This window comes from Alpinimonas psychrophila, assembly GCF_014137865.1.
GTDB lineage: Bacteria > Actinomycetota > Actinomycetes > Actinomycetales > Microbacteriaceae > Alpinimonas > Alpinimonas psychrophila.
In genome coordinates this window covers 1-57,671 of sequence record NZ_JACGWU010000009.1, presented here as the reverse complement: position 1 = coordinate 57,671, position 57,671 = coordinate 1, and the positions used below count along the sequence as shown (strand labels likewise).

Annotated in this window: 52 protein-coding genes (1 of these 52 running past the window's edge); 18 read left to right on the top strand and 34 right to left on the bottom strand. The window is 58.3% G+C overall.

Annotated features, from left to right (window positions below):
• The 4 genes from purU to FB555_RS10285 all read left to right on the top strand — a co-directional run.
• A protein-coding gene (purU, locus tag FB555_RS10300; RefSeq protein ID WP_182485394.1) for a formyltetrahydrofolate deformylase crosses the window boundary here: on the top strand, positions 1–183 show its end. The gene continues 675 nt to the left of window position 1, outside the view; the window shows 183 of its 858 coding nt (coding positions 676–858); its start codon lies off the left edge, out of view; it ends in the stop codon at positions 181–183.
• A gap of 103 nt (positions 184–286) precedes the next feature.
• The gene (locus FB555_RS10295) at positions 287–1,669 is read left to right on the top strand and encodes a ferredoxin reductase family protein (RefSeq protein WP_246323720.1); all 1,383 of its coding nucleotides are present in this window, start codon (positions 287–289) and stop codon (positions 1,667–1,669) included.
• Positions 1,669–2,205 (top strand): FMN-binding protein, encoded by a 537-nt coding sequence (locus FB555_RS10290; RefSeq protein WP_182485393.1) that lies wholly within the window; start codon positions 1,669–1,671, stop codon positions 2,203–2,205. Before FB555_RS10295 ends, FB555_RS10290 begins: the two co-directional genes overlap by 1 nt.
• A 12-nt stretch (positions 2,206–2,217) precedes the next feature.
• Positions 2,218–3,012 (top strand): FAD:protein FMN transferase, encoded by a 795-nt coding sequence (locus FB555_RS10285; RefSeq protein WP_246323719.1) that lies wholly within the window; start codon positions 2,218–2,220, stop codon positions 3,010–3,012.
• Here the strand turns inward: FB555_RS10285 and FB555_RS10280 are convergent.
• Entirely contained in the window at positions 2,921–4,804 is a 1,884-nt protein-coding gene (locus FB555_RS10280; protein WP_182485392.1) for a heavy metal translocating P-type ATPase, read from the bottom strand. The genes FB555_RS10285 and FB555_RS10280 overlap by 92 nt on opposite strands.
• A 35-nt stretch (positions 4,805–4,839) precedes the next feature.
• Between FB555_RS10280 and FB555_RS10275 the strand changes: the two genes are divergently transcribed.
• The gene (locus tag FB555_RS10275; protein WP_182485391.1) at positions 4,840–5,193 is read left to right on the top strand and encodes a YrdB family protein; all 354 of its coding nucleotides are present in this window, start codon (positions 4,840–4,842) and stop codon (positions 5,191–5,193) included.
• Positions 5,194–5,396: 203 nt separating this feature from the next.
• Positions 5,397–6,050: a TetR/AcrR family transcriptional regulator gene (locus FB555_RS10270; RefSeq protein WP_182485390.1), complete on the top strand. Its 654-nt coding sequence runs from the start codon at positions 5,397–5,399 to the stop codon at positions 6,048–6,050.
• Positions 6,051–6,359: 309 nt separating this feature from the next.
• Here FB555_RS10270 and FB555_RS10265 read toward each other — a convergent pair whose 3' ends face one another.
• Positions 6,360–7,574 carry an NADP-dependent isocitrate dehydrogenase gene (locus tag FB555_RS10265; protein ID WP_182485389.1) on the bottom strand — a complete coding sequence of 405 codons (1,215 nt, stop codon included), beginning with the start codon at positions 7,572–7,574 and terminating at the stop codon, positions 6,360–6,362.
• Positions 7,575–7,718: 144 nt separating this feature from the next.
• On the opposite strand from FB555_RS10265, the gene FB555_RS10260 reads away from it, so the two are divergent.
• On the top strand, positions 7,719–8,171 hold the full coding sequence (locus FB555_RS10260; RefSeq protein ID WP_182485388.1) for a GNAT family N-acetyltransferase: 453 nt from the start codon (positions 7,719–7,721) through the stop codon (positions 8,169–8,171).
• Positions 8,172–8,251: 80 nt separating this feature from the next.
• Here FB555_RS10260 and ddaH read toward each other — a convergent pair whose 3' ends face one another.
• From ddaH to FB555_RS10235, 5 genes are all read right to left on the bottom strand, one after another.
• Positions 8,252–9,454 carry a dimethylargininase gene (ddaH, locus tag FB555_RS11060; RefSeq protein ID WP_182485387.1) on the bottom strand — a complete coding sequence of 401 codons (1,203 nt, stop codon included), beginning with the start codon at positions 9,452–9,454 and terminating at the stop codon, positions 8,252–8,254.
• A gap of 77 nt (positions 9,455–9,531) precedes the next feature.
• On the bottom strand, positions 9,532–11,130 hold the full coding sequence (gene purH / locus FB555_RS10250; protein ID WP_182485386.1) for a bifunctional phosphoribosylaminoimidazolecarboxamide formyltransferase/IMP cyclohydrolase: 1,599 nt from the start codon (positions 11,128–11,130) through the stop codon (positions 9,532–9,534).
• The gene (gene purN, locus FB555_RS10245) at positions 11,127–11,720 is read right to left on the bottom strand and encodes a phosphoribosylglycinamide formyltransferase (protein WP_182485385.1); all 594 of its coding nucleotides are present in this window, start codon (positions 11,718–11,720) and stop codon (positions 11,127–11,129) included. The genes purH and purN overlap by 4 nt, the downstream gene beginning before the upstream one ends.
• A 9-nt stretch (positions 11,721–11,729) precedes the next feature.
• Positions 11,730–12,965: a cell division protein PerM gene (locus FB555_RS10240; protein ID WP_182485384.1), complete on the bottom strand. Its 1,236-nt coding sequence runs from the start codon at positions 12,963–12,965 to the stop codon at positions 11,730–11,732.
• A 66-nt stretch (positions 12,966–13,031) separates the two neighbouring features.
• Positions 13,032–14,456, bottom strand: a complete 1,425-nt coding sequence (locus FB555_RS10235; RefSeq protein ID WP_182485383.1) for a hypothetical protein — start codon at positions 14,454–14,456, stop codon at positions 13,032–13,034.
• Positions 14,457–14,634: 178 nt separating this feature from the next.
• Here FB555_RS10235 and FB555_RS10230 point away from each other — a divergent pair, with 178 nt between their 5' ends.
• Positions 14,635–15,297: a response regulator transcription factor gene (locus tag FB555_RS10230; protein WP_182485382.1), complete on the top strand. Its 663-nt coding sequence runs from the start codon at positions 14,635–14,637 to the stop codon at positions 15,295–15,297.
• 19 nt (positions 15,298–15,316) lie between these two features.
• On the opposite strand, the gene FB555_RS10225 is transcribed toward FB555_RS10230, so the two are convergent.
• From FB555_RS10225 to sucC, 3 genes are read right to left on the bottom strand one after another with little or no spacing between them, the layout of a single operon-like run.
• Positions 15,317–15,835 carry a hypothetical protein gene (locus tag FB555_RS10225; RefSeq protein WP_182485381.1) on the bottom strand — a complete coding sequence of 173 codons (519 nt, stop codon included), beginning with the start codon at positions 15,833–15,835 and terminating at the stop codon, positions 15,317–15,319.
• A gap of 3 nt (positions 15,836–15,838) precedes the next feature.
• Complete coding sequence (sucD, locus tag FB555_RS10220) at positions 15,839–16,726, bottom strand: succinate--CoA ligase subunit alpha (RefSeq protein WP_182485380.1); 888 nt, start codon at positions 16,724–16,726, stop codon at positions 15,839–15,841.
• Positions 16,727–16,757: 31 nt separating this feature from the next.
• A complete protein-coding gene (gene sucC / locus FB555_RS10215; protein ID WP_182485379.1) occupies positions 16,758–17,921 on the bottom strand; it encodes an ADP-forming succinate--CoA ligase subunit beta in 1,164 nt (387 codons plus the stop codon).
• A gap of 228 nt (positions 17,922–18,149) precedes the next feature.
• Here sucC and FB555_RS10210 point away from each other — a divergent pair, with 228 nt between their 5' ends.
• Positions 18,150–18,857 (top strand): VIT1/CCC1 transporter family protein, encoded by a 708-nt coding sequence (locus tag FB555_RS10210; protein ID WP_182485378.1) that lies wholly within the window; start codon positions 18,150–18,152, stop codon positions 18,855–18,857.
• Here FB555_RS10210 and FB555_RS10205 read toward each other — a convergent pair.
• Positions 18,854–21,196 (bottom strand): ATP-dependent helicase, encoded by a 2,343-nt coding sequence (locus FB555_RS10205; protein WP_182485377.1) that lies wholly within the window; start codon positions 21,194–21,196, stop codon positions 18,854–18,856. The genes FB555_RS10210 and FB555_RS10205 overlap by 4 nt on opposite strands.
• 12 nt (positions 21,197–21,208) lie before the next feature.
• A complete protein-coding gene (locus tag FB555_RS10200) occupies positions 21,209–22,240 on the bottom strand; it encodes a glycerophosphodiester phosphodiesterase family protein (RefSeq protein ID WP_343046460.1) in 1,032 nt (343 codons plus the stop codon).
• A gap of 119 nt (positions 22,241–22,359) precedes the next feature.
• Between FB555_RS10200 and FB555_RS10195 the strand changes: the two genes are divergently transcribed.
• On the top strand, positions 22,360–23,190 hold the full coding sequence (locus tag FB555_RS10195) for a Bax inhibitor-1/YccA family protein (RefSeq protein ID WP_182485376.1): 831 nt from the start codon (positions 22,360–22,362) through the stop codon (positions 23,188–23,190).
• Between the two features lie 90 nt (positions 23,191–23,280).
• Here the strand turns inward: FB555_RS10195 and FB555_RS10190 are convergent, their stop codons facing one another.
• The 4 genes from FB555_RS10190 to FB555_RS10175 all read right to left on the bottom strand — a co-directional run bounded on the left by FB555_RS10190 (position 23,281) and on the right by FB555_RS10175 (position 26,611).
• Positions 23,281–23,571 (bottom strand): DUF4190 domain-containing protein, encoded by a 291-nt coding sequence (locus FB555_RS10190; protein ID WP_246323718.1) that lies wholly within the window; start codon positions 23,569–23,571, stop codon positions 23,281–23,283.
• 101 nt (positions 23,572–23,672) lie between these two features.
• Complete coding sequence (gene guaA, locus FB555_RS10185) at positions 23,673–25,232, bottom strand: glutamine-hydrolyzing GMP synthase (RefSeq protein WP_182485374.1); 1,560 nt, start codon at positions 25,230–25,232, stop codon at positions 23,673–23,675.
• Entirely contained in the window at positions 25,229–25,672 is a 444-nt protein-coding gene (locus FB555_RS10180) for a DUF3817 domain-containing protein (protein ID WP_182485373.1), read from the bottom strand. The genes guaA and FB555_RS10180 overlap by 4 nt, the downstream gene beginning before the upstream one ends.
• Before the next feature lie 9 nt (positions 25,673–25,681).
• Positions 25,682–26,611 carry a helix-turn-helix domain-containing protein gene (locus FB555_RS10175; protein WP_182485372.1) on the bottom strand — a complete coding sequence of 310 codons (930 nt, stop codon included), beginning with the start codon at positions 26,609–26,611 and terminating at the stop codon, positions 25,682–25,684.
• Positions 26,612–26,765: 154 nt separating this feature from the next.
• Between FB555_RS10175 and FB555_RS10170 the strand changes: the two genes are divergently transcribed.
• Both FB555_RS10170 and FB555_RS10165 read left to right on the top strand, forming a co-directional pair.
• Positions 26,766–27,776 carry a carbon-nitrogen hydrolase family protein gene (locus tag FB555_RS10170; RefSeq protein WP_182485371.1) on the top strand — a complete coding sequence of 337 codons (1,011 nt, stop codon included), beginning with the start codon at positions 26,766–26,768 and terminating at the stop codon, positions 27,774–27,776.
• A 64-nt stretch (positions 27,777–27,840) separates the two neighbouring features.
• Entirely contained in the window at positions 27,841–28,845 is a 1,005-nt protein-coding gene (locus FB555_RS10165; RefSeq protein WP_182485370.1) for a phenylacetaldoxime dehydratase family protein, read from the top strand.
• Here the strand turns inward: FB555_RS10165 and FB555_RS10160 are convergent.
• From FB555_RS10160 to FB555_RS10140, 5 genes are all read right to left on the bottom strand, one after another.
• On the bottom strand, positions 28,806–29,621 hold the full coding sequence (locus FB555_RS10160; RefSeq protein WP_182485369.1) for an SURF1 family cytochrome oxidase biogenesis protein: 816 nt from the start codon (positions 29,619–29,621) through the stop codon (positions 28,806–28,808). The genes FB555_RS10165 and FB555_RS10160 overlap by 40 nt on opposite strands.
• Positions 29,618–31,282 carry a glycerol-3-phosphate dehydrogenase/oxidase gene (locus tag FB555_RS10155; RefSeq protein ID WP_182485406.1) on the bottom strand — a complete coding sequence of 555 codons (1,665 nt, stop codon included), beginning with the start codon at positions 31,280–31,282 and terminating at the stop codon, positions 29,618–29,620. Before FB555_RS10155 ends, FB555_RS10160 begins: the two co-directional genes overlap by 4 nt.
• 89 nt (positions 31,283–31,371) lie before the next feature.
• Positions 31,372–32,538, bottom strand: a complete 1,167-nt coding sequence (locus FB555_RS10150; RefSeq protein WP_343046459.1) for a GuaB3 family IMP dehydrogenase-related protein — start codon at positions 32,536–32,538, stop codon at positions 31,372–31,374.
• 16 nt (positions 32,539–32,554) lie between these two features.
• Positions 32,555–34,057: an IMP dehydrogenase gene (guaB, locus tag FB555_RS10145; protein ID WP_182485367.1), complete on the bottom strand. Its 1,503-nt coding sequence runs from the start codon at positions 34,055–34,057 to the stop codon at positions 32,555–32,557.
• 103 nt (positions 34,058–34,160) lie between these two features.
• Positions 34,161–35,093 (bottom strand): cation diffusion facilitator family transporter, encoded by a 933-nt coding sequence (locus tag FB555_RS10140; protein ID WP_182485366.1) that lies wholly within the window; start codon positions 35,091–35,093, stop codon positions 34,161–34,163.
• A 261-nt stretch (positions 35,094–35,354) separates the two neighbouring features.
• On the opposite strand from FB555_RS10140, the gene FB555_RS10135 reads away from it, so the two are divergent.
• The 4 genes from FB555_RS10135 to FB555_RS10120 are packed head-to-tail and all read left to right on the top strand — an operon-like array spanning position 35,355 to position 39,442.
• Entirely contained in the window at positions 35,355–36,689 is a 1,335-nt protein-coding gene (locus tag FB555_RS10135; RefSeq protein WP_343046458.1) for a branched-chain amino acid ABC transporter permease, read from the top strand.
• Between the two features lie 11 nt (positions 36,690–36,700).
• Positions 36,701–37,687 carry a branched-chain amino acid ABC transporter permease gene (locus FB555_RS10130; RefSeq protein ID WP_182485365.1) on the top strand — a complete coding sequence of 329 codons (987 nt, stop codon included), beginning with the start codon at positions 36,701–36,703 and terminating at the stop codon, positions 37,685–37,687.
• On the top strand, positions 37,680–38,648 hold the full coding sequence (locus tag FB555_RS10125) for an ABC transporter ATP-binding protein (protein WP_182485364.1): 969 nt from the start codon (positions 37,680–37,682) through the stop codon (positions 38,646–38,648). The genes FB555_RS10130 and FB555_RS10125 overlap by 8 nt, the downstream gene beginning before the upstream one ends.
• Entirely contained in the window at positions 38,645–39,442 is a 798-nt protein-coding gene (locus FB555_RS10120) for an ABC transporter ATP-binding protein (RefSeq protein WP_182485363.1), read from the top strand. The genes FB555_RS10125 and FB555_RS10120 overlap by 4 nt, the downstream gene beginning before the upstream one ends.
• 94 nt (positions 39,443–39,536) lie before the next feature.
• Here FB555_RS10120 and FB555_RS10115 read toward each other — a convergent pair whose 3' ends face one another.
• From FB555_RS10115 to groES, 4 genes are all read right to left on the bottom strand, one after another.
• Positions 39,537–40,856 carry an ABC transporter substrate-binding protein gene (locus tag FB555_RS10115; RefSeq protein WP_182485362.1) on the bottom strand — a complete coding sequence of 440 codons (1,320 nt, stop codon included), beginning with the start codon at positions 40,854–40,856 and terminating at the stop codon, positions 39,537–39,539.
• A gap of 188 nt (positions 40,857–41,044) precedes the next feature.
• A complete protein-coding gene (locus tag FB555_RS10110; protein WP_182485361.1) occupies positions 41,045–41,851 on the bottom strand; it encodes an ABC transporter substrate-binding protein in 807 nt (268 codons plus the stop codon).
• A gap of 81 nt (positions 41,852–41,932) precedes the next feature.
• Positions 41,933–42,874, bottom strand: coding sequence for an EamA family transporter RarD (rarD, locus tag FB555_RS10105; protein ID WP_182485360.1), 942 nt, complete (start codon positions 42,872–42,874; stop codon positions 41,933–41,935).
• A 96-nt stretch (positions 42,875–42,970) separates the two neighbouring features.
• Positions 42,971–43,267 carry a co-chaperone GroES gene (groES, locus tag FB555_RS10100; RefSeq protein WP_182485359.1) on the bottom strand — a complete coding sequence of 99 codons (297 nt, stop codon included), beginning with the start codon at positions 43,265–43,267 and terminating at the stop codon, positions 42,971–42,973.
• Positions 43,268–43,441: 174 nt separating this feature from the next.
• Here groES and FB555_RS10095 point away from each other — a divergent pair, with 174 nt between their 5' ends.
• Positions 43,442–44,671 (top strand): THUMP-like domain-containing protein, encoded by a 1,230-nt coding sequence (locus FB555_RS10095; RefSeq protein ID WP_182485404.1) that lies wholly within the window; start codon positions 43,442–43,444, stop codon positions 44,669–44,671.
• An 18-nt stretch (positions 44,672–44,689) separates the two neighbouring features.
• On the opposite strand, the gene FB555_RS10090 is transcribed toward FB555_RS10095, so the two are convergent.
• From FB555_RS10090 to FB555_RS10080, 3 genes are read right to left on the bottom strand one after another with little or no spacing between them, the layout of a single operon-like run.
• On the bottom strand, positions 44,690–46,633 hold the full coding sequence (locus FB555_RS10090) for a glycosyltransferase (protein WP_182485358.1): 1,944 nt from the start codon (positions 46,631–46,633) through the stop codon (positions 44,690–44,692).
• A complete protein-coding gene (locus FB555_RS10085) occupies positions 46,633–48,315 on the bottom strand; it encodes a glycosyltransferase family 39 protein (RefSeq protein ID WP_182485357.1) in 1,683 nt (560 codons plus the stop codon). The genes FB555_RS10090 and FB555_RS10085 overlap by 1 nt, the downstream gene beginning before the upstream one ends.
• 4 nt (positions 48,316–48,319) lie before the next feature.
• Positions 48,320–50,374, bottom strand: coding sequence for a hypothetical protein (locus FB555_RS10080; RefSeq protein ID WP_182485356.1), 2,055 nt, complete (start codon positions 50,372–50,374; stop codon positions 48,320–48,322).
• 280 nt (positions 50,375–50,654) lie between these two features.
• On the opposite strand from FB555_RS10080, the gene FB555_RS10075 reads away from it, so the two are divergent.
• Positions 50,655–52,409: a sensor domain-containing diguanylate cyclase gene (locus tag FB555_RS10075; RefSeq protein ID WP_182485355.1), complete on the top strand. Its 1,755-nt coding sequence runs from the start codon at positions 50,655–50,657 to the stop codon at positions 52,407–52,409.
• Positions 52,410–52,444: 35 nt separating this feature from the next.
• Here the strand turns inward: FB555_RS10075 and FB555_RS10070 are convergent, their stop codons facing one another.
• The 6 genes from FB555_RS10070 to tsaE all read right to left on the bottom strand — a co-directional run.
• On the bottom strand, positions 52,445–54,475 hold the full coding sequence (locus tag FB555_RS10070; RefSeq protein ID WP_343046457.1) for a sensor domain-containing protein: 2,031 nt from the start codon (positions 54,473–54,475) through the stop codon (positions 52,445–52,447).
• A gap of 208 nt (positions 54,476–54,683) precedes the next feature.
• Positions 54,684–54,980: a DUF4190 domain-containing protein gene (locus tag FB555_RS10065; protein WP_182485353.1), complete on the bottom strand. Its 297-nt coding sequence runs from the start codon at positions 54,978–54,980 to the stop codon at positions 54,684–54,686.
• An 83-nt stretch (positions 54,981–55,063) separates the two neighbouring features.
• Positions 55,064–56,140 (bottom strand): tRNA (adenosine(37)-N6)-threonylcarbamoyltransferase complex transferase subunit TsaD, encoded by a 1,077-nt coding sequence (tsaD, locus tag FB555_RS10060; RefSeq protein WP_343046456.1) that lies wholly within the window; start codon positions 56,138–56,140, stop codon positions 55,064–55,066.
• Entirely contained in the window at positions 56,137–56,673 is a 537-nt protein-coding gene (rimI, locus tag FB555_RS10055) for a ribosomal protein S18-alanine N-acetyltransferase (protein WP_182485352.1), read from the bottom strand. Before rimI ends, tsaD begins: the two co-directional genes overlap by 4 nt.
• Positions 56,670–57,371, bottom strand: coding sequence for a tRNA (adenosine(37)-N6)-threonylcarbamoyltransferase complex dimerization subunit type 1 TsaB (gene tsaB / locus FB555_RS10050; RefSeq protein ID WP_220475962.1), 702 nt, complete (start codon positions 57,369–57,371; stop codon positions 56,670–56,672). Before tsaB ends, rimI begins: the two co-directional genes overlap by 4 nt.
• Positions 57,310–57,671 (bottom strand): tRNA (adenosine(37)-N6)-threonylcarbamoyltransferase complex ATPase subunit type 1 TsaE (gene tsaE, locus FB555_RS10045; RefSeq protein ID WP_182485351.1); only part of this gene is annotated, 362 nt, incomplete at its 5' end. The genes tsaE and tsaB, both read right to left, overlap by 62 nt.

The following is a 57,671-nucleotide window of genomic DNA, read 5'->3' as shown; positions in this document are numbered from 1 at the left end:
ACAGACCTCGACGAGGGGCCCATCATCGAGCAAAACGTTGTGCGCGTTGACCACTCCCGCACAGCCCGCGAATTGGTCGCCATCGGCCAAGACGAGGAGAGTCGCACCCTGACGCAGGCTGTGAAGTGGTTTGCTGAAGATCGCGTGCTCCTGGACGGCCAGCGCACCATTATTTTTCGCTAGGTTTCTCGATCAGCGAAAAGAATTTTGGTTCGTCTACGGGCTTCATAAGCAATTCATAGGATTCACCAATGATTCCCTCAGACCCGCCTGTCACAGTCATCTCATGACCACCGTCGACGCCACCCGCATCAAACGTCAGCACACCGCTCGACTGCGCCGCGGCGACCTTCTTTCTACCGTGGTTTACTTCTCTGTTGCGATCGTTCTCGCCATCTTCTTGGCGGACGGCGGTGCTGCGTATTTCACAAACATCCGTGATCTGGCCACCGGCGTCGGTATCGTTACGGGCCTCATCGGAAGCGACCTTCTGCTGGTCATGTTGTTGCTGGCAGCCCGCGTGCCCATCATCGATCGCACCTTCGGCCATGACACGGCTTTGGCTCAACATCGCAAACTCGGCAAGCCCGTTTTGTACCTGATTCTTGCCCACATGACCCTGTTGCTCATTGGCTACGGAATCACCTCCGGGTTCAACCCCGTTGCCGAGGCGTTTAACATGATTGCCACGATGGAAGACATGGGGCTCGCGTTTATCGGAATGGCCCTCATGATCGTGGTCGTGGTGACCTCGCTGATTGTCGTGCGCAAAAAGCTGCCCTACCAGTTTTGGTATCTTGTGCACCTCCTGTCGTACGGTGCCGTTCTGGCCGCCCTCCCCCATCAGTTCTCGACCGGCATGATGTTCGCCGACGGTACGTGGGCTCGCTACTACTGGATGGCCTTCTACGTGGGTACGCTGGCCGCTATCGCAATCTTTCGTGTCATCCTGCCGGTCACCCTTTCGTTCAAACACGCACTCGTTGTTTCTGAGGTTCGCGTGGAAGCCCCCGGGGTTGTGTCCATCACGATGACCGGACGTCGTCTGCGCGAGCTGAAAGGTAAGGGCGGGCAGTTCATCAACTGGCGCTTCTGGGCTCCGAAACTCTGGTGGGTCTCACACCCCTTCTCCCTCTCGGCAGCCCCAGATGGCAAGAGCCTTCGCATCACCGTGCGTGACCTCGGCGACACGAGCCATCGCCTCCTCACGATCAAACCCGGCACAAAGGTGAGCTTTGAAGGCCCCTACGGAATTTTTTCGGAAGCCGCGCGCACGACAACCAAAGCCGTGTTCATCGGTGCCGGCGTCGGAATCACCCCGATTCGCGCCATGCTCGAAGACCCGCTCTTGAAAGCCAACGATGCCACGGTCATATTGCGCGGCACCACTGCCCAGGAAGTGTTCCTCTGGCAGGAGACGTACGACCTGTGCGTTGCCAAGCATGCCTCCCTCCGAGTATTAGTGGGCAAACGACCGCGCGGCGTTGCTACCTGGCTGTCAGCGGAGGCCTACTCCAGCGGCGAGCGCCTCTCCACCCTCGCTCCCGATATCAAGCACTCTGACGTCTTCATCTGTGGTCCCATGCAGTGGACGGACCTCGTCGTTCGCGAGGCCAAACGGGCCGGAGTGCCCGACCACCAGATTCACGCGGAAAGGTTCGAATTCTAATGAGAGCACGCAGTGCTTTTTTTGCCGGCGCCGGTTCGGTCGCTATCTTGGCTATCGGCTGGCAAGCCGGCGTCGGAACCCTTCTCTCCTCTCTTCCCACGAGTGCGCCGGTCGCGTCCGGTCCTAGCGCTTCGGCAGGAAACGCTACCGGAACAGGCACGACGGGAACTACGTCAAACGCCAGTAGTTCTCCCAGCACCTCGGCTACTGCTCCAATGGCAAGCGCACCCATGGCGATGGCATCCGGCGCTGCTGACGGTACCTACAACGGGCAGACCATCAACACGCGCTACGGCACTATTCAGGTCAACGTGGTCATCGCCGGTGGCAAAATTGCGGATATCGTCGCCGTCAAACTCACCGACCAGGGTCGCGAGTCCGTCAGTATCAGCAACCAGGCCGCCCCCATGGTTCGCCAGGAGGTCCTCTCCGCGCAGTCCGCCAAGGTCAGCAATATTGGTGGCGCAACGTACACGACGCAGGGATACCTGCGGTCTCTGCAGTCGGCACTGGATGCCGCCGGATTCACCGGCTAGAACGTCACCGTCATGACCGTGCACACCTTTGAATCCATGGGTACGGTTGTCAGCGTTCGATTGGGGGCTCTGTCCACCGAGGTTGTCGATGCTCCTTCCATCGCCACGGACGTTGGCGCGGCTCGGGAATCCGTGGCGATCGCGGCGGCCCAGCAGGTCTTCGACGGGCTCAACGAAAAGTTCAGTTTGTATCGCGAAGCCTCAGAGATTTCTCAGATCGCCCGCGGAGAAATCCTCCTAACGGCCTCCAGCGAGCGGATGCGGGATGCCTACGCCCAGGCGTTGCTCTGGCGCGAGGCTACCAACGGCGCCTTCACACCGCACCGCCCCGATGGCGTTCTCGATCTCTCCGGAACAATCAAAGCCGTCGCTCTTGCCGAGGCCGCCGCCGCGATTCAGTCGTGCGGCTTTACCTCTTTTTCCGTGAACGCGGGGGGCGACATCCTGACGCATGGTATCCCCCAAGCCGGTGACGGATGGGTGACAGGAATCGTCGACCCCCAAAACCGTGAGGAACTGCTCTCCATTACTGCTCTCACGCCAGAGTTCCCCGCTATGGCCACGTCGGGCTCCGCCGAACGGGGGGATCACATCTGGGCGAGGCCTGGAGCGACACATGATTTTCTCCAAGTCACCGTGATCGCCGGTGACATCATCACTGCGGACGTCTGCGCCACCGCCATCATTGCTGGCGGTCAAGAAACCCTCGATCACCTCACGGCACAATTTGCGATTGCCGTGTTGGTGGTGAAATCGAACGGTGAACTTCTGGCGAACGACCGTTTCCCAGAGCTCGTAGCGCGTTAAGGATTGTCAGGAGGTCAATTATTTCCTGGAAAGCCGCGCCGACCACAGCGGGGATGAGCCCGAACACTGCTGCGACCATGAGCCCGAGGCTCAACACAATTCCCAGCCAAATGCTTTGCAAAGCGATGCGAATTGTGTCTTGCCCCACCTGAACGGCCCGCGCAACCCGGGCCAAGTCATCCTTCATGATGACGACATCCGCCGACTCGCTGGCCGCCGTTGACCCACGCGCGCCCATGGCGACACCGACATCAGCAACAGCCAACACGGGGGCGTCGTTTACCCCGTCTCCCACCATCATGACAGGCCGCTCGGTCACGGCCTCGACTGCCCGAACCTTGTCGATGGGCAGGCATTCTGCCCGAACATCCGTGACGCCGAGACCGGCAGCCACGTGTTCGGCGGTTGCCTTCGCGTCCCCCGTGAGCATGAGCGTGCGACGAACCCCCAAATGGCGGAGCCACGTCAGGGTCTCTGCGGCATCGAGGCGAACCTCGTCACGCAGGATAATGGCCCCGGCATAGACGCCGTCGATCGACACATAGATGGCCAGTTCGCCGGCCTCGAGTTGGACGCGCTCGGCGTTCGGCGCCGCATCCAGAATGAAACCAAATTTACCGACGACCACGACCTTGCCGTCGATCGTGGCCGTCAGGCCATGTGCCGTCGTTTCGACGACATCGTTGCACGGCACTATTTTTAAGCCCCGGAAATGGGCCGAACTCACGAGTGACTGGGCCAGCGTGTGGGCGGAATACTGTTCGGCGATGGCCGCAAGGCGAAGGAGTTCGTCTTGCGTGACACCGTCCACCGCATGAATTGCCGAGAGTTCGGGCTGCCCTTGGGTGAGCGTTCCTGTCTTATCGAACGCAACGGTTTTGACCCGGGCCAGCTTTTCCAGGGTGCCGCCGTTTTTTATGATGATGCCATGGCGGGCTGCGCGACTCATCCCGGCGATGAACGCCACGGGCGTGGCGATGATGAGCGGGCACGGTGTCGCAACCACGAGCACCTCGGCGAAGCGAGCGGGGTCTCCGCTGAAAATCCATCCGGCCGCTGCCATGATGTACGCCACGATCGTGAAGGGCACCGCATAACGGTCAGCCAAGCGCACGAACGGGGCCTTGCTCTCCGCCGCCTCCGCTACGAGGGCCACAATGCGCTGGTACTGGCTGTCCTCCGCCTTGGCGGTCACGGTCATTGCCAGCGCGAGGGCACCATTAACTGATCCGCTGATCAGGATGTCCCCCCGGACTCGTTCTACCGGAAGGCTCTCCCCGGTAAGGGATGATTCATCCAACGTCGCTACCTCGGATAACAGCGTGCCATCCACCGGAACAAGTTCCCCGGGCTTCACGACGACGGTGTCCATGACCTCCAATTCCCCCACGGGAACTTCGACGGTCTCATTGCCCTGTTGACGATGCGCAAACTGCGGGGAGCGATCCAGGAGTGCCGTGAGCTCGTGTTTGGCCCGTCCAGCGGCGTAATCTTCGAGAGCTTCGCCACCGCTAAACATGAGAACGATGATGAGACTGGCCCAATATTCCCCTACCAAAACCGTGGCAATAATGGCAGTCACGGCGAGAACGTCAATGCCGAAGGAACCGCGCAGTAGAGAGCGCACCATCGCTATGGATTCGATTCCCGCGATGACGAGCGCAAAAATGCTGATGGTCCAACGAGCGGCCAGCTCTTCCCCTGTGAGGGCGAGAGCAACACCAATAATGCCAATGACAACGGTGATCGTGATGATCGGATACCGAGTGAGTCTTGCCCAAAGTGCGTTCACAAAACTAGCTTGCCACGAAAGTCTAGAATTGGAATATGTCCGAGATGAACGTTCCTACAAAAGTTTCTGCCCTCGATGTTATCCGGGCACTGGTCGAACTTTTCGCGGTCATTAGCCTTATTCTCTGGGGGCTCCTCGGCTTCGCTTTTCCCCTCCCCGGACTCATCATCGCGATCCTGGCACCCGCGTTAGCGATCTTGTTGTGGGCGCTCTTTCGCTCCCCAAAAGCAGTTTTTCGCGTGGACTATTTTGTGAAGGCCTTGGTCGAAATCGTTGTCATGGCTACGGCAGCGTTCGCGTGGTTTGACCTCCAACAGCCCATCATCGGGGTCGTCTTTCTTGTCATTGCCGCCGTTACCGGCGTCATTCAGGGACTGCGCGAGATCTAAGCCTGCGCGAGACATAAGGCTTCGCGCGTCCGGCAAGGCGCTGGTACCGTGTGCCGGCACAAGCTGAAGGCCCCAAGGCAAAGGGCACTCCATACGATACTCTGCAGTTCCGGATATCATTAGTACCAGAATTCATACTGCCGTAACATTGGGTCTATGAGCCACAGGAAGGGATCGTCTTGAGCCACGTTCAGACAGAGCAGATGAATCCCACCCCCTCCTCTGTCTCGGAAAACATTCCCGCTGACGTGCCCGCGGAATTGCACGCCAAGTTGGGACGAAAACGCGATCTTACCCGCGACCCAGAGATCCTTGAGGCGGCGCTCGATGTTTTGGCAGAAACAGGCTACGACGGCATGACCATCGACATGGTGGCGAGTCGGGCCAAGGCAGGAAAAGCCACAATCTACCGAAGGTGGCCCTCCAAAGCTGAACTCATCATTGACGCCGTCTCCTGCATGCGAAAAAACAATCTCCCCACCTCTGAGCTGCCCGACACCGGCACGCTGAGGGGTGACTTGATCGCCATGATCAAACCCCAGTCCATCAAAGAGGGGGACCGAAAATTTCAGATCATGGCGGGAGTCCTAGCGATGATTTCGCAAGCGCCCGAGCTCGCCGATGCGGCCAACACTGCAATCGTGGCGCCCCGCGCCCAAGCCAATCTTCTCTTGATGCAACGGGCCATCGATCGCGGCGAAATAAGTGCCAAGTCTGACATCCAGACGCTGTCGCTGGTAACGCCGGCAATGATTGCTCACCGCATTTTGATTTTACGAACCCCCATCAATCGCGAGTTTCTGGTCTCGCTCATTGATGGCATCATCCTGCCGGCAGTGGGTCTCCCCCACCCTTAGTTGCAGCTACAGCGATCCTGCTGGGCAACGCCTTCGAGCGCTTCTTCGATGTGCTGACCGCAACCGGCCCACGTGGTTTTTCCGCATTGCGCGCAACGAGCTGGACTACACATGTTGTTCTCCTTCTAGGGGCGAGCCGGCATTCTTTGATGAATCCGTACTCGCAATCTGTATACCCCCTAGGGTATCGCATCCTCAACAGAATGTCGACATGACCTCGTCGCGGCGGACTCATTCCCCAGCGTGCAAAAACCCCGCCTTCGAAGAAAAGACGGGGTTTGAGGCAGACTCGTGTGCGAGAACCGCCGATTAGGCCATGCGAGTCTTGAGGTTCTCCGTGATCTGAGCCAAGAATTCATCGGTCGTCAGGTAACCCTGATCGGGGCCGACCAGCAGTGCGAGGTCCTTGGTCATGCCGCCAGCTTCAACGGTCTTGATAACCACATCTTCGAGGGTAAGCGTGAAGTCGATGAGCTCTTGGTTGTCATCCAGCTTGCCACGGTGCGCTAGGCCACGAGTCCACGCAAAGATCGAGGCGATGGGGTTGGTGGAGGTGGGCTTGCCCTGCTGCCACTGACGATAGTGACGGGTTACAGTGCCGTGAGCGGCTTCTGCCTCGACGATCTTGCCATCGGGAGTGGAAAGAACGCTGGTCATCAGCCCCAGGGAGCCAAAGCCCTGAGCCACGGTGTCGGACTGAACGTCACCGTCGTAGTTCTTGCAGGCCCACACGTAGCCGCCCTCCCACTTCATGGCAGAAGCGACCATGTCGTCGATGAGGCGGTGCTCGTAGGTGAGGCCGGCGGCGTCGTAAGCAGCCTTGAACTCGGCGTCGAAGACCTCCTGGAAGATGTCTTTGAAACGACCGTCGTAGGCCTTGAGAATGGTGTTCTTAGTCGACAAGTAAACGGGGTACTTGCGAGCCAGACCGTAGTTGAGCGACGAGCGAGCGAAGTCGCGAATCGAGTCATCGAGGTTGTACATTCCCATCGCAACACCGGAACCGGGAGCCTTGAAGACCTCGAACGACTGAGGTTCAGATCCGTCTTTCGGGGTGAAGGTCATGCTGAGCGTGCCCTCGCCCTCGAAGCGGAAGTTGGTGGCCTTGTACTGGTCGCCGAAAGCATGGCGACCAATGATGATGGGCTTGTTCCAACCAGGAACGAGGCGAGGGATGTTGGAGATGATGATGGGCTCACGGAAGATGGTGCCGCCCAAAATATTACGGATCGTGCCGTTGGGAGACGCGTACATCTTCTTCAGGCCGAATTCTTCAACGCGTGCTTCATCGGGGGTGATTGTCGCGCACTTGATACCAACGCCGTGCTTCTGGATGGCGTGAGCAGCATCGATGGTGATCTGGTCGTCGGTCTCGTCGCGCTTCTCAATAGAGAGGTCGTAGTACTCAAGATCAACATCGAGATAGGGGTTGATCAGGGTGTCTTTAATGGACTGCCAGATGATGCGGGTCATCTCGTCGCCGTCGAGCTCGACTACCGTGCCCACAACTTTGATTTTCGACACAGTGTCGCTCCTCAGATATGCGTGATTGGCCACTTTTGAGGGCCTTGACCACTTTACTCGAAATCAAGAAGTATCTCGACGTCAAGACAAATTCTGTTTACCTGCGTGTTACCTATTTGACGGCAATTCGCGTTAACCTGAACTATGGGTGACTTTAGATTAGAAGAGCTTTCGGCCACCAACGTTGTGGCCGCAAATAGCCTGACCATGAAGCCAGGTCAGGAGCAGTTCATCGTTCCGCCCTCCTACGCGATTACCGAGAGCGACATGAACCCCACCACCGCGTGGCCCCGTGTCGTCATCGAGGACGATGTCGTGGTTGGTTTCGTTCGCGCGAATTTTGATCCTGAGAACTCTCATGAGGAATTCCGCAGCTGTCTCTGGCGCATCAACGTTGCCGCCGAGGCTCAAGGCAAGGGCGTGGGCGCCTTTGCCGTCCAAGGCCTCGCCGAGGAAGCTCGCTCGCGAGGCTTCGGCCGCCTCACGGTTCTCTGGGAGCCCGGTGAGGCAGGGCCGGGAATCTTCTTCACCCGCATGGGTTTTCTCGACGTTGGCACGACGCCCTACGGCGAAGTCATCGGCGAGATGAAGCTCTAGCGTTCGCGCCACAGAAAAACCCCCAGAGAAAGAATCTTTGGGGGTTCCTCGACCCGCGGTGAGGGCCGAAATAGGGGTTCCTAGCGAACGCGAACCGAGAGGCACGTTACGCAGCCCTCTAGCTTCTCGAACTCGCTGATGTCGACCGTGATGACACGGTATCCCAGGCCCCGGAAGAGTTCCGCTGACTTGGGGGCCGCCGCCGACATGAGCAGAGTGTCATCTTCGAGAATGACAACAGCGGTGCCTTCCGCCTCAGGGACCGGCAAAAAGCGATCGAAAATCGACGTGTTATCCACGAGGGGCAAGTAGCCAATAACGGTTCCATCGGGCAGGGCCGTGACGGCCGTTTTCAGGTGAAGGGCCTTCGTGACGGGAACGGCAACCACGGTGAAGCCGAGAGGCTTGGCGATGGCGCGCAACTGGCGGATACCCTCACCATTGGTGCGACCGCCGAGGCCAACATAAACGGTGGTTCCGACCTTGAGCACGTCGCCACCATCGAGGGTTCCAGGCTGAAGGATGCGCTCAACGGGGAGTCCCAACTGACGAACGCTTGCCTCAGTGGCAATGATCTCGGCCTGACGACTTTCGGCGCCAGGGCTCGTGATGACGGCCAGGCCAGCGAGCATGACGACGGAGTCTTCAATAAAAACGGAGTCCGCTAGGTCATCGCGAGGTTCGACGAGTTCCGTCTTCCAGCCGGCCGCTTCAAGGGCTGCAACGTAGCCATCCCACTGCGTGTCAGCCAACTCAAGGTCGACCTTCTGGCGCTTGATGTGGGTAACGATTCCGTCTGCCAACGTGGAGGCGGGCGCACGAACCAGCGCTACGCGGCGCGCGACCGGCTTGTTCCGGAATGCCTGAGCGAGACGATAAATGGTGACACCGGCCGTGGCGGTTGCCACGGTACCGGCGACGACAAAGATCATGTTGAGGCTCACGAGGGTGCTGAAGAGCCCAGTGAGAATCTCTGGCGTCACTGCCTGCCCCTGGGCCGTCACTTGCAACGTCGTGCCCACGAGCGTCGCGATAATCGCGGACACAAGGCCCACGAGCCACGCGAAACGACGCTTGGCGAGGAAACCGGCAAATCCGGCAACAAAGATCAAGACGGCGAAAAGTGCGACGGCGGGCAGGAAGTAGGAGGAGACCTGATCGAGGATCTCAACTTTGAGTTGATTGCCCACGGAGAAAGCCAAGATGTTGGCGACCTGGGTGATGGCCGTCACAACAAGGGCGGCAACGAGGGAGGCGACGATACGGCGGGTAAGTGGAGTCATGGAATCACCTTATCGTTTTGACTTATCGGGAATCTATGAGTGGGCTGAGTGCGCGCTGGGCAATGCCTTGCGGCAATCTAGTGGAAGAAGTGACGCTCGTTTGTGAAGTACATTGTGATGCCCGCTTTTTGAGCAGCCGCAATCACCTCATCGTCCCGAACCGAACCACCGGGTTGTACGACGGCCTTTACTCCCGCAGCCAGCAGCACCTCGAGGCCATCGGCGAAGGGGAAGAAAGCATCGGAGGCCGCGACAGAGCCGGCGGCACGGTGAGCAGCGCGCTGAACTGCCAGCTGACACGAGTCAACACGATTGACCTGCCCCATACCGACACCCACAGAAGCTCCGTTGTGGGCCAACAGGATGGCGTTGGATTTCACCGAGCGGCACGCTTTCCAGGCGAACTCAAGATCGACCAGCGTCTCGGCGTCGGCGGGCTCGCCAGAAACGAGTTGCCACTGTTCGATGAGAGCACCGAGTTTGGACGTGGAATCAAAGAGGTCTGCGTCTTGAACGAGGAATCCGCCGGAGACCTGACGAACTTCTTGAGGTTCACGACCAAAATTAGTGGGTAACTGGAGAAGACGCAGATTCTTCTTGGTTTTCAAGAGCTGCAAGGCTGCCGGTTCGAAGCCTGGTGCGACCAAGACTTCCGTGAAAACTTCTGTTATTTGCTCGGCCATTTTGAACGTGACGACGCGGTTTGCGGCAATCACGCCGCCAAAAGCGGAAACGGGATCGCACTCGTGCGCGAGGCGATGAGCCGACGCGATCTGATCCACCGCTTTGTCGCGAGCAACCGCAATTCCGCAAGGATTCGAGTGTTTAACGATAGCGACGGCGGGGTTGATGAAGTCGTAGGCGGCGCGCACGGCCGCATCCGCATCCACAAAATTGTTATAGGACATCTCTTTTCCGCCGAGAAGGGTCGATTGCGCGATGCCGTGACCACCCTGCTCGAGGTACAGTGCCGCTTCCTGGTGCGAATTTTCGCCATAACGCAGAACGGATGCCCGCTCGGCACTGATCGTGAAGGTGTCGGGGAACTTCTGCTCGCGCACGAACCACGCGGCAACAGCCGAATCGTAGGCGGCGGTGTGGGCAAATGCTTCGGCGGCCAGCGAACCTCGCTGAGCCAAAGAGGTGCCACCGGCAACCACAGCCGCGCGCAACTCAGGGTAGCGCGACGGGGAGACAACGATTGCGACATTAGCGTGGTTCTTGGCGGCTGCTCGAACGAGAGCCGGTCCACCAATGTCGATCTGCTCGATGACATCAGAGTCGGGGGCGCCCGAAGTCACCGTCTCCCTAAAGGGGTACAGGTTCACGACAACAAGCTCGAAGGGCGAGATACCAAGGTCTTGCAGTTGCATGTCATGCGAGGTGAGGCGAAGGTCGGCCAGAATCCCCGCGTGCACCCCGGGGTGCAGCGTTTTCACACGCCCGTCGAGCGATTCGGGAAACCCCGTGACGGCGCTGACGTCAGTGACGGGGAAACCGGCATCCCGAATGGTCGATGCCGTCGAACCGGTAGAGACCAACTCAACGCCGGCCTCACTGAGAGTCTCGGCGAGCTCAATCAGCCCCGTCTTGTCACTCACAGAAATCAGCGCTCGACGAATAGTGACAACATCACGGGTGGTATAAAGGCTGGGATCGTGGCTGGGACTGCTCATGTACGCGCGAGCTCCTTGAGGTTGATGTGGGTGAGGGCGATATCCCGAACGGTCTGCACGATAAGTACACGTTCGACAATTTTGATGCGTTCATGCAGGGTGGCCTCAGTGTCGCCGTCCTGAATGGGAACGACGGTCTGAGTGATCACGGGCCCCGAGTCGACACCCTCGTCGACGATGTGAACCGTGGCCCCGGTTTCGATGACCCCTGCGCTGAGCGCTTCCCGAACGGCGTGAGCCCCGGGAAAAAGGGGCAATAACGCCGGATGAATATTGATCAGGTTCGGAGACAACGCACGAACGGCGTTGGGCGGCAGAATGCGCATGAACCCGGCACACACGACCAAATCCGGCGTCCATCCCTCAATCGTTGTCACGAGCTCGGTCCCCCAGGCCTCACGGGAATCAAAAGACCCAGGGGGAACCACAAAGGTGGGGATTCCAAATTCTTCGGCGTGAGCGAGGCCATCCGCGTCGTTATCGGCGCCGACAGCCACGATGCGTGCGGGAAAGGCCGCGGCAGCCGCAGCCTCCAGTAGCGCCCGCAAATTAGAGCCCGATCCGGAAATCAAGACGACGAGTTTCAGCACTGGTTCAGCTTATCGGCTCGATGGTCGCCGACTCGAGGCCAACCCCGGCGCCAACATTCCAATGAGAGCCCCGATCCCGAGCTCGAGCATTCCCCACCCACCGACAGCGACGGGGTCGGGTCCGACGTCAACCAAGCGCCCCGGTCCTGCCGCACCGCTGGATGTCCATGCCAAGATTCCCAGCAAGAGACCACCGACGACGCCGATACCGCACGCAGCGACGATGAGCCACCGCCCATACGAAAGTCCTCCCAGCATGTGCACGAGTTTCGGCCGCAGAAACAGCGCTACCGCTAATCCCGCGAGAACCGGTACCGCAAGGCCAATGAAACCAAAGGACAAATCACCAACGGGGAGTGCCCCCAATATCGGCAGGGATGGCACAGGGCCCAGTTGGGTGCCCAAGGGTGACACAGAAGAACCCATACCTAGAGCGAAGCCGGGGCCGATCAGCCAGGACGCGACCCACGCGACAAAATTGGGCATGAACGAGAGTTGAGCTGCCGTGAGAACAAGGCCTCCGCCACCGCCACCTTGCAACCCTTCGTACAGGCGAATAATGGCAGGAAAATTTGCGAAGAGCAGCACGGTGAGCAGCAGGGCGGCAACGGCAACAATGGCCGCTGCGGCCGCCGTGCCTCCCGCCACCGCCGCCAGGAACACGCGCCGGGTATGGGTCGGAAATGCGTTGGCCCAGCCGACAAGGCGCTGCTGAACGCGCTCGGCACGTCCCCCCACGTGGCCAATTTCTCCGCGCGTTCCGATCACCACACCCCCCGCAAAAATAGCGGCCGGGAGAAAGAATGCCATCCACAGGTTTGGCATTGCGTTGGGGTGCACCGACGAGAGCGCGATCAGAATGGTTAGTCCGGCAAAGGTTGCGATTCCCGCGACGGGGCCGACAAAACGAGCACCTGACTCCGCCGATTTACGCCCGAGCCGCACGCCCATGAGAACCGTGAGGAGAGCGAATGTGAGGGGTGCCAGAGTCAGCGCGAAGGGCACTTCAGCCCCCGGCAACGCGATGGCCGCGACCAATTTGGGATCGAGCGTTAGTACCAGGTCGACACCGTGACCCAGCATCCAAATATCAGCGGATGCCCTCCAGAAGACAACCCAGCTGAGCCCAAGGTCGAGCCGCGCCGCCCACATGATGCTCAAGGGAACCAACGAAATGCCGACGCCAACGGCGACAGCAAGAAAGGCCTCGAGGGCGGCCAGCATGGCGACGAGTGAACGGTTCATGACCTCACTGAGCCTAGCGTTTGAGGCCAGTCCGCCTTGCTAGCAGCGCGGCAAGGCGGCGCAGATTTACTCCGCGGTCGGTTTGGGGGCAGCAGGCTTCCTGGCGGCTGGTTTCTTGACAGCGGGCTTTATTCCAGCGGGCTTTATTCCAGCGGGCTTCGCTCCAGCAGGTTTCTCAGCAACGGGCTTCCTCATAGCGGGCTTCCTCGCGACAGTAGCGGTCACGACCGGAGCCTCAACAACCGGAGCCTCAACAACCGGAGCCTCAACAACGGAACGCTGCAGAATCTCGTAGGCCCCCAAAACGATGACTCCGAGAATCGTGAAGCCGAGGACAGCACCAACGTTGAGGGGGTTTGACCCAATGATTCCCAACGCCATGAGCGCCAAGATAACGACGCGAGCGAGAACGCGATAGCGGTGCATCACCGGGCTCGCCGTAGTGAAAGGCAGATTGGTCTGGCCCAGCGCCCCTCTTATCGCATCCATGTTTTTGTTGATGGTTGCGCGGAGTTTTCCAGCCGCGATGGACTCTCCGAACGCCCACCCGGTGAAGCCAAGGATCACGGCAAGGGTAATGAGCGCGGCCACAATGTGTAGCACATACGTCACCAGGGCAGCGTAGACAACGGCCGCAGCCGCTGCGAAAGCGGGTTCGATACTGGCGGCAACCACGATACCTCCGGTACCAAACCCAATGGCCAGAATTCCGAGAACGATGCCCATCGCGATACTCATGCCCAGCAAGGCGCGGGGGCGACGATTGGCGACAAAGACCCCGGCCGCGAGAAGACCGAGCACGACCCACGGCAACCACAGCCCGACGCCGACGCCGATCTGATAGATGACCCGGGCAAGCGCCAATTCAGGAATCTTTGCGATGACGACCGACGTGTCAATTTCAGGGATAGCACTCGCAAAAGAGACACCCTGGTCGACGAGGGCGACTTTAACATCCTGGATCAAGGGCTTGAGCGGCAGACTGATCGTGCCGTCGTTGTCCAACGTCAGCATGGAGTTGGGGCTGCCGTTCAAGAGCGCGACAACTTGAGTTTGCGTCAGGGTGAGGGTCTTGGTCCAGGCTGCCTGGAAAGCATCCGAAGCAACAACGTCAGCGACGACGTTGTGGATAAGCGCGGTCACGCCGGAAGCAATGGGGCCAGAGACGAGTCCGAGCGCATCCTTAGCTGCCTTTGGCAAGTTCAGGGCGTCTCCCAAGCCGGTGAGGAGTGAATCTGTGACTGTGGAAATGTCAACTTGGTCGTTGATGAGCCCCGTGACTTCGTCGACGATGAGTGCCTGAACGGCAGGATCTTTCGCCAACGGCCCGAGAGTATTGACGAATTGCTGAGTGTTGGTAATCTCGACCGTTGCCCAATGGGCCACAACGGCAGTGGGAGCCAGCAGCACCCCGAGCGTCACCAAGACTCCGGCGAGCCACGCCCGTCCGGTACTTCTCTTCTGGCGAACGGTAGTCGTTGTTTCGGTCACGAGTGGAGCCCCCTTGAGCGTGGATGGTGCGATCCCCCACAGTCTGCCATCACTGCATCACCACTCCGGGGACTTTTATTGCAAATCACGCATGAAATGCACCATGCTTCTCAATAACCCTCTGTTAAGTTACCGAATTTAGTGGTAAACCCCTCCCGACATGGACAAAAATAGAAATATGGTTGAGAAAACTGAAATCCGGGTCGCGATTGTTGAAGATCATGACCTCTACCGTGAACTACTCACGACGAGCTTGGCCGCTATCGACGGCATTACCGTTGTCGGAGCGTATTCCGGCGTTGCCGCTGCCAAAGATGGCCTCAGGCCTGGAGAAATCGATGTGGCCCTCCTCGACATTGAGCTGGGGGATGGAAACGGCGTCGCACTCGGGGTGACCCTTCGTCGCGCCGATCCCCACCTCGGCATCGTTCTCCTTTCCGCGAGGGACATGGTTGAATTGCTCCTCGGGCTCCCCGAAGACATTCGTCGCGGCTGGAGCTACCTGTCCAAGACGTCCGTGACGTCTCTAGACACTCTCGTCAACACCATTCGAGCAACCAGCAAAGGGGAGACAGTCTTGGACCCCACCCTCGTGGCTCGCTCCGTCGCTCGCCGCGGAACCCCCGTCTCCACCTTGACGAACCGCCAGTTCGAAATTCTCCGGATGGTTGCACGGGGTCTGGCGAATCAAACCATTGCCGACGAGCTCGGTATCGCCAACAATTCCGTGGTCAACCACCTCAGCGCCATCTATGCATCCCTGAACATTCCCGAGGGCCAGAACGCGCGCGTCTCCGCTGTCCTGGAGTTCTTGAACGACACCGCGCGTCCAGTTTCCTAGGACAATAAGCGCGCCTTAGTTAGTGCAGGAGGCGCGCAATCAGCTCGATTGCTACCACGAGGGTGCCCATGAGCCCCGTCGCGAGCGACCCCAAGACGCACACGTACCACTTGCTGTGCCGAACATAAAAAACCAGAAAGCCAAAAGCGAAGAGCCCCCCAAACATGAGGAGCAGAGCGTACCGGTCCGCTTCGGCCGTGGTGATGATCCCGATCGCTCCGAGCACGAGCGGCACAGTGGCCGGAAGCACCCACATGAACATGGAAACGGCGTTTTGGATTGCGATCGAGATCGCCTCTCGGAAGCCAACCAGACGACCATTTTTGAAACCGTGACCGGCAACGGAATGAGCGAAAACATGCGCGACAAAAAGCGCCACGATCGACGAAACCACGATAATGAGGGCGTCCACCGCAGGGGTATCGGGATTTTCCGCCGTGACCGCCACGGCGACACCAAACACGACAAGGCTCAAAACGGCGTCGGGGTTTAACTGAAAAAACCGGCCCTTTATTATGGGGGCCGGTTTTTTCGTCATGTCTTAGAGACTAGCGAGAATCTCCCGCATCAGGCGTGCAGCCTCCGACGGAGTCTTACCAACCCTGACGCCGGCAGCCTCGAGGGCCTCCTGCTTTGCCTGAGCCGTTCCCGCGGAGCCGGAGACGATGGCGCCAGCGTGGCCCATCGTCTTGCCCTCGGGAGCCGTGAAGCCGGCAACGTAACCCACAACGGGCTTCGTCACATGGGCTTTGATATAGTCGGCGGCGCGCTCTTCAGCGTCTCCCCCAATTTCACCGATCATGACGATCGCCTTGGTCTCGGGGTCTGCTTCGAAAGCAGCGAGCGCATCGATGTGCGTGGTACCCACGATGGGGTCACCACCGATGCCGATGGCGGTGGAGAAACCGAGATCGCGAAGCTCGAACATCATCTGGTAGGTCAACGTTCCTGACTTGGAGACCAAGCCAATGGGGCCCTTGCCGGTGATGTTTGCGGGAGTGATTCCCACGAGGCATTCGCCGGGCGTGATGATTCCTGGGCAGTTGGGGCCGATCAGACGAGTCTTGTTGCCCTTCTCCTGCGCGTAGGCCCAGAACTCAGCGGAGTCTTGAACGGGGATGCCCTCGGTGATGATGACCAGAAGAGGAATCTCGGCGTCAATGGCTTCCATAACGGCATCCTTGGAGAAGGCCGGAGGAACGAAAGCAATAGAGACGTCGGCGCCCGTGGCGGCCATTGCTTCGGCTACCGTCGCGAAGACGGGAAGCTCGACATCGCCGTGGGTGACGGTGGTGCCAGCCTTGCGAGCGTTAACCCCGCCAACAACCTGAGTGCCAGCGGCGAGCATGCGGGCAGTGTGCTTGGAACCCTCACCACCGGTGATGCCCTGAACGATGACCTTGGAGTCTTTGTTTACAAAAATCGACATAGTTTGTCCTTAGATTTTCTGAAAGCGGCGCTTAGCGCGCAGCCAACTCGGCGGCCTTGTCGGCACCCTCATCCATGCCACTGGCAATGGTGATGAGGGGGTGGTTGGCAGCAGCCAAGATGCGGCGACCCTCTTCGACGTTGTTACCGTCGAGGCGAACAACCAGAGGCTTCGTAGCCGTTGAACCCAGCATCTCGAGGGCCTTGACTATTCCGTTGGCGACGGCGTCACACGCTGTGATGCCACCAAACACGTTGACGAAAACGCTCTTGACCTGAGGGTCGCCGAGGATGACGTCGAGGCCAGCAGCCATAACCTCAGCGGATGCTCCGCCCCCGATGTCGAGGAAGTTGGCGGGACGAACGCCACCGTGGTTCTCGCCAGCGTAGGCGACAACATCCAGTGTGCTCATGACAAGACCGGCACCGTTACCAATGATTCCGACCTGACCGTCGAGCTTGACGTAGTTGAGGTTGGCAGCCTTGGCCTTGGCCTCCAGAGGATCTGCCGCGGCAGCGTCTTCGAGGGCAGCGTGGTGGGCGTGACGGAATTCGGCGTTCTCGTCGAGCGATACTTTGCCGTCGAGCGCGACAATGTCACCGGCAGCGGTCAGCACGAGAGGGTTGACCTCCACGAGCGTGGCGTCCTCACCCTTGTAGACCTCATAGAGCTTGACGAAGACGGGAGCAACCTTGTCGACCAGTTCAGCGGGGAACTTCGCTTCGATGGCGATGCGCTTCGCTTCGGCAAGGTCGATGCCCTTGATGGGGTTGACCTCAATGCGAGCCAAAGCGTCGGGGCGCTCGACAGCGAGCACTTCAATTTCCACGCCACCCTCGTAGCTGGCAAGACAGAGGTAGGAACGGTTCGCGCGATCGAGCAGAACCGAGAAGTAGAACTCCTCTTCAATCTGCGCCCCAGCGGCAACCATGACGCGCTTGACGACGTGGCCCTTGATGTCTAGTCCGAGAATTGCCTCGGCGGCAGCCTGTGCTTCGTCGGCGTTCTTGGCAACCTTGACGCCGCCGGCCTTGCCGCGACCGCCAACCTTTACCTGCGCCTTCACGACAACAACGCCACCGATCTTCTCCGCGGCGGCGCGAGCCTCGGCTGGAGTATCGGCAATAATGCCAGCGAGTACGGGAACACCGTAGCTCTCGAATAGGTCCCTAGCTTGGTATTCGTACAGATCCACGTGATTTCCCAATCAGCATTCAGCGATAAGAGAGTCGAACGGTCTCGCGCTACAGCGCAAAAGTACCTTGACGTCAAGATAATTTGACCGAGTATGACTTTACCGGTTTTTTGAAGGGGAGTTGTGATTCGGCATTCCGATGGCTGGCACAAATGGGTCACTAGAAGGCAAACGAAGCTTTGCCTTACCTTGGTGGCGCGGCACTTCTGGTTCTGCTTGAGTACACACATGACAAATCATGGCTTTGAGCCCCACGAGGCAGCTTTCGCATCAAAACTTAACTGGCTCCGCGCCGGCGTGCTCGGCGCCAACGACGGAATTGTCTCCGTTGCTGCTCTTGTTGTCGGTGTCGCGGCGGCCACCACCGACCCCGGCGTCATCCTTCTCACCGCGACAGCCGCTCTCGTTGCCGGAGCGATTTCTATGGCACTGGGCGAATATGTCTCCGTCAGCAGCCAACGCGACAGCGAGATTGCATTGATTGCCAAAGAGCGAACAGAGCTCGCTGAAGAACCTGAGGCAGAACTCCTTGAGCTCGCCGGGATTTACGCGTCCAAGGGTCTCTCGGCCGAGACCGCCCATAAGGTCGCGGTTGAGCTGACAGCACACGACGCTCTGCGCGCGCACCTCGAGGCCGAACTTAATATCAGCGGAGAGCACCTGACGAATCCGCTGCACGCCGCCCTGTCATCCGCCATCGCCTTTGTTGTGGGAGCGGCGATTCCGCTGGCGACCATTCTGCTATCGCCCGTGGAATGGCGCATCGGCGCAACGTTTATCTCTGTCCTTGTTGCTCTCGCTCTCACCGGGGGGCTCGGTGCTTACATTGGCGGAAGCCAAATGCCTCGTGCCATCCTACGCGTCACCATCGGTGGCGCCGCCGCCCTTGCCATCACATTCGGCATCGGAAAGCTCATCGGCGGCACCGTTCTCTAGATTTTCTCGATCGGTGCAATCTTGATGAGGAGTTTTTTGGCTCCGGCTACATCGAACTTCACGTGGGCAACCCGTTTAGCGCCTTCGCCCGTGACCTGGGATACCGATCCATCGCCAAAATCAGCATGACGGATGCGGTCCCCCGCGGCCAGCTCCAAATCTCCGTTGTCGCGCACCTTGTTCGTAATGCGGTTTGCCCACTCGGCCTTGGGTCGAGGGGCCGCTTCCAGCGAGTTCCAGCCTCCCTCGGTCGTACCCCAACCGTTAGATTCACTGGAGGTTCCCGAACGGCCATAGCCGCCGGAGCCAGCGCCAAAGCGCCCAGAACCCGAGAGGCCTCGCCCGTCGGAGCCAAAACCTGCTCCGTTTCCCGGTGACTGTCGCCAGTCCATGAGCTCAGCGGGAATCTCTTGAAGATAGCGACTCGGCAAAGCACTGTTTGTTTGCCCGAACTGGGCACGGCTCATGGCGAGAGAAATAAAGAGTCGTTGACGTGCCCGCGTAATTCCTACGTAAAAGAGGCGCCGCTCTTCCGCGGGTCCCCCGGGTTCGCCGGCAGACATGCGGTGCGGGAGCAGTTCCTCCTCTACCCCGGTGATGAAGACGGCTTCGTACTCGAGGCCCTTGGCCGTGTGGAGCGTCATGAGACTGACGGTTCCGCTGGCATCGTCTAGGTCGTCGGCAGCGGCAACGAGAGCGACCTCCGTCAAGAAATCAATCAGCGTGCCATCGGGGTTGTTCTTATCAAACTCTTTGGTTACCGCCAAAAGTTCGTCTACGTTCTCGGCACGCGCCTCATCCTGCGCATCACGTGAGGCGCGCAAAAGAGTGGTGTAACTGGTCTCCTCGAGAAGCTTCGCCAGTACGTCGCCCACCGACCCCAGTTCCACAAGCGCCGTGGCCTCATCCAGCAGGCTTGAGAGTCGGGAAATAGCCCCCGACACTTTGGGCCCAAAACCGAGGGAGTCAGCCGAGCGCAACGATTCCCGCAGGCTGATCTCATTCTGGTCGGCATAATTCTGCAACTGCGTCTCGGTTGCCGGGCCAATGCCCCGCTTGGGCACATTCAGGATGCGCCGCACCGCCAGCGTATCGGCGGGATTAGCAATGACGACCAAATACGAGAGGACATCTTTGATTTCGGCGCGCTCATAGAACTTAGTGCCGCCCAGGATGCGGTACGGCAGAGCCGAGCGGATGAAAATCTCTTCCAACGCTCGCGTCTGCGCGTTCGTTCGGTAGAAGACGGCCATCTTGTTGTAGTCCATGCCGGCGGCGCGCAACGCACTAATCTCATCGACGACAAACTGGGCCTCATCGTGAGCGGAATAGCCGGTGAAGCCGACAATCTTTTCGCCCCCACCGATCGAGGTCCAGAGTTTCTTATCTTTGCGATCAAAGTTGTTGGAGATGACGCCGTTTGCCGCATCCAGAATATTTTGCGTCGAACGATAGTTCTGCTCCAGCATGACAACCTTGGCACCAGGAAAATCGCGCTCAAATTCACCGATATTGCGCATGTCAGCGCCACGGAAAGCGTAAATTGACTGGTCCGAGTCGCCCACTACCGTCAGCGAGGCTCCGGGCAAGCCGTCCTCGGTTTCGCGCGTCAACTCATGAATGAGAGAGTATTGCGCATGGTTCGTGTCTTGGTATTCGTCCACGAGAATATGACGAAATTTGCGGCGGTAGACATCGGCCACATGAGGGAATGCCCGAAAAAGAAAGACCGTCTGGGCCAACAGGTCGTCAAAATCAAAAGCATTCGCCGACTGGAGCGCCCGCGTGTAGGTCCGATAAACCTCGAGGAACTTGCGCTCGCTGGGATCACTCATGCTCGCGTTGCGGGCGTAACTTTCGACATCGTTGAGCTCATTTTTGAGTCGAGAGATTTTGCCTGAGACGCCGGAGACCGTCAACCCGTACGTGTCCGCCTCATGTTCCTTGATGATGCGTTTGATCAGCGTGCGTGAATCGTGGGAATCGTAGATCGTGAAATTCTTGGTAAAGCCAAAGTTTTCGGCCTCGCGGCGCAAAATGCGTACGCAAGAGGAATGAAAAGTTGAGATCCACATTCCCTCGGTGGCGGCTCCCAACATCGATTCGGCTCGCTCGCGCATTTCTGCGGCCGCTTTGTTCGTGAACGTAATGGCCAATATCTGGCTTGGCCACGCCTCCTGGCCGCGAATGAGACTCGCGATGCGCCTCGTAAGCACGCTGGTCTTGCCCGACCCCGCACCGGCCACAATGAGCAAGGCAGGCCCGCGGTACTCAACAGCCTCGCGCTGTTCCGGGTTCAACCCGTCCAACAAAGGATCCGAAGGCGTAAGAAGGCTCATAACCTCTCAATTCTAAGGCCGAGCACTGACACTTTCTCGGGCAGCCAGAGCGAGATCCGGATGATCCGCGAAGACGCCATCCACCCCGAGAGAGTAGAGGGAGGCAAAGTAACCCTGCCAATTACCCCAGGCCGCCTGGTCGAGACCAACCTGCCATTTCAGGGGGAGAAATCGATTCTCGGGTCGCAGGGTCCAAGTAAAGACGGTCAACCCCGAACAGTGAGCGGCCTCCACAATCTTTCGTCCCGCGTCTACGCTCCCAGTGAAGATGTCAACGAGAAAACGAGCGTCGAGACCTAGCCCGTCGAAGGTGCCCCCCAGAGCTTCCAGCCCAGCGTCCGACAACTCATCGATGTAGGAAAGCGACGGAACACCCTGCTCAGCGGCCCACGTGACCTCGTCCCAGGCAACCCCACCAAACTCCATCAAATAGACATGGCGAGCGCCGATGCCCCGTGCCCGCATGCGCAACAAAATTGTCTTCTGAAAGCATTCGATCGTCAGCCTGGGGTCATTTGCGGCCCACCCCGCCTGCTGCAGCGTCATCTCTAAGAGCGCATCGAGGGGTAGGCCTTGCTCATCGAAATAGGTGGCATCCTTGAGCTCAAGAATGAGCGCAACGCCGGCCCCGGCAGTTTTCTCGAAGAGATCAAGCACGTCGTTCAGCCTCAGAATTGGCTCGCTATCATTGCTGGCGGCGCTATCGGGCCGCATTGTGGGGAAGCGTTCGCGACAACGCAGTCGCGTGAGCTCGGCCCACGTGAAATCTTCCGTGAAAAAACCACTCTGTGTTCGACCATCTACCGTTTTTGTGGCGTGACGGTCGGCAAATTCCGCATGTTCACCCACATCCGTGCTCATCGATATTTCACTCTCATGCCGAACCACGAGAACGCCGTCGCGGGTCGGAACAAGGTCCAACTCGATCGCCTCCGCGCTCATTTCCAAGGCAAGAAGATAGGACGATCGGGTGTGTTCGGGGCGATACCCGCTGGCACCGCGATGCGCAAAAATACTCGGTTTCACGTTGATATCACTCGTCACATGCCTACATTAGCGAGCCAATCTCACGACGCTCTCAGCCAACACCCGGTAATCTCTCGATATATTTGACGGAGCAGTACTCGACGTGTGTCTTTTCCCGAAAGGAACCCCTCACCGCCATGGCCATGGACAACCCCGCCTACACCCGCAACAAGGGCTTCACCGCAGACAAGGGCACGCTTAGCGCGGTCGAACTGCAGGCTATGTACGACGCTTCGCCCAACACGGTGACCAGCCATGGCGGCAGTGCCAATACCGTCGCGGAGACGCCCATGAGTATCGAAGGGGCGGTCGGCAAGTCCGTGACGTTGTTCGCCATTCTCGTCGTCGGTGCTGTCGTCGGTTGGGTTCTCACGAGCGGCAACCCCGCTCTCGGCATGAGCATGATGTTCGGGGCCATGATTATCGGCTTCGTTTTGGCCATGGTCAACATCTTCAAGAAAGAGCCCTCCCCCGCGCTCATCATGGCGTATGCCGTAGTTCAGGGTTTCTTTCTCGGCGTCATCTCGTTTGTTTACAACTCTCAGTGGGACGGAATCGTCCTGCAGGCCGTCCTGGCTACCCTCACTATCGTTGGGGTGACGCTCGCCCTGTTCGCCAGCGGCAAGGTGCGCGCTTCGGCAAAAGCCACCAAGGTCTTCATGATCTCCATGGTTGGCTACCTTGTCTTCAGCCTCATCAACATGTTGTTGATGTCCTTCGGCGCCATCAACAACCCCTGGGGAGTTCGTGGTTTTGAGATCTTCGGTATCCCCTTGGGTGCCCTGATTGGTGTCTTCGCAATTCTTCTTGGGGCCTACTCGCTGGTGCTCGACTTTGATTTCATTCAGAAGGGTGTCGCGAACCGCATCCCCGCCAAGTTTGAGTGGATGGGCGCCTTCGGCATCATGGTGACCGTCATCTGGCTGTACCTCGAGTTGCTTCGCCTGTTGGCCATTACCCGCAACTAACACCGTCCAAGCGGTGCGCTAGCCCGCTCGTTGCGGCATTAACGACAAAACTGGCCTACCCCACAGGGTAGGCCAGTTTTTTGTAGCTCGTTAGCCGTTCGTGACGACACAGGCGCCACTGGCGACACAGGCCTGGGTTGCGCTAACAACGACAATGACAATGATGATGCCAATGACGATTTCGGCGAAACCGATGATGACGGCGGCAAGAGCAAGCCCGCGACCATTTTCGCCAGTCTTCTTGACCTGGTTCATTGCGACGAAGCCCAAGATGATGGCGACAATGTTGAAGCCAATAATGGACAGAACGAGTGAAACGATAGCAAGAACGTTAGTTTTTGGTGCGACGTTGGTAACTGGTGCGACGTTGGACGTGGTCATTTTTACTCCCCAAAAGCGGGCACTCGAATGAGCGCTCATCGAGCTAATACTGGCATAGAAATGCTACGGAACAGTACTGCCTTTAGTTGAGGGTCGAAAAGCTATTCCCACTCAATCGTTCCGGGCGGCTTGCTCGTGACATCGAGCACGACACGGTTCACTCCGGCAACTTCGTTCGTGATGCGGTTCGAGATCTTCGCCAGCACGTCGTAGGGCAGGCGCGTCCAGTCCGCCGTCATGGCGTCTTCGCTGGATACGGGGCGCAGAACAATGGGGTGACCGTAGGTGCGCCCATCGCCCATGACACCGACGGAGCGAACATCCGCCAGCAACACAACGGGGCACTGCCAAATCTCGTCGTCAAGACCAGCGGCCGTGAGTTCAAATCGCACGATGGCATCGGCTTTCCGCAGAAGGTCGAGGCGCTCCTGGGTGATGTCGCCCACGATGCGGATTCCGAGGCCGGGGCCGGGGAAGGGCTGGCGGCCCACGATTTCGTGGGGAAGACCCAGCTCGCGGCCGATGGCGCGAACCTCGTCCTTGAACAGCGCTCGCAGGGGCTCAACGAGCTCAAACTGCAGGTCATCAGGAAGACCACCAACGTTGTGGTGGCTCTTAATGTTGGCGGTACCGCTGCCACCACCAGATTCCACGACGTCGGGGTACAAGGTTCCCTGCACCAAGAATTTGATGGGCTGGCCATCGGCGTCTGCCTCGGCGACGAGATCGCGCTCGGCCTGCTCGAAGGTTCGAATGAACTCGCGGCCGATGATCTTGCGCTTCGTTTCGGGATCGCTGACGCCGGCGAGCGCCGTCAAGAACTGCTCCCGAACATCTACGGTGACCAAGCGGATGCCCGTGATGCGCACGTAATCCTCTTCAACCTGGCGGCGCTCATCCTGCCGCAACAATCCGTGGTCAACGAAGATGCAGACGAGTTGATCGCCAACGGCCTTGTGCACGAGCGCTGCGGCCACGGCCGAGTCAACGCCACCGGAAAGACCGCAGATGACCCGTGAGGTGCCAATCTGTTTGCGGATCAGAGCAACCTGCGTCTCGATGACGTTTTCGCTGTTCCAGTCCGCGGGGATCTTGGCGCAGTCGTGCAAGAAGTTCTCCAGAACGCGCTGACCGAACTCAGAGTGCTTGACCTCGGGGTGCCATTGCACGCCATAAAGTTGACGCTCATCGTTCGCAAACGCCGCGACGGGAGTGGCTTCGGTGCTGGCGACAACGGTGAAACCCTCGGGGGCCTGCGACACCTGATCGCCGTGACTCATCCACACGGTCTGGTCATCGGGCTGGCCTGCCACAAGCGGATGCCCGGACGCGATGCGCATGGGAGTAGCACCATATTCACGACCACCGGTCTGGGCGACCGTGCCGCCGAGGGCCTGGGCCATGACCTGAAATCCGTAGCAAATACCAAAGACAGGAATGCCCAGTTCGAGAATGGCCGGGTCGAGCGTGGGCGAACCAGGCTCGTAAACGCTCGAGGGACCACCGCTGAGCACAATGCCGACCGGGTTCTTGGCTTTAACTTCAGCCGCCGTAATGGAGTGCGCCACGATTTCGGAGTACACCCCAGCTTCGCGCACGCGACGGGCAATCAGTTGAGCGTACTGGGCACCAAAATCTACAACGAGGACGGGCTGGCTCATGCGGCCGCTCCTTCTACTTCACGTGCATCGGAAGAGGCCCGCGTGACGAGATAGGCGCGAACGCGCTTGGTGAAGATGCTCTCCAAGAAGAACGACAAAACGGGAATGATGCCACCGGATGCCAGCACCACAAAGGTGAGCAGGTTCCAGCGCATGGTCGACCAGAGGCGGAAACAGGCGATGAGGTAGAGCACATAAAGCCACCCGTGCACGATCAGAATGATGGTTGAGAGATTGATGGCCTGCACACTGTCGCGGGCAACCAACGCGATGAACCCGTAGGCGCCACCCATCTCCAGCTCATAGCCAAGCTCCCACTTGGTGATGACCTCAGCCACCAGCAACAAGAGAAAAGAGCCGGTCACGAATGACATGACCTGATAGAGCTTGAGGACCTTGGGGATGCGGGGGATATCGATGGTGCGGGGCTCTAAGCTCATGCCCCTAGTTTATGCGTTGTGATCGGCCGACCATTCATGCGGAGTACACCCAAAGTAACGACGAAAGACCCGCGAGAACGTTGTCGTGTCGGTGAACCCTGTTCCGAATGCGATATCCGAAATGGATGTCGTCTCGGATCGTGTCTGAAGAAGTCCCGCGGCTCTCTCAACACGTTCCCGGCGGATGAAATCAGCCGGGGTCGTCCGCGCCCGGTCAAAAAGGTCATAAAGCTTTCTCCGCGAAATGAAATACCGGGCGGCCACACTTTCAGGCGACAAATCCGGCGACGTCATGTTTTCACGAATGTACGTCTCCAGGGTGATGAGTAATGCTGCGGGCCCCGTGGGGACGACATCTCGTTGGCCCCACACAGACCTCATCATCACGGAAGCCAGCTCCGAGAGGACTTCGGCTCGACCGTTAACGTTAACGGCGTCTCCCGAACGAGGGGCCAGGAGCAAACTCCGGGCGTACGTCATGAAACTGGCCTTCGACGCGTTAGCGGGGGCGAAAGTGCTGGCTGCAATGTCGGCCAACTGCCGATCAGAGAGGTCGAGAGAGCGCCTATTGGCCTGAATCACAATTTGCCGCTGCCCCGGCGCGGAGTAGTCGAGGCGATAGGGATGATGCGTCTCGTACATGGTGACGGATCCCGGAGCCACAGCGACCGCACGGCCGTTCTGGCGAATGGCACCACGCGATCCGAACTGGATGGAGATATGCACGTCATCAGAATCTGCCATCGCCGCGAGCCGCGGAGTCCGATCCACAACGCACGCCTCTGAGGAGACCTCCGAAATGGCAATGTGGCGACTCAACTGCTCATGGTCGATGAAACCGGAGAAATGAGAATCAAAAGATTGGCAGACCAGCGGCACGAAACTCTCACTGGCGAAGTCCTGCCACTCATCCGCGGTCGCCGCCGCAAAGAGCACCATGCCACGCTCCTTCCGACGTTTGACCTTGCTCTTATTATGGGCAATCCCCCTCAGGCGTGCCACAGGATTGCACAAAATGCCGATGATAAAAACATCCTCGCGTCTAGCTTCGAACTATCACCGACGCGGTGACCCAATCACGCTGGAGGACTCTATGGGTAAAACAATTCGTCTCGCTGCTGTGCAAGCTGAGCCGGTCTGGCTCGACGTCGATGGAACCGTCGAGAAAACCCTGGCGATCATCAAGGATGCGGCGGTAGCCGGTGTTGACCTCATTGCTTTCCCTGAGACCTGGATCCCTGGATACCCGGCTTTTCTCTGGACCCTTCCCGCGCCTGAGCAGATGCCCTTCGTCGGTCGCTATCATGCCAACTCGCTCACCGTAAACGGTCCTCACATGCGCGCCATCCGAGAGGCCGCCCGTGACAACCACATCAACGTCGTCATCGGTTTCAGCGAGAAAGCCCACGGCACCCTGTACATGGCACAGACCATGATTGGTCGCGAAGGCCAGATTTTGCTTCACCGACGCAAGCTCAAGCCCACTCACGTCGAACGCACTCTTTTCGGCGAGGGAGACGGGTCCGACCTCACAGTCGTGGCCACGGAACTCGGCCGCGTTGGTGCCTTGAATTGCTGGGAACATCTTCAACCGCTCACGAAGTTTGCAATGTACGCCCAGAACGAGCAGATTCATATTTCCGGATGGCCGTGCTTTGGCATCCTGGATATGGTTCCGAGCTTGAGCCATGAGACCAATCTGGGGGCATCGCGAACGTATGCCATCGAAGGCGGTTGCTTCGTTCTCGCCTCAACCCAGATCATGAGTGATGAGGGTGTCAAAACTTTCGCCCTTGCCGATGGCTCGATCCCCCCGATTTACACCGGCGGCGGCGGATACGCCACTATTTTTGGGCCCGACTCCGCCGTGCTCTCGACTGCGCTAGACCCCAACGTCGAAGGTTTCGTCACGGCGGACGTAGACCTCAGCATGATTGACTTTGCCAAAAACGCGGCCGACCCTTCTGGCCACTACAGCCGCCCCGACGTCACCCAGCTCCTGTTCAACAACACGCCTCAACGCGTTGTCATTGGCGATGGGCTCTTCGGCACGGAGATTGTCTTTCCTGACCTCGACGCCACGGAGGACGACGGTGCTGCGTGAAGAGGGAAGCCGACCTCGACGAACAATTCCCGCGCGTTTGCCATGGCCGGACTGGGTTCCGCCGGTGCCCGGTTTTTCGGCAAAAATTGATGGCCCTGTAACTTTTGCCTATTACGGCGTCCAAACCATGGAGGGAAAAGACTCCATCGGGGTAGCAGAATTCCGTGAGTGGATTAACGCGACTTCTGCGCTGAGTTCTGGGCCGGATTACCGGGAATATGCCGAGTTCGTCGATTCCGCCGGGTTCTACACGTGGATTTCCATCGGTTATTGGCGCGGCGACGCCCAGAGATTTAGCGACTGGTCGTCAGGGCCAAAACACCAATCGTTCTGGGAGTCGCCCGCTAGGCTGACGCAGACCTCCGGCTATTTTCGAGAAGTCCTGCAGACGCCCGCCGAGAGGCTTGAGACACTCTATTCAGATGCTGCTATGTGCGCCGGCGCAAATGGCGGCACTGTGCCAATGAGCAGTCCCATTCAAGAACATAACTACTGGGGTTCCATGCGCGATCGAATTCGCGCCTCCGGCAATGATGCCTTGCTTTCCTCATCGAGCGCCAGTGCCGCGCGAAGTACCTCAACGCAGGAGCGTCACGGCAGGGTTTTGATATCGGGAAAGGCAAATCTGGCGACAATTCGCTCCGGAGAGCACTACGAGGGTCTCATAGGGAGGGAGAAAGAAATCTATGACAGAGAACTCGTTCCCTCCGTCGTGGAGGGAATGCTCTATCTTCGCGACAACCCCGTTGAAAGCGGATGCTATTCCTGCCGCCACATGACCGAGACAACCCACTCTGGTGACACTCTCGAGAGAAAATTCGCGGTCGCCCACTTTGTCTCGCTACGCCATTTGGAGGTGTGGTCCGAATCACATCCGAGTCATCTCAAGATTTTTAATCGGTTTATTGAGATGGCCCAAGAGCTCAAGGGGGCCATCAAACTCCGACTGTGGCACGAAGTCCTTGTGACGGAAGCCCCGGCGCAATACTTTGAGTATCTGAATTGCCATGAGGCCACGGGAATGTTGCCCTACAGAGAAAGTGTCTTTTCTTCTTCCTCGCGCTCGTAGGCATCCCGCACGAGGCGGTACCAGAAATACACGGCGAAGCCCGCGAAGACCACCCATTCAATGGCATAGAAGATGTTCAGCCAGTTCAAGGTGGCGGAATTCTCTGGCGGCGCCGAATCAATGGTCGTCAAGCCGTCGGGCCCCTGATCATCAATGAGATAGGCACCAAAAGACGTGCCCGAGTAGTTCGGCCAGACGTTAACCAACGAGGCGACCGACAGCGTTGACTCCTCGAAAGGGTTGCCCGTCGGTTTGGGAACCGTCGGCGCCTCGGTCGGCATCAGGCGACCACTGATCAAGATGGTGGATCCGGAACCGGCGACAGCGGCCGCCTTCTCTGGCGCCAGAGCGGCATTCAGCGCATCCTGGGTTGGAGCCCACCCCAAAGCAACCGGCAACGATACGGATGCGGGACCGCGAGCCGCCACCGCGTCACCGTTATCACCGTTATCACCAGAGTTTGACACCAAAAGACGGCCTACAAGCCAATACCCAGCCTTGCCTTGATTCAGACGGCCGGTGAGGACGACAAAGCCCTCGGGATCAAACGCACCGCTGACCGTCGTGAGATGCCCCCCGGCCGTAATCGGAATCGGGCCACCCGGCTTGGCGAGCTCGATCAGCGGTTTCGCGATTTCGGTGAGGGACGAAGCCGCTTGCGAGTCGAGCACCGCGCGCTCCACCTGCCACTTACCCAACCAGGCAAACACTGCTGCCAGCGCGAGGGCGAAAAGGAGGAGCAAAATCCACTTAGGTTGCCGGGCAATTCGAATCATAAGGTCGTTGCCAAGCCAATCGGTGGGACGGCAACGCTGAGGGCATTCGCCGCCACGTCGTCGTCTTGACGTTGACTGGCAAGTTCTGCTTCTACCCAGGCGAGGTAGTTGGCGACCTCTGCTTTCGCGCGAGTAGCATTCCAGCCGAGGACCGGCGCTAAAAGCTTGGCGACCACGGGCGCGGCGGCGGCCCCGCGATCTGAAGTTTCAATGGCGAGACGCGTTCGTCGATCCAACACATCCTCAATGTGCAGAGCACCCTCATGGGTGGCCGCGTAGATCACTTCGGCCTGAACATAGTCAGTTGTGCCGGGTACAAGTGTTGCCAACGATGCATTCTCGGCGATGAGAGCAAGCACATCCGGTGCCATCGATCCGTACCGATGGAGGAGGTGGGTGACCAGGGCGACAGACAAACCAGTTTCGGCTGCCGTTCGCTCACGCCGGCTGAACTCCGCCACATATCCGCATGCCCCCAGCAGGGGAACCCGATCGGTGATGCTCGGCGGGATCAGCCCATCGAGACCGTCAACAGCGGCATCGACCGCATCCTGAGCCATGACCCGGTACGTCGTCCACTTACCCCCGGCAATCAGAGTGAGTCCTGGTGCCGGATTCGCGACAACATGTTCGCGCGAAAGCTTCGAGGTTTCGTCAGATTCCCCCGCTAGGAGTGGCCGAAGCCCCACATACACGCCCTCGATGTCGTCGCGCGTCAGGGGGGTTTCCATCACGGTATTGACGTGTTCCAAGAGGTAGTCAATGTCGGCCGCGGTCGCGGAGGGATGCACCTTATCGAGATGCCAGTCCGTGTCGGTGGTGCCGATGATCCAGTGTTTGCCCCACGGAATGACGAACAGCACACTCTTCTCGGTGCGCAGGAGCAATCCCATAATTGATTGAAACTTGGCCCGTGGAATCAGAATGTGCACGCCCTTGGATGCCCGCACTCGCAAGCGACCTCCGTCGGCCACCATGGCCTGAGTTTCCCCTGTCCATACCCCGGTGGAGTTGATGACAGATTTTGCGCGAATCTCGAAGTGTTCGTCGGTCAGAAGATCATGGGCCTTCACCCCGACGATGCGCTCGCCTTCTGTCAGAAATCCCTCGACCCGAACGCGGTTGGCGGCATGCGCCCCGAACGATGCCGCGGTGCGCACGAGCGTCACAACATAGCGAGCGTCATCAACCTGGCCGTCGTAGTACGACAAGCCGCCAATGATGTTCGAGGAGCGAAGGCTGGGGGCGGCGAGCGCCACCTGTCGTTTCGAAAGGTGACGGTGGTGGGGAACTCCCGGAGTCCGGCCTCCGGTATAGGAAAGGAGGTCATAGAGCATCATTCCCGCGCCAATATAGACCCGCTCCCACAAACGGTGGTGAAGGGGATAGAGAAATCGAATCGGGCGAACGAGGTGCGGGGCGATGCTTTGGAGAAGAAGGCCGCGCTCTGTGAGCGCTTCTTGTACGAGCGGAAAATCGAGCTGTTCCAGATAACGGATGCCACCGTGCACGAGCTTGGATGATCGGCTCGACGTTCCGCTCGCCCAATCTTGAGCTTCTAGAATGCCCACGTCCAGCCCTCGGGTCACGGCATCCAATGCTGATCCCGCGCCGACGATGCCCCCGCCAATCACGAGCACATCGAGCACCCGAGACCGCATGGAGGCCAGCGCCAGCGCCCGCGTCGCCGCGTTCAGTCGCGAAAAATCTCCGCGGGAAGCGAGTGGGGTTTGGGGCGCGGTGACGGGAGTCACAATGTTGTCGTTACCGCGCTCGGAGTCTCAGCGGGGGAACTCGCAGCACTTCCATAGGGAGCAATGACGACCTCAATTCGTTGGAATTCTTTGAGGTCTGAATAACCCGTGGTGGCCATAGAGCGACGCAAGGCTCCCACAAGGTTGGCGGTGCCATCGGAGACCACCGCGGGTCCAAAGAGAATCTCTTCGAGCGGCGCGACCTGGCCAACCTGCACGCGACTGCCCCTGGGCAGTTCACCGTGGTGCGCTTCATGACCCCAGTGCCAACCGCCGCCGGGGGCGTCCGTTGCCCGAGCAAGGGCTGAACCCAGCATGACGGCGTCGGCTCCACAGGCGATCGCCTTGACGATGTCGCCCGAGGTGCCGAGGCCCCCATCGGCGATAACGTGAACATAGCGACCACCGGACTCATCCATGTAGTCACGGCGAGCTCCGGCAACATCAGCAACCGCCGTTGCCATCGGCGCGTGGATGCCGAGGGTTGCCCGCGTGGTCGAGGCAGCACCGCCACCAAAACCGACGAGCACCCCCGCAGCGCCCGTGCGCATGAGGTGCAAGGCCGCCGTGTAGGTAGCAGCGCCCCCAACGATAACCGGTACATCAAGTTCGTAGATGAACTTCTTCAGGTTCAATGATTCTGTTTCTTTGGAAACGTGCTCGGCCGAAACGGTCATGCCGCGAATAACAAAGAGGTCTACGCCAGCCTTGACAACGGTCTCGTAGAACTCCTGGGTGCGCTGGGGGGAAAGTGCTGCGGCAACAGTGACGCCCGCGGCACGGATCTCGGCCAGGCGCGCCGTGATCAGTTCTGCCTTGACCGGCTCAGCATAGATTTCTTGCATGCGACGCGTGGCACGATTGGCCGGCAGGGATCGTATTTCCGAAAGAACGGGAATCGGGTTTTCGTAGCGCGTCCACAGTCCCTCCAGGTTGAGCACGCCAACACCGCCGAGCTTGCCCATGGCAATCGCCGTCTCGGGCGAAACAACGGAGTCCATCGGAGCCGCCATGATGGGAATCTCGAATTGAAAGGCGTCGATTCCCCACCCGACCGAGACATCTCGGGGGTCGCGCGTGCGGCGGCTGGGAACGACGGCAATGTCGTCGAAGGCAAAAGCGCGGCGGGCACGCTTGGCCCGACCAATCTCAAGTTCAGTCACAGTATTTTCCCTCGCTCTAGCGGCGGTAGTTAGGGGCTTCGACGACCATCTGGATGTCGTGGGGGTGCGATTCTTTGAGGCCTGCGGGCGTAATGCGAACGAACTTTCCATTCGCCTTTAGCTCGGCGATCGAACGTGCCCCGACGTAGAACATGGACTGACGGAGGCCGCCCACAAGTTGATGTGCCACGGCCGACAAAGGCCCGCGGTACGCAACGCGGCCCTCGATGCCCTCAGCAATCAGCATGTCGTCGCTCGGAACATCCGACTGAAAGTAGCGGTCTTTCGAGTAGGAGGTGCGCTCGCCACGGGTCTGCAAAGCACCCAGGGACCCCATGCCGCGGTAGGCCTTGAACTGCTTGCCGCCGTCGAAGACAAGATCCCCCGGGCTTTCATCGCAACCCGCGAAGAGCGAGCCGAGCATGACGGTGTCGGCTCCTGCAACCAGTGCCTTCGCAATATCACCAGAGAACTGGAGACCCCCATCGGCGATAAGGGGAACACCGGCGGGGCCAGCGGCCTTGGACGCTTCATAGATCGCTGTGATCTGAGGAACTCCCACCCCGGCAACGACACGAGTCGTGCAGATTGAGCCGGGGCCCACTCCCACCTTGATGGCATCCGCGCCGGCATCAATGAGGGCCTGAGCCCCCGCGCGGGTGGCGATGTTGCCACCGATGACGTCTATGTGATCAAACGTTGCATCGGCTTTGATACGACGGATGATGTCGAGCACCCCGGCACTATCACCGTTGGCAGTGTCGACTACAAGCACATCAACACCAGCATCACGCAATTCGGATGCTCGATCCCACGCATCGCCGAAAAAGCCAATGGCCGCACCGACCCGGAGGCGCCCAGCGTCATCTTTAGTGGCGTTGGGGTATTTATCGCTCTTGTCAAAGTCCTTGGTCGTGATGAGACCCGTGAGCTTGCCGCTCTCATCAACGATGGGAAGCTTCTCGATTTTGTTGACCGCAAGGAGCGCAATGGCATCCTCACGGGAGACCCCAACGGGCGCGGTGATCAGCGGCATGACCGTCATGACGTCCCGAACCAGCAGTGTTCGCTTCTCGGAGTCGCTCAAGAAACGCATGTCGCGGTTCGTGATAATTCCGAGCAAAATGCCCTCCGCGTCGATGACCGGAACGCCGCTGACGCGGAACTGGCCACATACGGCATCTACCTCGGCAACCGTGGCATCAGGAGACGTGGTCACTGGGTTTGTGATCATGCCAGATTCGCTGCGCTTGACCTTGTCGACCTGGTCAGCCTGATCCTCGATGGAAAGATTACGATGCAGGATGCCCATCCCGCCTTGGCGCGCAATAGCAATCGCCATGCGGGCCTCGGTTACCGTGTCCATGGCGCTGGAGATGAGAGGCTTCGAGACGCTAATGCGGCGCGTGAAGCGGCTCGAGGTGTCGGCCTCACTCGGAATCACATCCGTGTGCCCCGGCAAAAGGAGAACGTCGTCGTAGGTCAGTCCGATGAAGCCGAAGGGATCTGGCTGATCCATTTTTCCCCTTTGTGAGGTTGTCGCGCGAAAAAATTATTACCGCACATCGCCCCGTCATTTCGGGCCATCACAGTCACATTCAATCTTAAGCCACGCTGACGGCTCAGTCGTGCGTGTGACGCTCCCCCCGGGCATGCGAAGCAGGCTCCAGCTGAAATGTCGAGTGTTCAACGCTTACGGCGAAGTGTTCCGCAACGCACTGTTGGAGCTCTCGAAGCATTACCGGGGCATGACCATCGGAGAAACACTCATCATCAACCACCACGTGCGCGGTCAAGACGCACAACCCAGAAGAAATCTGCGTCGCGTGCACATCGTGAACGGATTGCACGTGCGGGAGTCCCACCAGATGCGAACGAACCAGATCGAGGTCGAGATCCTTGGGCGTCGATTCCAGCAAAACGGCAATCGTTTCTTTCAAGAGCAAGAAGGCCCGAGGAAGGATAAGTGCTCCAATCAACATGGCCACAACAGCGTCGGCACGCGTCCACCCTGTGGTGGCAATGATGATTGCTGCAATGATGACAGCAACAGACCCAAACGCATCGTTGACGACCTCAAGAAACGCTGCACGAAGATTGAAATTGGCGCTACGGCTGCCAAACAGCACCAAAATTGACGCAACGTTTGCGGCGAGCCCGATGACACCAAAAATCAGAAGTTCCCCGGAGGCAATCGGTGGCGGATCGATAAGACGTTGGACGCCCTCAACCATGACAAATACCCCAACAGCGAGCAGGAGAGTAGCCTGCGCCGTCGCGGCGAGCACCTCAGCTCGCCCGTAACCCCACGTGCGCCGAGATGTCGCGGGTCGATTGACCACGTTCGCGGCGAAAAGAGCCAGCGTCAGCCCACCGGCATCCGTGAGCATGTGTGCGGCGTCAACCAGAAGCGCCAGACTCCCGGTGATGAAAGCCCCGATGATTTCGACAACCAAAATAACGACGGTAATGGCAAGGGCAATCGCCAAGCGCGTGGTTCCTGTGGAACTCGATCCGTGGGTGTGTCCACCATGGCTCTGACCTGGCTGGACCATTTTTACCTTTGTGAGGGTGTGTCACGAAAAATTATTTTCTGGAAAAAACCGGGATTGCACCTATCTGTGGTATTTCAATCTTAAGCCAAGTAGCGGTGTGCGTTTCCCACAGGTAGAGTTCGGCGACTGCCTTTTTGTACACTAGAGAAACATTTCAGACACAAACATTCAGTAGCGTCACTCACTGTCGAGTGACAGAGATGAATCAAGGGATTTCATGAGTTTTAATCCTGCTTCGGAAAAACCACAGGAGGTGCCGTCGTGAGCCCAACCGCTCGAAAAAGTTTTTCCCATCGCCGGGTGCGAGTGACGTTCGGTACCCTTCTGGCAACTCTGATCCTGAGCCTGGCCGTGCTGTCGGGCTCATCAGCCGCCGTCGCTGCGACAGACTGCGTCGCGGACGCGTCTACCGCTTGCTTCTTTGGAACAATCCGCGACGGCGCCGCTGGCATTGACATTCTGGTCGAAGGAAATGGCCAAAAGGTAACGGTCAAAACGACGGCCGATGGAAGCTGGAATGCCGCCGTTACCGTAGCCGGAACGTACACAATCACGCTCGACCCGAAGACCCTTCCCTCGTCTGTCACCATGAAGGGTGAAGCAGCACAGTCTCGCGACGTGACGCTCGGTGCCCGTGCCGGAGTGCTTTTCTCAACCCAGACAACCGACGCCAGCGGGGAAATGACGAGTTCCACAACAACGACCACCTCCGTCACGTGGGATCGTTTCCTCCAACAGGCTGCTTCGGGTCTTCGCCTCGGACTCCTTCTAGCCCTTGCCGCCGTAGGCCTGTCCTTGATTTACGGCACGACCGGTTTGAGTAACTTCGCTCACGCTGAGCAAGTGACCCTCGGCGGCCTCCTCGCCTACGTTTTCGCCAATGTAATGGGCTTGAATATTTACATTGCGACGATTATCGTCGTGGCCATTACAGCGGCAACGGGATACTTTCAAGACCTGATTCTCTGGAAGCCTCTGCGCAAGAAGGGGCTTAGCTTGAACCAAATGATTATTGTGACCATTGGTCTGGCGCTCGCTTTGCAGTACACGTTCCAGTACTTCATTGGAGCGTCAACGGTTCGCATTCTGCAAAACAACGCGGAAATCGTGAACTTTGGACCGGTCACACTCACGGTGCAATCGTTAATCGCGATGGGTGTCTCGGTCGTTGTATTGACGTTGACGGGCCTTTTTCTTCTCAAAACTCGAACCGGTCGGGCCACGCGCGCGGTCTCGGATAATCCCGCACTGGCGGCCGCCTCCGGAATCGACGTAGACCGCATCATTCGTCTGGTCTGGACGATTGCGGCCGGCCTCGCTGGCCTTTCCGGGGTCATGCTCGGCTTGGTGCTCAACGGCATCAACTGGATGACCGGCATGCAGCTTCTGCTGCTCTTGTTTGCTGCCGTGACCCTGGGTGGCCTCGGCACGGCGTTCGGCGCCCTCGTCGGATCACTCATCATTGGTATGACCGTGGAGCTCACCAACTTGATCCTTCCCGGTGACTTCAAATACGCGACTGCGCTCGTGCTCTTGATTTTGCTCCTGTTAGTTAGACCTCAAGGCATTTTCGGCCGCAAAGAGCGAATCGGTTAGGGAGGAAAATCATGGACGGCATCACGAAGATTCTCTACGACATGTCCGCGATCGCATTGTCACCCGCGACCGCCGCTTTCGCTATCGCCGCCATCGGCTTGAACGTGCACTTCGGCTACACCGGACTGCTCAACATGGGGCAAGCCGGGTTCATGCTCATTGGCGCCTACGGCTTCGCCATCAGCGTCATGAATGGCCTTCCTTTCTGGCTGAGCGTCTTGGTTGCCATCGCGGCTTCTCTCGTTTTTGCTCTGATTCTGGGTATTCCCACGTTGAAACTCAGGGGTGATTACCTCGCGATTGTCACAATTTCAGCGGCGGAGATTATCCGAATGGTAGGGCGCTCCAGCGTGCTGAATGCCTTAACGGGCGGCTCGAACGGCATCACTGGCAACAGCTACCGTGACCCTTTCAACAGCCTCTCACCATTTCCCGACGGTCAAACAACGATCCTGTGGTTCACCTACGACAACACAGGTGTCAATGGATGGTGGATCCGCATCGTCGGCTGGTCGCTCGTCGCCATTTTCGCAACGTTCGTTTGGCTCCTCATGCGAAGCCCCTGGGGTCGTGTCCTTCGGGGAGTTCGCGAAGACGAAGACGCGGTTCGCAGCCTGGGCAAGAATGTTTTCTCATTCAAGCTGCAATCCCTTGCTCTCGGTGGTTTTCTCGGTGCGATGGGCGGCGTGCTCTACATTTTGCCCGCGTCACTGCAACCCGACAGTATGGGACGATCTATGACGTTCTTTATTTGGACGGCACTGCTCCTCGGTGGCGCCGCGACCATTTTTGGCCCCGTCTTGGGATCGATACTGTTCTTTGCCCTCCGCATTGCTGTTCAGGGGCTTGCCGGATTGTTCATTCCCTCGAGCATCATGAACTCGCAACAGACCGAACAGTTCTCGTGGATCATGGTTGGTGTTGCCCTCATGTTGCTCGTCATCTTCAGACCTCAAGGGGTCTTAGGCAACAAGAAGGAGCTGAGCTTCAATGCCTGATCTCTCGACCAACTCGCGTGCGCAACTCGCCCAAGTGGAAGCAGTTCCTGGCTCGAGCAAACCCGACCCCATTCTCACCGTCGATAACATCACACGTCGTTTCGGCGGCATGACCGCGGTCGATGTGGCTCACGTTGAGGTTCAGCGCGGTGTCATCACGGCACTGATCGGCCCCAATGGTGCCGGTAAAACAACGTTCTTCAACTTGATTACGGGCTTCGACAAACCTTCGTCGGCACCCAAACTGTTCGGTGGGCCGTCTCGCGCCCTCGCGGCAAAGTGGGTGTTCAACGGCCGCAACATGGGAAACGTCGGTGCTTCCAAGGTCGCCCAGTTAGGCATGGTTCGCACGTTCCAACTGACAAAAGCACTGTCTAAGCTGAGCGTTTTGCAGAACATGCTCCTCGGAGCCAAAGATCAGGCCGGTGAGAACTTTTTCGTAGCCCTCATCAAACCCCTCTGGATCGCGCAGGAGAAGGCCAACACCGACAAGGCCCTCGAACTTTTAGAGCGATTCAAACTCTTGGAGAAAAAAGACGACCTTGCGGGAAGTCTCTCTGGTGGCCAAAAGAAACTGCTGGAGATGGCTCGCGCGCTGATGAGCGACCCCGTCATGATCATGCTCGATGAGCCTATGGCCGGCGTCAACCCAGCGTTGACCCAGTCACTGCTAGGACACATTCAGGCGCTTCGCGATCAGGGCACCACGGTGCTCTTCGTCGAACACGACATGCACATGGTCCGCCACATCTCGGACTGGGTCATTGTGATGGCCGAGGGGCAAATCGTCGCCGAAGGCCCCGCAGAAACCGTGATGTCCAACAAGGCTGTCATCGACGCTTACCTGGGAGCTCATCACGACACCGACTTGGGTGATGATTCACTCCTGGATGAAGGTGTCAGCCAGACCCCCGAGAAAGTCACCAAAGACCCCAAGATCGACCAGGAGACGCACTCATGAGCGCCAACGAAGCGGCCGTGAATGCGGCCACCGCTATTCCCCGTGACGCCGCTGGCCGGGAACCTGTCCTTCGGGCGACGAATCTGGATGCAGGCTATTTGCCCGGTATCAACATTCTCAATGGATGCTCGATTGACGTGTTCCCGGGGGAACTCATCGGCATCATCGGCCCTAACGGTGCCGGCAAGTCAACGCTGTTGAAAGCTCTCTTTGGCTTGGTCAAGATTCGCGGGGGTAACGTCACACTCCATGGCGAAGACATCACCGGGTTGAAAGCTAACAAGCTCGTGCAAATGGGCGTTGGCTACGTCCCTCAAAACAACAACGTTTTCCCCAGCTTGACCATCGAGGAAAACCTGCAGATGGGACTCTTTTTGAGGCCCAAACTGCTCAAGGAGCGCCTCGCCGCCATTTTTGAAATATTTCCCCTCCTCACCGACCGCAGCGATCAACGAGCGGGGTCCCTCTCCGGCGGTGAACGCCAATCTGTGGCCATGGCACGGGCACTCATGATGGATCCTTCGGTCTTGCTTCTCGATGAGCCCTCTGCCGGACTTTCGCCCGTTCGGCAGGACGAAACCTTTCTCAGGACCCGTCGCATCAACAAAACAGGAGTTTCGATCGTGATGGTCGAGCAAAACGCGCGGCGCTGCCTTCAGATTTGCGACCGGGGATATGTCCTCGATCAGGGAACAGATGCCTACACGGGCACAGGCCGCGAGCTGGCGGACGACCCCAAGGTTATCGAGCTCTACCTCGGAACCTTGGCCAAAGACGTCGAAGACGGCAAATAGGCTTCCCCGCGACATCGAAACAACCACACAAAGACATAAGAAGAATGGCCCGGAATTTTTTCCCGGGCCATTCTTCTCTGCGATCTGACAGTGCTTAGGACTTACCTTCTACAGCCGATCCCCAGACGGGAATGTTCTTGGCATCGAACTTGTAGATACCAATGAACGCCGACGAAGGGTCGTTCTTTGCATTGAAGGGTCCGATGGAGCTGGGCCCTTGGTACTGGATGTCCTTGCCGTCCTTGATCAAAACGACACAGTCAGCGAACGTGGCACACTTGGTGCCGCCGTTCGCGCCTGATACCGCAGCCATGTTGGCCTGGATGGTAACAGGGTCCGTCTTGCCACCCTTGACCGCAGCGAGGGCTGCGAGCGTGGTGGCGTCGTAGGATTCAGCAGCGTAAGTGAAGTCGGTCAATGCCGCACCCTGAACCGCAACGTTCCAGTCCGAAAGACGTACCTTGAGGTCCGACGAGGGGCTGGCACCAGGAATGGTTCCCTGAGCACCTGCGAGCGTGCCTGCCTGGAAGTCCTTCTCGTAGGATGCGGTGTTGCCGTCCGTAAAGTAGGTCTTCGACATGGTCCACCCTTGGTTAACCATTTCAGGAACAATTGACTTCGTCTCGTCGAACGCAACGACGACGACGGCGTCAGGCTTGGCGGCGAGAGCCGCGGTTACCTCAGACGAGAAGGTTGTCTGCCCGGGAGGGAACTCCTGCCCCATACCTTTGCCGCCATAAACGACTTTTCCGCCGGCAGTTTCAATTGCTGCCTGCGTCGCGTCACGAAGGCCCGTGCCGTAAGAGTCATTGAAGACGATGAAGGCAACACTGGCATTGCCGTCACCGGTTACGAGCTGGCCAAGAGCCGAGCCCTGAACCGTGTCTGGCGGTGCAGTACGGAAGTAGAAGGGCGAATAACCGCTCAACTTAGCCGAAGTGTTTGCGCCGGAGATTTCAACAATCTTGGCGGCCGTAAAAGAGTCGACCACGTTGAGCGAAACGCTCGACGAAGCCGCACCAATGACAACAGAAACGTTGTTCTTGATGAGGTCCTGGGCGGAAGCCGTCGAAACGGCCATGTCGCTGCTGTCTCCAGAGTCCTTGCCGTAGTAGCAGACGTCTTTTCCGCCAACGCCACCCGCGGCGTTGATGTCCGCGATGGCCAAGCCAACGCCAGCAATCTCGGGCGGGCCGAGGAAGGAAAGAGAACCTGTGACGGGAAGCAATCCGCCGACCTTCAGGGTGTCAGCGCTCGTGGCTCCAGCGGCGCAGTCGATTGCCTTATAGGCAGCGGCTGCAGCGGTGGTTGCAGTCCCAGTGGATCCGCTCGCACAGCCAGCCAGCAAAAGTGCTGACGAAGCCAATACGGCAAATCCTCCGAGTGCACGAGAACGTCGTGAAATTACGCTCATGGTACTCCTTGGTTTCAATGTGGTGGGAGCACGCCGAAAGCGTGCTTCTCAGTAGGTACAAACTATTAGGAGAACGTTTCGTGAAACAACTAATTAGCGTTACAACTGCGTAACAAATCAGGCAGATTCACAAGGACTTCCGTTTTCGGCGCTGCGGTTTCCTCAAGGCGACGGAATCCGTTGTAGGACTATTTTGCCGAGGGAGTCGATGTGGGCGCGATGGCCTTTCCGAAGTACACCATGCCTGTGGCGTCAGAATAATTGATCTGCCCCGCAAGCCCCACATAGTCGATTGAGGTCTGCGTCGTTAGGACATCTAGGCACATGCCATAACTGGAACACTGGATACCTGACCCCGTCACGAGAGAAAGGCCGTACGAAACGGAGGCGCCCCCGTCATCTTTCGCAAGCGTCGCGCCAAGAATGGCTGCGATGGTGAGGTCATAGGCCTCGATCCCGTAGGAAAGTTCGCCGACACCAGGGTCAGAGACGCGCAAGCGCACGGCGAACGTGTCATCGGGAACGACAGGGGTCGTCACCGCCCCGGCGGGTGCATTATCGGCGGAAGCAGGGGCAACGAGGGCAATTCCTGCGGCCTGTGCGAGCGGAGCAAGTTGGGCCAAAACACTGGCGGATGCGGGGGCAATGATGACGTCGACGCCGCGCGCCAAAAGATCGGCAAAACTGGCATCCGTTACGGCAGCGTCGCCGTCACCCGCGCCTCGGTGCAAAACCTCCACAGGAACCTTGTTATACCCACCGGCCGCGTTCACCTCGTTTACCGCCAATTCAACGCCCGCCGCTTGTGCCTTCGCGAAAGCGGCGAGTGGGCCAGAAACGGGCGTCATGTCACCGATGCGCAAGACGCCGTCACCGGAAGGTGCGACCGGGGTTGCCGAGGGCGTCGGCGTGATCATTGCTTCACCCGAACATCCAGCAAGTGCGACGATCACAGCACCCGCAAGAAAAATTCCCGCCAGTCGAGAAACCAACATGTCTCACCCATCCGTTGTGTATTTATGACAACATCCACCATACCGAGGTCGACCCGCGCTGATCGCAGGGCACGCAAAGAACTAGCTCAGCGTGGCGCCGTAGGCGGCCCGAGCTAGCCGGGCAGTGCGAGCCGACGTCAACATATCTACGGTGAGCACCAAGAGTGATACCCAAATGAGAATGAAGCCGACCCAGCGCGAACTCGGCATGGCCTCATGCAAGACAAACAACGCGAGCAGAAAGGTCACCACTGGGGTCGAATATTGAATGAGGCCAATGGCCGTGAGGGGCAGTCGTTTGGCGCTTGCCGCAAACAGGAGGAGGGGCAGCGCGGTCAAAATTCCAGAGCTCATCAGGAGCAGGGTGTGTCCGACACCAAAACCCACGAAGGTCAGGCCAACAAGGTTGCCCACAATAACAAGCTGAAGGATGGCGATGGGCAACACCCACATAGATTCCATGGTCAAACCACTGATGGCGTCTACTCGCGGTCCCACCTGTTTCTTGATCAACCCATAAAGACCAAAGGACGTCGCGAGGGCAAGTGAAATCCACGGCACTTTTCCGTAACTAAAAGTCAGCACGAGAACGGCAATGAAACTGATGCCCACCGCAACCCACTGCAGCGGTCGCAGCTTCTCTTTGAGAATCGTTACCCCGAGGACCACCGTGAAGATGGGGTTGATGAAATACCCGAGGGACGACTCGAGTACTTGGTTAGAAACAACAGCAATAATAAAGATCTGCCAGTTCGCGTAAATCAGCACGCCAGCCAGTGCCATCGTCAGCAGAATGCGACGCTGACGCAGCAGAACAACATATCGCCGCCATCCACGCGTGATTGTCAGCAGGAGCGCGCAAAAAATGAGCGAGAAAATAATGCGATACGAGACAATTTCAAACGGGCTTGCGGGGAGAAGCGCCAAAAAATAGAGCGGGAACAAACCCCACATGCCGTAGGCGCCAAACGCATAAAGCAACCCGGGGCGCGAAAGTTTTTGGTGGGAATTAGCGGGACTCACACTCTCGATGCTACCCCGACAACGACAACACAAAACGCCCCTCGCAACGCAAATGGACCCCAGCCGAAGCCGAGGTCCATCAGGAGAAAATGCGTGTTATCGAACGACGACCGCAAGAACGTCGCGAGCCGAGAGTACGAGGTACTCTTCGCCGGCATACTTAACTTCGGTTCCGCCGTACTTGGAGTAGATCACCTTGTCGCCAACGGCGATGTCAAGGGGAACGCGATTGCCGTTGTCATCGATGCGACCGGGGCCGACAGCTACAACGTCGCCCTCCTGAGGCTTCTCTTTAGCGGTGTCGGGGATAACCAGACCAGACGCGGTGGTCTGCTCTGCCTCGACCTGCTTGATGACAATGCGATCTTCGAGCGGCTTGATGGCGACCGACACGGTTGACCTCTTTCTTTGCTAAGACAGTGAATTGGCACCCGAACTCTGCGAGTGCTAATTGCGAGTCTACGGCGCCAACTAGCACTCGCGCAACGTGAGTGCTAGAAATACGTGGCAACAAATTGTTCCGCGTCTGGCGCTCCCTCCACAGCGCACCTTGGTAAGTTTGCTCTCGTGGAGACAAGCGAAGTACGTGAATTACTGACTCCGTCCGGGCTGCGACTACTAGATTCGCTCCCCGAATATTCGAGTAAAGGCGACATTGTTCGTATCGTGGCAGGCCTGCGCAGTGCAGGTCACTCCTCCGCCCTCGTGGCGGCGGTCCTCACACAAGCCAAACTGCGCTCCAAAGCCGCGGCAAAGTTTGACGATTTCGCTGTGCGGATGCTCTTCACCGAAGCCGGCCTCGAACAAGCCACCCGCTTGCGAGTTGCTGCACTGCATGCCGGCCGATTCTCCCGTGCCGGCATTACCCACGTCGCGGATCTCGGTTGTGGCATTGGCGCGGATGCCATGGCAATGGCTGGCTTGGGGCTTACCGTGACGGCCGTGGAGGCCGACGAGGTCACAGCGGCTTTGGCCTCCTACAACTTAGCGATCTTTGAGAACGTTACGGTGGTTCACGCCCGTGCCGAGGAGTTCGACCTCGCCGCACTAGCCGTTGAGGGTAACAGCAATGGCCCTCACTCCGCCGCGCGCATCGGCATTTATTTGGACCCGGCGCGGCGCACATCCGGCCATTCGAACACCGAACGATTGACACGCCCTGAAGACTACTCACCGAGCCTAAAATTCGCTTTTGGATTGGCCGAACGTTATCCCGCGGGGGTGAAGCTCGGCCCCGGGTTTGACCGTGGCCTGATTCCAATCGACGCCGAGGCCCAGTGGGTCTCAGTCGACGGAAGCGTCGTGGAGCTGGGGCTGTGGTTCGGCACAGTTGCCCGCCCTGGCATAACGCGCTCGGCACTCGTGTTGGATGACACAGGCACACATGAAATGAATGCTCCCGGTGACAGCGATGATGTCGAAGCTGGTGTACTCGGTAACTTTCTCTATGAGCCCGATGGATCTGTCATTCGAGCACGGCTCATCGGAGACCTCGCCCGCATCATGGGCGCGCACATGCTTTCCGAGCGCATTGCGTATCTCACGAGCGATATCCTCGTATCCACACCATTCGCACGTGGTTTTCGCATTCTCGACGAGTTTCCTCTCGACGTGAAAACACTGACACGTGAGATGCGAACGCGAGGGATTGGCACGCTCGAGGTTAAGAAACGTGGTGTCGACATCGACCCCGCAGAATTTCGTAAGAAACTCCGCCTGCAAGGCCCGCACAGCGCAACGTTAATTTTGACGCGCATTGGTGAACGGCGCACAGCACTCCTCGCCGAACGGGTTTAGCGAGGAAGTCAATACTGGCTACGCGATTGAGTTACCCTCGAATGCCGAGTCCTCGTATTCCTCCGTCAGCCCGTGCGGCGTCTTCTCCCAATGGTGCGGGCTGAACACTATCTGCCAAAATGCGCGCCAAGCCGCTATCGAATGCAGAATCCAGTACACCGGATTGAGTAGCGCAAACATTGCGATACGCCAGTTGTAACGTTTGTACGCTGCAAGACCCGACAGGATGATCATTAGCGAGTTAGAGAACAGCATGTTGATCATGCCAGTGACCAACAGCCACTCGGGTAGGTCCAACCCGATGAACCGCACTCCAATGTACGTGATTACCGTGAATCCGAGGACGAGTGGATACAACATAAATGCCAGCGGAGTGCCGATAATGAGTGCCACGAGGCTGAGCGCACCGAAGAATCCGTTGACCTTGAACCACCGAATTGGGTGCCGCGTGTTGACGGCGGCCGTCATAATGTAACCCTTAATCCATCGGGTGCGCTGCCGGATCCATGCCGGCACTTCTGCGCAAGCCTCTTCGCCTGTGCTGGCCTCGATCATGCCAACACGGTACCCGTGGGCGGAAACACGCAGGCCGAGGTCGGCGTCTTCCGTCACGTTGTAGGGGTCCCACGCACCGAGTTTGCGGAGCACTTTCGTCTTGAAGTGGTTCGAGGTCCCGCCGAGTGGGATTGGCAGGTGCGATCGATCAAGGCCTGGCAGCATCGCGTCAAACCAGTGAGCATACTCAACCGCGAACATCCGTGTCAGCACGTTGTAGTCGGCATTAAAGTAGTTCAGCGCGCCTTGGAGACAGACAAGCTCGCGCTGGTCGGAGTGCACGTTGTCACGTTCAAACTCATCACGCCGAAACGCCGCAACCGTGTCGCGCAGCTGACTCGAGTTCGGACGGTCTTCCGCGTCGTATATGACCACGAACTCACCTCGCGCGAAACTGAGTCCGTAGTTGCAGGCGCGCGGTTTGGTTTGCGGGTCGCCCGGGGGCACGATAACGAGGCGCACGTATTCAGGCGGACGTATTAAACGCACAGCAGTAATCGTTTCGATGTCGTCGGCTTCGAGCAACACGAGCACCTCAAGTTTCGACTTGGGGTAGTCCAGTACCCCTAAGTTCGCGAGAAGCTTATTGATGATGTTGGCCTCTTTGTAGGCTGGAACCAAAATCGTGTAGACGGGCAGTTCGTCGTCGGGCGTGCGCTGCGGTAGCACGGGTAAGCCGCGTTGCGCGCGTTCGATCGCGACTTCGTCGTTCCATTTCTCTTTAGCCCGCACATTAAACGGAGCCCGAAGCCCGGCCAATACCTTAAAACCGATATTCATCACGAAGATCAGGTTGGCGGCAGAAAGCAAAAAAATGAGTGTCGTCGGTGCATCGACGACAAGGCCGACGACAATGCTCGCCACAATCGTTAGCGGCACGACCAACTGCCAACGGCGTAAGCCATCTTTGGCCGATTCATCGCTACTCGTCGTAGCAAGGGCCTCAGATGCTCCGAAGAGCAGCGTCGTTCGACAGGCCGCTTCCACCGCCTGGTTGAGATCCCAGTCCGTCGTGGTTCGCACTGAAATGTGACGCACCCCGAGCAACTCCGCCGCATCCGCGCGAAATTGCTCGGTTGGCGGCACGGTGGTGGCGATGATTGCACCGGCTCCTTCGCGTTTCCAGGGCACCCAACCGGCCTCGATCAGGCGTTCGGGTCCGATCACAGAGAGTAAACCGGCCTCGGGTGGTTCAGCCACAAGGTCGATGAGGGGTGCATTCCATTGCTGTGCCAGAGCGTCGTACATTTCCCGGCGGTTGACGGCGCCCAGGAGGATGAGGTGTCGGCCGATCAGGCCACCTTCTAAATGTTGCAGGCGCAAAGCATCCCGTAACTGCTGGTCTGTAATGAGTCCCGCGTCAATCAAAATCTCACCGACACGTGCTGCATCGATACGTGCCACCATTACGACCCCACTCGCTCGAAGATTCTGTATGTACCCTCTGAAAATGCCAACCGATAGCCTGTTGCGAAAGCTGGGTTTTCCCGCAAGGCCTCCCAAACGAGGTCAGCGACGCCTGCTTCATTGAGTCCGGAGGCATCCGCTGCCGAAACGAATACCCACTGGGCGTGCGTCGAAGGGCGAGCGATTGCCTGATCGAACAGGTCACCGGTTGAGCGATTGTAGTAGTCGGCGAGGGGAATACCGATCTCGGGTAGGAGGGCGCTCCCTGCAGCCGATTCGTCCATGAGTACCCCGCCTCCCTCGTAGTTCTCGCGCAGGAACGCGGCCGCATCTGCTTCCCCACTTTCGGACTTGAACCGCACGTAGCCTTGGGCTTCAGCAATGACGGATGATCGTGAGAGGTCCTGTGACCACCACAGGCTCTGCCCGAAAATCGCAACGCCAATGACAGCAAGCGAAACGGCGGCAACTGCTTTAACCCGCCGTAGCGCATCGACAAGGACGGCTGCCAGAACCGCCAACCACGGAATAACCGCCAAGGCGAAACGACCGTTAAACCAGTTGCTGGGAAACGAGTGATCATTATTCATATGGGTCTGGCCCAAGTAGAGACTCAGCAACAAGAACCCGTAAGTTCCACCCATCAGCCAGACGATGACCGCTTCGTTCGAGAGGCCGCGACGCCACGCCAGCACGATTGCCCCGGCACCTCCGAGAAGGACTGTGACGAGTCCGGCTGTTTCGACGACAGACCAGTTATAAGTCCACAACGACAGTCCGAGGTTATGCGTATATGCGAGCAACCCGGCATCGGCGGTCGCCTTTTGCAGGTTGTAGGCCGAATACTGCCCGAACATGAACTCGAGCGGATTGGAGTAAACCGCAAAATTATAGGCCAGCCACCAAGCGATGGCCAAGGCCGGCAGCACCGCAAACGCCGCCCCCATCTTGACGCTGTATTTCAACGATCTCTTGCGCCGCCACCCGACAAGCATGACGACCAGCGTTCCCGTAACAACTAGCACCCACCCCTCATACCTGGACAGTGTCGCACCCGCCGCTGGAATTCCGCCGAACACCATCAGCTCCCCTGCACTCAGGTTGCGTTTGCTGGTGATCCAACGAGCGAGTCCGGCAAAGCATCCCATCATGCAGGCAATGAGCACCGGCTCTGTCGAAGCGGTTGTATATATATACAGGATGCTCGGATTGAGCAGAATCAGGAGAACACTGACGATTCTGCCCGCCCGGTTCAGCCCGATCCGCGCGGCGATCCGATACACACCAACGACCGTAACCATGAGGCAAAGAATCCCGAGAATGCAGGCCGCCCAGCCGGTGTGCCACAGCCACAGCGATTGCACGAAGGGCAGCAGAAGTAGCGTCGGTATTGGTAACCAGACAGTTCCCAACTGGGTGAAACCGGGGGCCTTACTGTCGAAAATACGACGAGCGATGGTGAGGTGGCTCTGCGCATCAGAGTAGGCAAGATTGATGCCAGACGAGGTGGTGATCACGCACGCGATAACACCCACGACCAGTGCAGCACACGCAACGACGAGAGTTCCCGGAACCTTACGGCCCCCTGCGGTCGCTCCCAGCGAGACCCAACGCTGGAGTAACCAGTTGTTCAAGCCTGTTCGTTCCGGTTCAAGAGCCTCTTGTGTGTGGACGACAACCACTGAGCTACTCCAGCGTTGAATTCTGGTGCGTTGCCTTGGCGATGTTTATTTGCTCGGCGCGCGCTTGCTCTGCCACACCCAAAGCCTGCGCATCCACATAATGCTTCACTTTGGCGCGACGGCGACGGCGAACAATCGAACCGATCACTCCGACAGACACGAGTAATGCGATCAGAATGCCGATCCACATGGCATAGCCGCGAAAGTCATCCGTCACGCTCGCCTGCGGCACGATGGCGTTGCTGTCAAGAAAAACCGGTTTGGCGAGAGTCGGTTGCGCAATGAGGAGGTCTCCCGAAAGCCCTGTCCACCCGGCATCGCCGTTCACCGCATAGTGTGCTGCGTCGATTTGCAGATCCTGGAGAGCGGCCCCTGTACCATCTGGCGACCATCCACCCAACATCAACACGTTTCGACCACTGTTCTCGAACGCCTCAAGAGCCGCGTAGGGCACCGTAGTCCCAACGCCAAACTCAACGGCACGGGAGTCAATAGCCCTGAAACTATCGAAGCGAAGCGGTGCGCCGAGAACATTCGAATCGTCCGATGTTGCACCCACGAACAAACCCGAATGCGCAGACTGTAAGAAGTCGGCTGCCGCGACGACGGTCACGTTGAGCTGCACTCTGGATTGGCGTTGCAAAGACGCGACAATATCACCCGCACTGGCTAGAGCGTTCGCTGGAGTCATACCGTTCCCGAAGGCAACAGGGAGCACTCCTCCAAGCGCCTGGGGGAAACGCTGGAAACCGGGTTTGATGCTCTGTCCACGAGTTGCATCAATGGTCGATGCCTTGGCGTCGATGAACAGTTCGATAGGGATGACGTTGGTTGAACCAGTACATTCACCCGTGCGAGGCACGGCACTCAGCACGATGCGAAGACCATTACCTGCTGTCATGCGGGTAGACGCTATGGGAAGATCAAGCCCGAATGCCACGTCGTGGCCGAGCACTGTCGATCCAATCAGGAAGTCGTTCCAATACACATTTGTCGTGGCAAGTATTGTGTCAGGAATGTCCGTGTGGGTGCCAACCAGGTGCAGTGTTGCATCAGAAATGGGGCCACCGAATGCACTTTGGCTTACCCCGGTATAGGAGGCGCTCTGGCCGTAACCACCCAGCGAAATTCGATCGCTTGCCCCAAGATCGAAGAGCGTCGGAGACAATACCGAAGTGACTGATCCGGTCTGAGCAAGACCAGTGGTGCTGGCAGAGTTGGCTAGGGCAAGGTAACCGGAACCAAGAGCCGCACTGGCGGCGCTCAGCTGCGCCTCCGGACCCGCAATGGTGAGAACGGGGATACCCGAACCATCTGACGAAATCGTGGTGGTGACGGCATCACCACTGGGGTCGAGCACGACGATCCTGCCACGCACAGAATCCAGCGCGACGCGGTGCGAGGTGTTGCTCGTCGTTGTAGCGCTCAGATTGACGGTGGAACCGAGACCAAACGCGAGCGCCCCAACGGCCGAAATAGCGGCCTGTTTAAGCGCGCTGGAGGGATTATCCGAAATTTGAACCGACACAGCGTTGACAGCTGGCGAGAAAAAATCTGCCAGAGTTGTTGGCATCGTTGCGCTCCCCGTTGCCTGAAGTACGACATTTGAAACGGTAACAGATGCGGGGTTGGTGACCTGGCACCAATTGTTGTTGGCCAGCAATGAGGAATACTCCAAGCTCACCGAGACCGTGCCGTTGACAATCTCCGCGCCGGCAAGGGGAACATCAAGGATGGAGGGCACGCTTGGATCAAGGTTTTGCACCACTTGGCCCGCAACAATGACGTGGAGGCTGCCTGCCCCCAACACAACGGGCGTTATCGATCCAGTCACGTTGGCCGGGGTAAGCCCCTCAGGAACAGGAACCGTAAGGAAGATCGGACCATTGTCTGCAGTGACGACGACTGCGACAGGATCGGGCAGAGAGAGCATTGGAGCATTCACCGTCAGGACGTCCGCCGTGGCGATCGGGGCGGCTATTGCTGAAAGGGGGATGGCAAGGAGTAGCGCGGTGAGTCCCGCGAGGGCAAGTGTCCGAGAGACAAATTTAGGGCTCATTATCCATTCCGAATGAAAAAGCCACACTAACTTGAAAATATCACCACTATAAGTAGGCTATGAAATTATCGTGGCGTATAGCAAAGTTACTGTACCGGTGTTTACCCCTCTTTCACACCGCACCGGGCCACGCCGCGCCACGATTCGGGTTACTACTTCTTCAACGCCGAGACGTCTCCACTGAGTTGAATACAAGAATCTTGCAATGGTTCGACCCAAAAGCTAACGTAATGTTATGAAATTAGTTGGTGCTTCCGGCTGGTGGAACAGGGGGAAACACATGCAACTAATCGGTCGCATCGGAGCCGGACTCGTCGGAACGATGGCCTTGGTTATTCTCGTTGGCTGGTACAACAAAATCACGTTGCCGACACTGATCTGGCCTGGCGCCTTCTCAATGAAGCCTATTACGGCCTTGGCGCTTCTCTTCCTCGCGGTCGCGGTAATCACCCTCGGTCGACGCATTCTGCCATTCGTCTTGGGCGTGACCGTCGCCGCCATTGGCGCCGTAACCCTCACCGAATACATTTTTGGTTTATCGTCTGGTATCGATGAACTTATACCGGGAATCAACTTTGATGGAGAAACTTCCCGGATGGCGCCGGCCACAGCGCTGGCTCTGCTCCTGCTCGGGGCCTCGGTGGTGGCAAGCCGGCTCAAACTGACGACGCTGATGCTCGGCCTCATCATCACAGCCCTCTGCGTAAGTCAGATCGCGTTGCAAGGTTACGCCTACGACGTCTCCTCGCTATACGCCCTAGGTGGTCTCGTAAGCATGGCTCTGCACTCCGCGCTCGGAGTGACGGTACTGTCACTGTCACTTCTGCTGCAGCACCCATCAGTTGGACCGGTCAGTTTGCTCCAGAACCGTGAGAGCGCAGGAAAACTTCTCCGTCCGGGCATACTATTCATTATCTTCGGGCCGTTCGCCTTAGGTTGGCTAATCTTGTGGGCCCAACGTCAGGGCTGGTTCGATACTGCTTTTGGTGTGGCTATCTTGGTGCTCAGCATGACTGTTCTGGGCTGCGGGCTCATCGTGAGGGCGGCGGTCGGGCTGCGCGAGCTCGATCGACAACGTGATGGCATTCAATTTTCGCTAGCCGAGGCGAATAGCACGCTCGAGACTACGGTCGAGGCTCGCACTCGGGAACTTGCCGAAATCGTCGACAAGTTTCGTACAGTCATCCAAATTGCACCGGTCGGCATCGTGCAGCTTAATGTTGAGGGGGGACTTGTCACTGCTAACGACCAGTGGCTAAGTCTGAGCGGACTCACTTGGCAAGAGTCTCTCGGTGACGGCTGGGCTACGGCTTTACACCCCGACGATGCAGACCGAGTGCTCGCGGAATGGAAATCGGTTCTCTCCACCGGAGAGGGCCACGAAACCACGCTCCGTTTTCTCACCCCAGAGGGGCACGTGAACTGGGTACAGGTCAGCACAGCTCCAATCAGAGATACCGAGCAGGTCAGCGGATATCTCGCCACTGTCACCGATATCACCGCGTTGCGTGCGGCCGAGGCCCGCTTGAAACACCTCGCATTTCACGACTCTCTCACGAATCTACCCAACCGTATTCTGCTCCTAGACCGGCTCAAGCAGGCTCTCCTGCAGGCTGCACGTCACGATCTAGGCGTCGGTGTGCTTTTCATTGACCTTGACCGCTTCAAGATCGTCAATGACAGTCTTGGCCACCCTGCGGGCGACGCGGTCTTGTCCGAGATAGCAGTTCGACTGGGCCTTGGCGTCCGGGCGTCAGATACCGTGGCCCGCGTTGGAGGAGACGAATTCGTTGTAGTCTGCCCTGATATCAGAAGCAGAAAAGACGTTCTCGAGATTGCAGATAATCTTCGGAAGGTCATTGTCGAGCCAATCATCATCGGCAACCAAATCGCGTCTGTCGGTGCAAGCATTGGTGTCGTTTTCGGTGCTGGCCAAGATGACGTTGAATCACTTCTAGGCGATGCGGACCGGGCGATGTACCTCGCAAAAGGCCGAGAGCGCAGTTCATTACAGGGAGCGGGTGGATTGGGTTAGAGCGGCGCTCAAAATCAGCCGATTACGTCAGTAAATCATTCTCGGGGTAGTCGCGTGCCTAACCACTCGAGGATCTTTTCCGAAGGGAGCGGCTGCGACCACAGGAATCCCTGCCCGAGAGGGGATCCGATCCGTCGCAGCTCCTGCAACTGTTCCATGGTTTCCACCCCCTCCGCAATGACGGTCAGTTTCAACGCGCGACCCACGCTGACGATCACATCAGCAATCGGTGATGCATGCGGATCTTCCCCGCCCAAGCCCGCGATAAAGCAGCAGCCAATCTTGAGCGTTTGCACCGGCAAGAGGCTCAGGTAGCTGAGTGAAGATTGCCCCGTACCGAAATCATCAATAGACAACTGCACTCCGAGCGTGCGGAGCGCATGCAGTGTTTTCAGGTTTGCCCCGATGTCGTTCATGAGACCGGTTTCCGTGATTTCGAGGTGTAATGCCGTCGGGTCAAACCCGGTCTGCATAAGGACATCGGCGACCATCCCGACAAAATTGGCGTCCCGCAATTGGAGCGTCGACACGTTCACGGCAATCCACGGGTTCAGAGCCCGGGGTGCCTCGGTGCGCCACCGTTGCGCTTGGGTAAGTGCCTGACGTAACACCCATTCGCCGATGGGAATGATCATCCCAGTTTCTTCGGCGACCGGGATGAACTCGAGAGGCAAAATTAATCCGCGTTCTGGGTGGTCCCAGCGTACGAGCGCCTCGAAGCCAACGACGTCCTCGGTCCATATATCCACAACGGGCTGATAATAAACACGCAACTCACGGTTGTCTAAGGCACGCCTCAGTTGGGATTCAAGGTCGAGCCGACTCGAGGCCGTGCTGTGCATCTCCTGGCGGAACACTATCGCTCGGCCGCCGCCGTCATGTTTCGCATGGTACATCGCGGTATCCGCGTTGCGAAGCACGCAACCCGCGTCCTCGTCTCCGTTGGTGATGATGATGCCTACGCTCATGGTGGCAAACACTTCATGTCCACCAATAGGGAACGGTTCTTTACCCGAAGCCAATATTCGCTTAACCAACCGATCGACGCTCTCCACAGTCGTGTCCTCGCAGACGATCACGAATTCGTCGCCGCTAAATCGTGCCACCGTGTCAGTGGGCCTTACCATGGCTTGCAAACGCCTAGCTAACTGCACCAGCAGTTGGTCACCAGCTGAGTGCCCTAGCCCGTCATTGACCAACGTGAACTGATCGGTATCCAAAAAAAGCACGCCCACCTGGCGACCAGATTCTCTCGCGTTGGCGAGGGCGCGCTCGAGGGTCTCTCTCAGCAGTAATCGGTTGCCTAGGCCTGTCAGTGTGTCGTGGAAAAGTTGATAACTCAGAGACTCCTCGGCCTGCTTACGGGAGGTAATATCTTGCAGTTGCAGCAGCGAATATCTGTGCCCTCCGTCAACGATAGTCGCGGACGATATAATCTCTTGCGCCCAAATCACGCCACCATCCGGCCGCAAATACCGCCGTTCAACAGGAACCGTTACCGCCACACCGGATCGCGGATGAGCGGATGAGCGAGGTCCGCTCCTCGCGTCCTCCGGAGGGAAAAAGTCCCGGGCGCGCTTACCTAAAAGCTCATTCTCCGTGCGCCCGAAAATCTCGCACAAGGTCAGGTTAACTCGCTGAAACCGGCCGTCGAGATCGACCATTCCCATGCCAATCAGCGACATATCGAAACTGAGCTGGAAATTCGTCTCGGCTTCTCGGCGCTGCGTCTCAAACAGATGGTGATCGGTCACATGCGAGGTGGTATCGATATCCCGGACGATGTAGGAGATGCCATATTTTACCCCATCGGCATCGTAGACAAGTGACACGCTGAGGGAAATATCAATCGTTGCCCCGTTCTTCAGACGCCCCTTTGTCTCCACCATTTCCACCGTGCACCCAGAAGTAGACTCAGCTTCCGCGACCCCGTCACGTTCTGGCATGAGCACACCAATGCGCCGGCCGAGTAACTCTGCCCGGGAATAACCAAAGAGCAACTCTGCTAAGTCGTTGACCAAGACAATTTTGCGATCGGTGTTCGTGAGAATCATGGCAACCGACACGGATTTGAGAGACTCACTCTGTGCGTCTATCAACTGCTTGTGCGCCCCCAGCACATCAATCGTGTCTCAATGCGCACCATCAGTCACCACAAAAACTTTCTCGGAGCACCAACCTAGGTGCTCGCGAAAGAAATTTTACCATCACTCACTACGAAACCCTATGATGACGGTTATTTTCTGTCCGCATCCTCCTCCACGGAATTCAGGATTAATAGCTCATCCTGTAACTGTGGTTACCCGCGATGGCGAACATGACAAAGAAAATAATTATGAAGATGACGACCGCGATAACCTCTAGGTAGCCGATAATAAGTCCAGCTATGGCCAGGGCGCTGCCCTGTTCACCCGTCTTCCTAATCTGACTCAGCCCCAGGTGACCCGTAATGATTCCAACGATGCCCAAACCAATAATCGACGTGACCAGTGAGACAATAGCCAACATGTTGGTCTTGGCGCCGGCGGGAGGAACTACGTAGACCGGTTGTGCGGTGTTGTTTTCAGACATAGCATTTCTCCCATTGTGTGAACTAACGACTACTCCATGTACTGAGAATAATAGATTCTGCACGTGCTACAACAAAATCTTTTTCAGAGAATCTGAATCGTCGTGACGGGCAGCGTGGAGTCCGCCCCGAAGTCCATGCCCGACGGCTGTGCCCCCGCCATAATGAGCTCCGCGGCAAGCGCGGCAATCATGGCCCCGTTGTCGGTGCACAACGCGAGCGGTGGAACACGCAGCGTCACTCCAGCATCCGCACATTTTTGGCCTGCCAGTTCTCGAATACGAGCATTTGCCACGACACCACCACCAAGCAAGAGGCGGGGCACGTTGAAGTCGCTGCACGCAGCAATGGCCTTGGTGAGGAGCACGTCGGCTACGGCTTCGCGAAAACTTGCGGCAACATCGCCGAGGGGAATCTCTTCGCCGGCATCGCGACGAATTTCTACCCACCGCGCGACCGAAGTTTTAAGCCCAGAAAACGAGAAGTCGTAACGGTGGGCTGCCATGTCTTTGGGCTGGCTCAGACCCCGGGGAAAACGAATAGCGGTAGGCGAACCCGTAGCAGCGAGTCGATCAATGTGCGGACCTCCTGGATACGGCATGCCGAGCACACGAGCCACCTTGTCAAAAGCCTCCCCCGCAGCATCATCAATAGTTTCGCCAAGAAGCTCCACATCGGAGACAAGATCACGAACCAAAAGCAGCGAGGTGTGCCCCCCCGACACCAGGAGTGCAATCGTGGGGTACTCCAACGGCCCCTCCTCGCCCAACACATCTGCACCCACATGACCGACGAGATGGTTCACCGCAAAGAGAGGTTTGTCGAGAGAGATTGCGAGCGCTTTGGCTGCCGCAACCCCGACCATGAGTGCACCGGCAAGTCCCGGTCCGCAGGTGACCGCAACGGCATCCAGGTCACTGAGCCGGATGCCGGCCTCGGCGACCGCCTGGCGAATAGCGGGGGTGATAGCCTCCACATGTGCACGAGCAGCAACCTCGGGAACGACACCGCCATAGCGCGCATGCTCGTCCATCGACGAGGAAATGACGTTAGCAAGTAACTTCCGCCCGCGCACAATACCGATACCGGTTTCGTCACAGCTGGTCTCAATGCCGAGCACAAGGGGTGCCTCGCGATTCAGGATGTGCGTGGCGCGGCTCACGAGAGAACTTCCCGACCAACGCTGGGGCCGTGCTTTCGCTGCGATGTCTTTTCACGCCGCATCACAATCGCATCGATTCCCTCGGGCTGGTAGTAGTGAGGACGCACCGCAATTTCCTCAAATCCCAAGCTCTCATACAGCGCTCGTGCGACATCATTGTCGGCACGCACCTCAAGAAATAGCCGCTCGGCGAGGCGTTCCTCGGCGCGCTGCAACAACACCAGCATGAGCGCACGCCCCAACCCCAGCCCGCGTGCTTCGGTTGCAACGGCGATGGTTTGAATGTCGCCGTCACCTGAGCCGGAGGGACACAGGAGCCCCGCATAGCCCAAGAATTGGAAGGCCCCACCAGCCTCCTTACCGGACTCCACACGTGGCCGCTCGGCCACGATGTACAGGCAATTGGCGTCTTGCATGTCTCGGCGCATTGCATCTTCCGACCAGGCCTCTGCCCCAAAAACACTCGTTTCCAGCGCCATAATGGCAACCAGATCATCGGCGGTTGCCGGTCTCAACCGTGGCGTGCCACTCATTGCACGACCCGCTTTGGCCCCTTAGAGAGAGTGACATCCGGCGAGCGCAAATACAGCGCCCGAAATGTCCCAAAAGGCTCCCCTGCCGTCGCCATGCGTTCGGCGGTGATCGCCAAAGCGCCAGCCGATACCTCGGTCGCTTCCAGAATGAACGGGGTAAGACCCAGCACCTCGGCCGGAACTTCGGCCTGCTTTGCGAGGTTGGGGCCCGAAATGCGTTGGGGAAGCTCGTGCGCGTTCAGACCGGAATACGTGCTCCAATAGAGCTCGCGGCGGCGCGCATCCGTCACCACCGTTATCGGACCGCGCGCACCGCCCGCATAATGGGCGGTGGCAATCCCGTCGTGACTGACCATCGGCAGGAGGGTAATGTTGGCACCCACCGAAAACGCTTCGGCAGCGGCGATTCCCACACGGAGTCCTGTAAAGGGACCGGGCCCCATACCTGCGACGACGGCCGTCACATCAGTAGCCAAAATGTCAGCAGACGTCAGGCACTCAAGAATGAGGGCGCCCACAACTTCGGCGTGGCGCATAGTATCGATGACGCTGTGTTCAGCAAGAATGCGGCCATTCTCAACGAGCGCAACACTCGTGCCTGCGGAAGTATCGATAGCCAGAATCACGAAATCAAGACTACGCGCGCCAGCGAGGCCCGTGGCCCTCAATTGAGACGGTGCGGGGTTCAACAAGATCATCGTCGAGATCATTCTCAGAGCCGCCCTCGGGCCGAACAATGTGAACCTCCAGCCACGACTCGGTGACACCATCCAGCATGCCAGCACCCCACTCCACAACGACCACGGAGTGGGAGAAATCGATATCTAAGTCATCAAGTTCGAGCGCTGAGGCAAGACGGTAGGCGTCCACATGCACCAGTGGCGGGCCCTCCGTGAGGCTGGGATGCGTTCGGGCGAGAACGAAAGTGGGACTTGTCACCGGGCCGCGCACCCCCAACCCCTCGCCGATACCGCGCGTCAGTGTCGTTTTGCCCGCAC

Coding starts and splice junctions, on each gene's coding strand:
- FB555_RS10295 (WP_246323720.1), top strand. CDS start 287: ATGACCACCGTCGACGCCACCCGCATCAAACGTCAGCACACCGCTCGA.
- FB555_RS10290 (WP_182485393.1), top strand. CDS start 1,669: ATGAGAGCACGCAGTGCTTTTTTTGCCGGCGCCGGTTCGGTCGCTATC.
- FB555_RS10285 (WP_246323719.1), top strand. CDS start 2,218: ATGACCGTGCACACCTTTGAATCCATGGGTACGGTTGTCAGCGTTCGA.
- FB555_RS10275 (WP_182485391.1), top strand. CDS start 4,840: ATGTCCGAGATGAACGTTCCTACAAAAGTTTCTGCCCTCGATGTTATC.
- FB555_RS10270 (WP_182485390.1), top strand. CDS start 5,397: ATGAATCCCACCCCCTCCTCTGTCTCGGAAAACATTCCCGCTGACGTG.
- FB555_RS10260 (WP_182485388.1), top strand. CDS start 7,719: ATGGGTGACTTTAGATTAGAAGAGCTTTCGGCCACCAACGTTGTGGCC.
- ddaH (WP_182485387.1), bottom strand. CDS start 9,454: ATGACTCCACTTACCCGCCGTATCGTCGCCTCCCTCGTTGCCGCCCTT.
- purH (WP_182485386.1), bottom strand. CDS start 11,130: ATGAGCAGTCCCAGCCACGATCCCAGCCTTTATACCACCCGTGATGTT.
- FB555_RS10240 (WP_182485384.1), bottom strand. CDS start 12,965: ATGAACCGTTCACTCGTCGCCATGCTGGCCGCCCTCGAGGCCTTTCTT.
- FB555_RS10230 (WP_182485382.1), top strand. CDS start 14,635: ATGGTTGAGAAAACTGAAATCCGGGTCGCGATTGTTGAAGATCATGAC.
- FB555_RS10225 (WP_182485381.1), bottom strand. CDS start 15,835: ATGACGAAAAAACCGGCCCCCATAATAAAGGGCCGGTTTTTTCAGTTA.
- sucD (WP_182485380.1), bottom strand. CDS start 16,726: ATGTCGATTTTTGTAAACAAAGACTCCAAGGTCATCGTTCAGGGCATC.
- FB555_RS10210 (WP_182485378.1), top strand. CDS start 18,150: ATGACAAATCATGGCTTTGAGCCCCACGAGGCAGCTTTCGCATCAAAA.
- FB555_RS10205 (WP_182485377.1), bottom strand. CDS start 21,196: ATGAGCCTTCTTACGCCTTCGGATCCTTTGTTGGACGGGTTGAACCCG.
- FB555_RS10195 (WP_182485376.1), top strand. CDS start 22,360: ATGGCCATGGACAACCCCGCCTACACCCGCAACAAGGGCTTCACCGCA.
- FB555_RS10190 (WP_246323718.1), bottom strand. CDS start 23,571: ATGACCACGTCCAACGTCGCACCAGTTACCAACGTCGCACCAAAAACT.
- guaA (WP_182485374.1), bottom strand. CDS start 25,232: ATGAGCCAGCCCGTCCTCGTTGTAGATTTTGGTGCCCAGTACGCTCAA.
- FB555_RS10180 (WP_182485373.1), bottom strand. CDS start 25,672: ATGAGCTTAGAGCCCCGCACCATCGATATCCCCCGCATCCCCAAGGTC.
- FB555_RS10175 (WP_182485372.1), bottom strand. CDS start 26,611: ATGGTGCTCTTTGCGGCGGCGACCGCGGATGAGTGGCAGGACTTCGCC.
- FB555_RS10170 (WP_182485371.1), top strand. CDS start 26,766: ATGGGTAAAACAATTCGTCTCGCTGCTGTGCAAGCTGAGCCGGTCTGG.
- FB555_RS10160 (WP_182485369.1), bottom strand. CDS start 29,621: ATGATTCGAATTGCCCGGCAACCTAAGTGGATTTTGCTCCTCCTTTTC.
- FB555_RS10155 (WP_182485406.1), bottom strand. CDS start 31,282: ATGCGGTCTCGGGTGCTCGATGTGCTCGTGATTGGCGGGGGCATCGTC.
- guaB (WP_182485367.1), bottom strand. CDS start 34,057: ATGGATCAGCCAGATCCCTTCGGCTTCATCGGACTGACCTACGACGAC.
- FB555_RS10140 (WP_182485366.1), bottom strand. CDS start 35,093: ATGGTCCAGCCAGGTCAGAGCCATGGTGGACACACCCACGGATCGAGT.
- FB555_RS10130 (WP_182485365.1), top strand. CDS start 36,701: ATGGACGGCATCACGAAGATTCTCTACGACATGTCCGCGATCGCATTG.
- FB555_RS10125 (WP_182485364.1), top strand. CDS start 37,680: ATGCCTGATCTCTCGACCAACTCGCGTGCGCAACTCGCCCAAGTGGAA.
- FB555_RS10120 (WP_182485363.1), top strand. CDS start 38,645: ATGAGCGCCAACGAAGCGGCCGTGAATGCGGCCACCGCTATTCCCCGT.
- FB555_RS10115 (WP_182485362.1), bottom strand. CDS start 40,856: ATGAGCGTAATTTCACGACGTTCTCGTGCACTCGGAGGATTTGCCGTA.
- FB555_RS10110 (WP_182485361.1), bottom strand. CDS start 41,851: ATGTTGGTTTCTCGACTGGCGGGAATTTTTCTTGCGGGTGCTGTGATC.
- FB555_RS10090 (WP_182485358.1), bottom strand. CDS start 46,633: ATGGTGGCACGTATCGATGCAGCACGTGTCGGTGAGATTTTGATTGAC.
- FB555_RS10080 (WP_182485356.1), bottom strand. CDS start 50,374: ATGAGCCCTAAATTTGTCTCTCGGACACTTGCCCTCGCGGGACTCACC.
- FB555_RS10075 (WP_182485355.1), top strand. CDS start 50,655: ATGCAACTAATCGGTCGCATCGGAGCCGGACTCGTCGGAACGATGGCC.
- FB555_RS10065 (WP_182485353.1), bottom strand. CDS start 54,980: ATGTCTGAAAACAACACCGCACAACCGGTCTACGTAGTTCCTCCCGCC.
- rimI (WP_182485352.1), bottom strand. CDS start 56,673: ATGAGTGGCACGCCACGGTTGAGACCGGCAACCGCCGATGATCTGGTT.
- tsaB (WP_220475962.1), bottom strand. CDS start 57,371: ATGATCTTGTTGAACCCCGCACCGTCTCAATTGAGGGCCACGGGCCTC.